We start from the raw sequence: 55,507 nt of genomic DNA on the forward strand, positions 1-55,507 counted from the left end.
GATACGAGCCCGCCGCGTTCGTCCCCCCTCCTTGGTCCTTACCCCCCCCCCCCGCCCCTCCCCCCCCTTCCGTTTTTTTTGGGTGTCCCCCTCCCCCCCCCCCCCCCCCCCCCCCCCCCCCCCAAGCCGCGGGAGACCGACCAGACGTACCCGTCCGGCCGGACCAGCACCTTCGCGCCCGGCTTCACGTCGTAAGCCGCGTACGCGTGGCCGCCGTCGTCGACCAGGTCCGAGCCCGTCGCGACGCTGCCTGCGGGCAGGATCCGGTGGCCCGACGTCGGGCCGTCGCCGAAGACCAGCTCGGTCGCGTGCGGGCCGCGGAACAGCTCGAACAGCCGGACGCGCTTGCCGTTGGCGTCGGTCAGCGGCGCGTCCGGGGCGCGGTCTCCCGGCTGCAGCGCGCCGGCGCCGGCCGGAGACAGCGGGCCGCCGCGGTAGCTGATGTCCAGCTGCTGGGTGTCCTCGCCGCGCCGGTGCGCGTCTTCGTCACCGTCGACGTACTTCTGCATCAGCCCGGTCGAAATCCCGAGCACGCGCGCCGCGTTCGTCCGGCGCTCGGCCTCGTAGCTGTCGATCAGCTCGGGCGAGCCGTCCGCTAGCTTCCAGCCCAGGTTGTACCCGTCCCCGACACCGGTGTTCAGGCCCTGGCCGCCGGTCGGCGGGTGGACGTGCGCGGCGTCGCCGGCCAGGAAGACCCGGCCGTCGCGGAAGCGTTCCGCGAGCCGGACGTTCGGCCGCCACACCGTCGACCAGGCCAGGTCGGACAGCTTCACGGTGCCGCCGCTCAGCGCGTCGAGCCGCGCCTGGATCGCGGGCAGCGCGGTCTCCGCCTCCAGCTCGCCGTCCCCGAGCGGCGAACCGAACTGGAACCACGGCGTGCCCGGCAGCGGGCTGAACATCATGCCGCGCATCGGGTCGTCCGACGCGCCGAACCAATGGCCGTACCCGCGGTCGAGGCCTTCGGCGTGGACGTCGCCGAGCAGCATCCGGATCGACTCGTCGGTGGTGCCCTCGAACGCGATCCCCAGCGCCTTGCGGACGAAGCTCTTGCCGCCGTCGGCCCCGACCAGGTACTCGGCGCGGACGGTCTCGCCCGTGCCCAGCGTGGCCGTGACGCCGTCTTCGTCCTGCTCGAATCCGGTCAGCGCGGTGTTCAGCTCGACGTGCACGCCGAACTCGGCCAGCCGGTCGCGCAGAATGCCCTCGGTCTGCGACTGGCCCAGGAACCAGCCGGTCGGGTACGGCTTGTCCGGCGTCGCCTCGACCGGGTCGAACATCAGCCGCTCGCCGACGACCTCGCCGCCGACGTGGATCCGCATCGGGACCGGCGCGGCCCCCTGCGCCAGCACCGCGTCCAGCACGCCGAGGTCCTCGAAGATCTCGAGCGTCCGCGGCTGGAGCCCGTCGCCGCGCGAGCCCACGAAGAACTCCTCGGCCTTGTCGATGAGCCGGACGGCGACGTCGCGCCGCGCCAGCTCGATGGCCAGCGTCAGCCCGGTCGGCCCCGCCCCCGCGATCAGCACCCGTGTGTCCATCTCGTCCTCCCAGTGAATTGAAATTCAGTGAATCTGGATTCAGAGTGGCACTGCTAGCGTCCGGCGTCAAGGAGGTGGCGGTGAACCGCAAGGAGAAGGCCGCGGAGACCGAGGCCGCGCTCAAGGCCGCGGCCAAGCGCGTCTTCGCGCGCAAGGGCTACCTGAACACCAAGATCACGGACATCACGGCGGAAGCCGGCCGGGCCGCGGGGTCGTTCTACAACCACTTCGCGGGCAAGGAGGAGCTGCTCGAAGCGCTCCTGGCCGATCTCGGGACGTCAGGCGACGAGGCGGCCTTGGCCGAGGGGCACCTGTCGGACTTCAGCGACCCGGCGGCGGTGCGCTACCACGTCGCGTCGTTCTGGGAGTTCTTCAAGGAAAACGCGGCCACGATGCAGGCGCTGCGTCAGGCGGCGCTGGTCAACGACGGCTTCGCCCGCACGGTGGCGAGCTTCGGCGCCTCCCAGGCCGCGGACCTGACGGGCCACCTGGCCCACGTGACCGCGGCCGGCCTGCGGCTGCCGACCCGGACGGACCTGTCGATCGCGATGATGTTCCAGCTGATCGACAGCTTCGCCCAGATGTGGCTGCTGGGCCCGCAGCCGGCCGGGTGGACACCCCCGACCGACGAAGAGGCGGTCGAGGCGCTCACCCGGTTCGTCTACCGGGGCTTCACGGGCCGGGACTACTAGGCGCTGAGCCGCGCCACGGCGGCATCGACCCGCTCGTCCGTCGCCGTCAAAGCGACCCGGACGTGCTTGCCGCCCTTCGGGCCGTAGAACGTGCCCGGCGCGACCAGGATGCCCCGGTCGGCCAGCCAGCCGAGCGTCGTCTGCGCGTCCTCGTCGCGGGTGGCCCACAGGTAGAGCCCCGCCTCCGAGTGGTCGATGCGGAACCCGTTGTCCTGCAACGCCTTCCGCAGCGCCAGTCGACGCCGGTCGTACCGCTCGCGCTGGGCCGTCAACGCCTCGTCGTCGGTCAGGGCGGCGACCATCGCCTCCTGGACCGGGCGCGGCACGATCATGCCCGCGTGCTTGCGGATCTCCAGCAGCTGCGCGACCAGCTTCGGGTCGCCGGTCAGGAACCCGGCGCGGTAGCTGGCCAGGTTCGCCGACTTGGACAGCGAGTGGACGGCGATCAGGCCGTCCGTGCGGCCGCCGCAGACGTCCGGGTGCAGCACCGACAGCGGTTCGGCCTCCCAGCCGAGCGCGAGGTAGCACTCGTCGGAGACCACGACGACGTCGCGCTCGCGGGCCCACTCGACGACCTTGCGCAGGTGCTCGACGGGCAGCACCTTGCCGGTCGGGTTGGACGGCGAGTTCAGCCAGATCATCGCCGGCTTCTGCGGACCGAGGGCGGTCAGGCCGTCGGAGCGCAGGATCGACGCACCGGCCAGCAGTGCCCCGACCTCGTACGTCGGGTACGCCAGCTCCGGGATGACGACGAGGTCACCCTCGCCGAAGCCGAGCAGCCGCGGCAGCCAGGCCACGGCCTCCTTCGACCCGATCGTCGGGAGCACGGCGTCCGCCTCGAGGCCGGTGACCCCGTGGCGCCGGCCGAGGGCGGCGATGGCCGCCGCGCGCAGGGCGGGGATGCCGTGCGTCGTCGGGTAGCCCGGGATGTCCGACACCGACGCCAGGGCGTCGCGGATCCCGGCCGGGACCGGGTCGACCGGCGTGCCGATCGAGAGGTCGACCACCCCGCCGGGATGCGCCTGCGCCGTGGCCTTGACCTCGGCGAGCGAATCCCAGGGGAAGTCGGGCAGCGCGACCCGGCTCATTCGCCCTGCGGGGGCAGCGCCTTGATGAAGCCCGGGTCGTGCGCGGTCTTGCCCACCTTGGAGGCGCCGCCCGGCGAGCCCAGCTCGTCGAAGAAGTCGACGTTGGCCTTGGTGTAGTCCGACCAGTTGTCCGGGACGTCGTCCTCGTAGTAGATCGCCTCGACCGGGCAGACCGGTTCGCAGGCGCCGCAGTCGACGCACTCGTCCGGGTGGATGTACAGCATCCGCTCGCCCTCGTAGATGCAGTCCACGGGGCACTCGTCGATACACGCCTTGTCGAGCACGTCGACGCAGGGCTCGGCGATCACGTAGGTCACTGCGTACTCCTGCTTTTCTCTGCAAACAGCCAGTCCGTGCCGACATTACGCGGCAGCGGCACCCGATCGGTTGGTGAGGCAACCCTTAGCCATACCCGGGGTACGGCGTGTGTTCACCGCTCCCGGCGGCGCGGGGGCGGGGTGGCCCGGGCGTCACCGGTGATGACGAAGCGCGGCTTGGGGGCGTCTTCTTCGGCCTTCTGCTCCCCCACGGCCCGGTTGAAGCCCTCGGAGATCTCGTCCACGAGCTTCTCGTTGTGCCGCTCGTCCTTGCGCTGGATGCCCACGGCCCGCCTCCTCCGAAATCCGCTCCACGACTTTTGCCGCCTCAGTCACAATCTAGCCGTGAACGCACCCGAAACGCTCGAAATCGCCTGCAGCCGAGCATGGCCGCCCCTGGTCGAGGAATCCTTGGGGGACTGGCGGCTGCGCTGGGCGGACGGGTTCACCGGCCGCGCGAACAGCGCACTCGCCGTCGGCGACCCCGGACGGCCCATCCCGGCGGCGCTCGCCGCGGTGTGTGACTTCGCCCACGATCGGGGGATCCCGCCGATGGTGCAGGTGATCCGCGACAGCCCGAACGAGCGCGCGATCGTCGCCGAAGGCTGGTTCCAGGCGACGCGGCACGCCCGCGGTCACGAGGTCGTCGTGCTCACCTCGCCGCTCACCGCCGGGCCGGCCGCGCCCGGCGTCAGGGTGCACGACGAGCCGACTCCCGCCTGGTGGGAGCTCACGCTGGGCCCCGGCGAAGACGTCCCAGCGGCGCGCAGCGTCCTGACCGGCGGCAAGGTCGGTTACGGCGTCGCGACGCTCGACGGTGTCACCGCCGGCGTCGTCCGGGGCGCGCTGGTCGACGGCTGGCTGCACGTCGGGCGCCTGGAGGTCGCGCCCGCCTTCCGCCGGCGCGGGCTCGCGTCCGCGCTGATGGGCGCCCTGCACTCCTGGGGCGCGGAACACGGGGCCGACCACGCGGTGTTGCAGGTCGCGGAGGCCAATTCGGGCGCGCTCGCGCTCTACGCGGGGCTCGGCTACGCCCCGCACCACAGGTACCGGTACTGGGTGGCGACACCCGGCTCGTGCGAGGATTCGACGTCGTGAAGATCGTGGTAGTGGTCGGCGGAGTGGGCGGGGCCCGTTTCCTGCTGGGTTTGAAGGCGGCGCTGGGCATGGCGCCGGAAGGGGCGAGCGAGTCGCCGCACGAGGTGACGGCGCTGGTCAACACCGGCGACGACGTCTGGATGCACGGCCTGCGGATCTGCCCGGACCTGGACACCTGCATGTACACCCTGGGCGGCGGGATCGACAAGGACCGCGGCTGGGGGCACTCGGGTGAGACCTGGGTGGTCAAGGAGGAGCTGGCGGCCTACGGCGCCGACCCGGACTGGTTCGGGCTCGGCGACAAGGACATCGCCACTCACCTGATCCGCTCCCGGATGCTGCGCGCGGGCTACCCGCTGTCCGCGGTGACCGAGGCCCTGTGCGACCGCTGGCAGCCCGGCGTCCGGCTGCTGCCGATGTCGGACGACCGCGTCGAGACGCACGTCGTCATCGACGACCCGGAGCAGGACGGGCAGCAGAAGGCCATCCACTTCCAGGAGTGGTGGGTGCGCTACCGCGCCGAGCCGAAGGCGCACTCGATCGTCGCCGTCGGCAACGACGAGGCCAAGCCCGCGCCCGGGGTGCTGGAGGCGATCTCCGGGGCGGACGCGGTGCTGTTCGCGCCGTCGAACCCGGTCGTCTCGGTGGGCACCGTGCTGGGCGTGCCCGGGGTCCGGGACGCGCTGCGCAAGACGTCGGCCGGCGTCGTCGGGATGTCCCCGATCATCGGCGGCAAGGCGCTGCGCGGGATGGCCGACGCGTGCCTGACCGCGATCGGCGTCGAGACGTCCGCCGAGGCGGTGGGCCGGCACTACGGCTCGCGCAAGGCCGACGGTGTCCTCGACGGCTGGCTGATCGCCGAGGGCGAGACGGCCGACGTGCCGGGCGTGACCGTCCGCGACGTCCCGCTGCTGATGTCCGATGTGGACGCGACCGCGGCGATGGCCCGCGCCGCCCTGGAACTCGCTGGAGCCCCTGTTGACTGACCACGCCGCCCCCAAGCTCGAGATCCTGCCCGTCCCCGGGCTGCCCGAGTTCCGCCCCGGCGACGACCTGACCGGCGCGATCGTCACGGCCGCGCCGTGGCTGCGCTCGGGGGACGTCGTGGTCGTGACCAGCAAGATCGTCTCGAAGGCCGAGGGCAGGCTCGTCCGCGTGCCGACCGACCCCGAGGCCCGGGACGCCGCGCGCCGCGACCTCGTCAAGCAGGAGGCCGTGCGGATCGTCGCGCGGATCGCGCGCACGGTGATCACCGAGAACCGGCTGGGGATCGTCCAGGCGGCGTCCGGGATCGACGCGTCCAATGTGGCCGGTGACGAGGTCGCCCTGCTGCCGGCCGACCCCGACGCTTCGGCGCTGGCCCTGCGCAACGGGCTGCGGGACCGGCTCGGCGTCGAGGTCGCCGTCGTCATCACCGACACCATGGGCCGCGCCTGGCGGGTCGGGCAGACCGACAACGCGATCGGCGCGTCCGGGCTGCGCGTGCTGCACGCCTACCGGGGCACGATCGACGGGCAGGGCAACGAACTGGCCGTCACCGAGGTCGCGATCGCCGACGAGCTCGCGTCGGCCGCCGACCTGGTCAAGGGCAAGCTGGGCGGGACGCCGGTGGCGGTCGTCCGCGGCCTGGATCTCGTGGACGACGGCTCGAACGCGCGGTCGCTGATCCGGCCGCTCGAAGAGGACCTCTTCCGGCTGGGCGCCAACGAAGCCATCGCGCAGGGCCGCCGGGAGGCCGTGCCGGTCCGGCGGTCGGTGCGGCAGTTCAGCGACGCCCCGGTGTCGCCCATCTCGATGCGGCGGGCCGTCGGCTCGGCGCTGACCGCGCCCGCCCCGCACCACACGCACCCGGTGCGGTTCGTCTGGCTGCGCGACGGCGCGAAGCGCAAGGAACTGCTCGACGCGATGCGCGAGTCGTGGCAGGCCGACCTCGTCGGTGACGACTTCACCCCGGAACAGGTCGCGAAGCGGCTCAGCCGCGGCGACATCCTTTACCGGGCACCGGAAATCGTCATTCCGTTCCTGGTGCCGGACGGCGCGCACACCTACCCCGACGCGCGCCGCAACGACTGCGAAAAGACGATGTTCACCGTCGCCGGCGGGGCCGCGGTGCAGGGCCTGCTGGTCGCGCTGGCGGCCGAAGGCCTCGGTTCGTGCTGGATCGGCTCGACGATCTTCGCCGCCGACATCGTCCGCGACGTCCTCGGCCTGGACGAGCGCTGGCAGCCGCTGGGCTCGGTCGCGATCGGCGTCCCGCTCACCGAGCCGGAGTCGCGGCTCTCCGCCGCGCCGGGGGAAGGGCTGCTGGAGCTGTGACTTTGCACGCCGACGCCGTCACGACGCTGAGCGCGTGGCGGCCTTCGCTCCCTTCCCAGGAGTCCCTGCGGCAGGCGTTCCTCGGGTTCCTCGCGGCGCGCGACGACAGCTGCCAGCGGTCCTGCGCGGCCGGGCACCTGACGGCGTCGGCCGTGCTGCTGGACCACACGGCGACGCAGGTGCTGCTCACGCTGCACCCGCGGGTCGGCCGGTGGCTGCAGCTCGGCGGGCACTGCGAGCCCGAGGACACGACGGTGGCCGAGGCCGCGTTGCGCGAGGCCGCCGAGGAGTCCGGGATGACCGGGCTGCGGATCGGGGCCGCGCCGGTGCACCTGGACGTCCACCCGATCACGTGCTCGCTCGGCGTGCCGACGCGCCACTTCGACGTCCGGTACGCGGTGTTCGCACCGCCGGGGGCTTCGCCGGTGCGCAGCAGCGAGTCCGACGACCTGCGGTGGTGGCCGGTGGACGCGCTCCCGGCGGGGTCGGAAGATCTCGCCGATCTGGTGAAAGCGGCCGTTCCGGTCGGTGCCGGGCACTAGCCTGGAGCGCGGACAGGGGAGGAACGGATGGCAACGCAGTTCCTGGAGCGGGTGCACTACCACTCCGGCGGTGGCGGCGGCGACGGTGTGTTCGGCTACATCGTGGTCGGGCTGCTCGTGCTCGCGATCATCGTGTTCGTGATCGTGGTGGCGGTGCGCGTGTCGAAGATGCGCCGCGAAGAGGCGATGAAGAACGGCGGGCAGTTCCCGCAGGCGAACTTCCCGGCGCAGAACTTCCCGCCGCAGCAAGGGTTTGCAGCGGGCGGGGCGGCGCAGGGCGGGGTGTCGCCGACCGGGTTCCCGGCTTCGCAGCCGGTGCCGCAGGCGGGCTTCGCGCCGGGCGCGCCCGGATTCCCGCCGTCGCAGCCGGTCCCGCAGGCCGGTTTCCCGCAGGGCGGAGCTTCACCGGCCGGTTTCCCTGCTTCGCAGCCTGGTTTCCCGGTGCAGAACGAGGTTCCGCAGGCTGGTTTCCCGCAAGGCGGAGCTTCACCGACCGGTTTCCCTGCTTCGCAGCCGGTCCCGCAGGCAGGCTTCGCGCCTGGCGCGCCTGGATTCCCGCCGTCGCAGCCGGTCCCGCAGCCGGGGTTCGCACCGGCGCCGGGCGCGGCGCAACCCGGATTCCCGCAGCAGCAAGCCGGGTTCCCTCCGTCGCAGCCGGTGCCGCAGCAGCAGGGCGGGTACCCGCCCGCGCCGCCGCAGTACTCGCCGACCGCGCCCTATCCGCAGCAGCCGCTGCCCGGTCCGGGAGCGGGTCCGCAGAGCTGGTGACCGTCCCCTTCGACAGCAGCTCGCCGGTGCCGCCCTTCGAGCAGGTCCGGTCCGGGCTCGCGACGCGGATCAACGACCGGAGCTTGGCCGTCGGCACGAAGCTGCCCACCGTCCGGCAGCTCGCGGCCGACCTCGGCATCGCCCCGAACACCGTGGCCCGCGCCTACCGCGAGCTCGAGGAAGCCGGCCTGATCGAGACGCGCGGCCGGGCGGGCAGCTTCGTCGCCGCGTCGGGTGACCAGAGCCGCCGCCGGGCGCAGCAGGCCGCGGCCCGGTACGCGGAGCTCACCCGTAAGCTCGGCCTGGACGACGCCGAGGCGCTGGCCATCGCCCGCGCCGCGCTCGACGAGGGGGAAAGCCGACCGTGAGCCTGATCGTGCTGCTGCTCTGCCTGCTGGTGCTGGCCAGCATCGTGACGGTGGCCGTCGTCGTGATCAAGGCGGCCGCGAAGCCGAAGCCGCAGTACCCGCCGCAGCAGTACCCGGGTTACCCGCAGCAGCCCGGGTATCCCCCGCAGCAGGGGTATCCGGGCCAGCAGCCCGGCTACCCGCCCGAGCAGGGCTACCCCGGCCAGCAGCCCGGCTACCCGCCCCAGCAGCCCGGTTATCCGCCCCAGCAGGGCTACCCCGGCCAGCAGCCGTACCCGCCGAACCAGCAGGGCGGCTACCCGCCCCAGTACTGACCGGCGCGCCTCACATCGCCCGGTACTCGCGCAGCTCGACCCGCGGCCCGAACCGCGGCCGCCGGTGCCCCGCCGCCTCCAGGTACCGCACCGCTCGCTGCCGCTGCGGCGCGTACGGCGCCAGCACCTCCGCCATCCCGGCGTCGTCGACCTTCGTGCCCAGCACGGCGTTCCCGACCATCGACGGGATGTTGTAGTCCCCGAAGCTCACCGCGTCCGGATCACCCCAGGCCCGCTGGGCGACCTCCGCGGCCGTCCACACGCCGATGCCCGGCACGTGCCGCAGCAGGTGGCGTCCCTCGATCCCCCGCAGCTCGACCGCGCGCTCCAGGTGGTGGGCGACGCGGGCCGCGTTGAGCAACGCCGTCCGCCGCTTGATGTCGACACCCGCGCGGTGCCAGTGCCAGTCCGGCAGTGACCGCAGCGCCACCGGCGCCGGCGGCACGCGCAGGCGGTCCGGCCCCGGCCCGGGCGCCGGCGCACCGAAGCGGCGGCACAGCTCGGCCCACGACCGGATCGCCTCCTTGCCGGTCACCTTCTGCTCCAGCACGGCGAGCACCAGCCAGTCCCACACGACGCCGGTCGCGCCGAGCCGCAGGCCGGGGTTCTCCCGCCGGGCCCGCGCGACGACGTCGTGGTGCGCGACGAACTCCGAGTCGTCGTCGTCCGCGCCGAGCAGCCTCGGTACGCCGGTGAGCAGCCGATCCGCGCCGGCACCCCAGGCGGCCGCCTCGATCCGGCCGTCGGTGAGCCTGCGCAGCGCCAGGGTGCCCGGGCCGTCCGGGGTGTTCGACGCGAGCCAGGTGATGCCGCGTTCGTCGGTGAGGATGTTGAGCGACCCGCGGCCGCGCTTCAGCGGACCCAGGACCCGGCCCAGGTCGACCTCGAACGCGGGACGCCAGAACATCGGCTACGCGTCGCTCGAGAAGCGCACGGAACCGTCGGGCAGCACGGTGTCGGGCCAGACGCGGGCGCCGTCGAGCAGCTCGCAGCCGGCCCCGACGGACACGCCGTCGCCGAGCACGACCCCGCGCAGCACCGCGCCGGCGCCGACGCGCGCGCCGTGCCCGAGCACCGAACGCTCGACCACCGCGCCTTCGGACACGGCCGCGCCGTCGAACAGCACCGAGCCGTCGACCTTCGCGCCCGAGCCGACGACGGCGGCGACGCCGATGGTCGAGCCCCCGCTCAGCTGGGCGTCTTCGGCGACGGAAGCGCCGTCGAGCACCAGGAAGTCGCCGGGCCGGCCGGGCAGCGCCGACGTCGGCGCCACGCCACGCACGAGGTCGGCGGAGCCCTGCACGAACGCTTCCGGCGTGCCGACGTCGAGCCAGTAGGAGGCGTCGACGAACCCCTGGATGTGCGCGCCCTGCTCGAGCAGCCGCGGGAACGTCTCGCGCTCGACCGACACCCGGCGCCCGGCCGGGATCGCCTCGATCACCGGGCGGCGGAAGACGTAACAGCCGGCGTTGATCTGGTCGGTCGGCGGGTTGGGCGTCTTCTCCAGGAACGCCTGCACCCGCCCGGTCTCGTCGGTCGGCACCGACCCGAACCGGCTCGGGTCCGGGACGCGCTGCAGGTGCAGGGTGACGTCGGCTTCGGACTCGCGGTGCACCTGCAGCTGCGCGCCGAGGTCCGCGCCGGAGATGATGTCGCCGTTGAAGACGATCACGTGGTCGGCGCGCAGCTTGTCGTAGACGTTCCTGATGGCACCGGCCGTGTCGAGCGGCTCTTCCTCGACGACGTACTCCAGGTCCAGACCGATCGACTTGCCGTCGCCGAAGTACTCCTCGAACACCTCCGCACGGTAGCTCGTGCCGAGCACGACGTGCCGGATCCCGGCCTCGCGGATGCGCGAGAACAGGTGGCTGAGGTAGGGCGTCCCGGCTGTCGGGAGCATCGGTTTCGGCGCCGAAAGGGTCAGTGGCCGCAGTCGCGTGCCCTTGCCCCCGACCAGCACGACGGCGTCGATCTCGACCTCGGACGTCACGGAAATCTCCTCCTGTATCACGCACCGCTGAGCGACAAGCCGCGGGAAACCCTGACGGAGGTCGCCCGGAGGGCCTACCCTAGACAGGAAACAGGCGGGCCCCTCCCCAGAGGGCCCCCGGGTCAGTCGGGAGGCCGAGGGGATGGACCCCCGCGATCGGGCGGACGCCCTGCTCGCACGAGCCCAAGCGCGTGGTGTGTTCGTGGTGACGCCGGACAGTGCCATCTCGCCGATGGACGCCTCGAACACGCAGCAGATACCGCGGGCCGCCATCGACGGTCTCGACCGGAGCCAGGACCCGGACACGACCACGCAGCTGCCGGCGTCGTTGATCGAGGAGAACGACCACCCGCTGGCCGGCTCGTCGCCGACCCGCCGGCTGGAGGCCCACGGCGGCCGCCGTCAGCACACGACGCCGTTGAGCACGCCGACACCGACCACGCCGATGCCGACTGCGGCACCGAAGCCGGTCACGGCTCCGCTGGCCCGCCGGCCCCAGGCCGAGCCGATCACGAGCCCGCTGAAGGAGCCGGACCCGGATGAAACCGGCCTGGTGCCGACGGTGACGCAGACCAACGGCAAGTCCGACCTGTCCCGCCGGCTCGACGGGATCTAGCCCTTCCGGGTCTCCAGCTTCAGCCGCAGGGCGAGGCCGAGCTTCGTCGCGGCCAGCAGCGGCTTCCACAGGAGGCCCTGGTGGCGGTCGGCGAGGAAGCGGTAAGCGCTCTCGTGGTGGACCGCGAGCATCTTCTTCGACGCCTGCGACGTCGAGTGCCCGCCGACGTGCATGACCCCGGCCGAGGGCGTGTAGACGTTCAGCCAGCCCGCCTTCGCCAGCCGGTCACCGAGGTCGACGTCCTCGAAGTACATGAAGTAGCGCGAGTCGAAGCCGCCGACGGAGTCGAACGCCTCGCGGCGCATCAGCAGGCACGAGCCGGACAGCCAGCCGGCGACGCGCTCGGTGGGCGTGCCGGTCTCCTGCCGGTACTGCTTGGTCCAGGGGTTGCCGGGCCAGATCTTCCCGAGGGCGGCGTGCCCGATGCCCCGCCCGAAGGACGGCACCAGCCGCGCCGACGGGTAGACGGTGCCGTCGAGGTCGTGGATCAGCGGCCCGAAGGCGCCCCCGCGCGGCCACCGCTTCGCGGCGTCGAGCAGCGTGTCGATCGTGCCCGGCTCCCACTCCAGGTCCGGGTTCGAGATGACGATCCAGCCGTACCGGTCGTCCAGCTCGGCGACGCCCCGGTTGCACCCGGTCCCGTAACCGACGTTCTCGCCGATGTTCAGCAGGTGCACGTTCTCGCGCTTCGCGGCCTTCTCGGGAGCGCCATCGGTGGAGACGGTGTCCGCGACGACAACCTGGACATCACGCTCGGTGGCCTTCTCGAGCGTGTCGAGGAACCGCTCGAGGGTCTCGCCGGAGAAGTAGGTGACGGTCACGACGCCGAGTTCGTCGCCGTAACGGGAGTGATCGGTCATCGGGTCATTGTCCCCTCGTGACGCTGCGCGGTCCCGCCGCCCCGGCCCGAGAGCACGCTGGAAGAAGTAGGAAGATCAGCGGGTTCGGAGGTGGCGCGACCAAGCTTTGGCGTACGCCTCCCGGTGCCGTTCCGCGGTCGTCGCCCACGAGAACTCCTTCGCGCGCTGCTGGGCCGCCGTGGCCAGCTCCGCCCGGCGGCCCGGGTCGGCGAGGAGCTCGCTGATCGCCGCCGCGACGTCGCCCGCGCCCACTCCGCAGTACGCCACCGCGTCGCCGCCCACCTCCGGCAGTGACAGCCGTCGCGTGGTCAGGACACACGCGCCGCACGCCATCGCCTCCAGGACCGGGAGGCCGAAACCCTCGCCCAGGGACGGGTACGCCACCAGCTCGGCGCCGCCGAGGAACCCCGCCAGCGTCCCGAACGGCAGATAACCCGCCCGGATCACGCGCAGCCGATGCGGAACCGCGTCCAGGGCCCGCTCCACCTGCGTGTCCCAGCCCGGCTGGCCGGCCAGCACCAACGCCGGCGCATCCCTGCGGCCGGTGACCGCGCGGGCGAAGCCGCGGATCAGCGCCGGGACGTTCTTGCGCGGCTCGAGCGCGCCGAGGAACGCCACGTACGGCGTCCGGCCCAGTCCGACGGCCGCCCGGGCCGCCGCGACTTCCGAGGGTGACGGCGGGTGGAACCGCTCGCTGTCGACGCCGTGGTGAATCACTTCCAGGGAAGCGTGCCGGACCGGGCCGACGCGGGCCAGCTCCGCCGCGGTCGCCGCCGACGGCACCACGCACAGCGTCGCGCGGCGCAGGGCCGTCGCCGTCCACGCGCGGAAGAAGCGGGCCTTGACCGACGAATGCAGCACGGCGTCGGTGAAGAACGTCGCGTCGTGCAGCGTGACCACCGACGCGGCCGACGTCGTCAGCGGCATCGTGTAGTGCGGCGAGTGGACGACGTCGGCGCCGAGGCGGCGCACCAGCCGCGGCAGGGTCGCCTGTTCCCAGGTCAGCCGCGCGGTGCGGGTGGTCGTCGTCGGCGACGCCGGCACGACGCGCGAGCGCGGCGCCAGCCGATCGTAAAGCGGCAGGTCCCGGGGCTGGCAGACGACGGTGATGCGTGCCCCGTCCGCGTCGAGCGCGGCGACGAGCGAGTCCACGTACCGGCCGACCCCGCCGCGGTCCGCGGGCACCGCGGTCGCGTCGATCAGGACCCGGGGATCATCGCTCACCCCCGTAGGGTACGGCGGTGACCCGGTGTCATGGTGGGGAACTGGCAAACCGGTCAGTCGTGCACTCGTCGATGAATCGCCCAGACGGCTTCCGCCGCGCGACGCCAGGTGAACGCCTTCGCGCGGTCACGCCCCGAACGGGTGAGCTTGGCCGCCACCGTCGGTGACTCCAGCACCTCCCGCAACCCCGCGGCCAGGGCCACCGCGTCACCGCGGGGCACCGTGATCCCGGCGCCGCCGGCCACCTCGACCAGCGCCGGGACGTCGGTGTGCACCACCGGCACCCCGGCCGCCATCGCCTCCAGCAGGCCCATCCCGAAGCCCTCGGCGAGGCTCGGCACGGCCAGCACGCTCGCCCCCCGCAGCGCGGTCGCCAGCTCGGCGTCCGACACCTTCCCCAGCACCCGCAGCCGCTCCGGGGGAAGACCGCGGTCCAGAGCCAGCGCGGCCGGGTCGACACCGCCCCAGCCCGGCTGCCCGGCGACCACCAGCGCCACGCCGTCGAGCGCCGCGACCGCGTCGACCAGCACGTCGATCCCCTTGCGCGGCTCGATCGTGCCTACCGCGAGCACGTACTCCGAAGGCAAGTCCAGCTCAGCCGAGCCCGACGGCACCCGCACGCCGTGCGGCACCACGCGCACCGGGACGTCGACGTCGACCAGCACCGCCAGCTCGTCCGCGACCGCCCGGGTCGGCACCACCAGCCCGGACGCGCGGCGCGCGGCCCGCGCGATCATCGACCGGTGCCAGCTGACCCCGCGCGCGGTGAGCGTCTCGGGGTGGGTCCACGGCACGGTGTCGTGCACGGTCACGCTCAGCGTGCGCCCGGCCGGCGCGCGCGGCGGCGCGAACGGCGTCGGCGCGTGCACCGCGTCGCCGCCCGGCCACCAGGGGATCCCCAGCTGCCACGCGCCGACCAGCACCCGCGGCGGGTACCGCAACACCCGCGGGCCCTCGACGCCGTCCAGCCGGGCCGCGGCCACGTCGGCGTGCCGCGCGACGGCGCTGGACACGGTCCAGCCCGGCGGCGCGGTCTTCGCGAGCGCGGGCAGCAGCTCGGCCGTGTAGCGCCCGGTGCCACCGGGCACGGGCGCGAGGAGCTGCTCGGCGAGCACGACCAGTTCGGGCACGCGGCTATTGTGCGGGACGTGACGCCGAATCCCGCCACCACGGTGGTAGTCGTGACCTGGCGGGGCGCCGGGCACGTCACCGCCTGCCTCGACGCGCTCGCCGCGCAGACGCGTCCACATCGGACGATCGTGGTGGACAACGCCTCCGACGACGGCACCGCCGCCCTGCTCGCGGCCCATCCTTCACACCCGGAGGTGCTTCGGCTCCCCCGCAACGCCGGCTACGCGGGCGCGCTCGCCGTTGCCGCGAAGAGCGTCGAGACGCCGTTGCTGGCGTGGCTGAACGACGACGCCGAGCCCGAGCCGGAGTGGCTCGCCACGCTGGAAGACACCCTGGACAAGGCCCCCTTGGCCGCCGCGGCGACGGCGTTGCTCGTGCGGCCCGACGGCAGCACGCAGTCGGCCGGGGTCCGGCTCACCGCCGACGGCCACGGCGCCGACCTCACCGAGCCCACGGACGAGGTGTTCGCCTTCTGCGGCGGCGCCGCCCTGCTGCGCGCCGACGCCCTGCGCGACGTCGGCGGCGTCCCGGCCGGGTTCTTCTGCTACTACGAGGACACCGACACCGCGTGGCGGCTGCGGCTGGCCGGGTGGGACGTCGTCGCGGCCCCGGACGCCCGCGTCCGGCACGCCCACGGCGCCAGCAGCAAGCCCGGCTCGCCGGAGTTCCACCGCTGGAACGAGCGCAACCGGCTGCTCATGCTGCTGCGCTGCGCGCCCCGCGAAGTCGCGGTGAACCAGCTGGTCAGGTTCGCCGTGTTGACGGTGGTGCTACCGCTGCGCCCGGGCCGTCCGGCCGCGGCGAACTTCCGGTTCGGCCTGCGCTGCCGGGTGCTCGCCGAGGTCGTCGCGCGGTCACCTGCGGCATTGCGGGCGCGACGCAAGATCGGCCGCCGCGCGGCGCTGAGCCGAGGCGCGGTCTGGGAGGCATGGGCAGGGCTTTGCCAACCCGGCCAAAAGCAGGCCGGCCACCCCGAGCTTTAAGCAACCGTCGACGCGAAATCGTCCGGCCGTGGCTGTGGTCGGGTTGGCAAAAAACAGCACAGTAAGCTTTGCGGACGACCCGACGACAGGAGCAGGGCTTTGGCGCAGGGGGAACCGCAACCGCTCGTCTCGGTGATCGTGGTGAACTACCACGGGGCCGAAGACACGATCACCTGCCTGCGCGCGCTCGCCGAGCACGACTACGCCGAGCTCGAGCTGATCTGCGTCGACAACTCCGACGAAGCCGCGCGCATCCGCGAGGCCGTCCCGCAGGCCCGCGTGATCGAGGCCGGCCGCAACACCGGGTTCGCCGGTGGCTGCAACCTCGGCGCGAGCCACGCGAAGGGCACCGTCCTCGGCTTCCTCAACAACGACGCCCGCCCGGCGCCCGGCTGGGTCTCCGCCGCGGTCGCCGAGCTGCGCGCGCAACCGCGGGTCGCCGCCGTGGCCAGCAAGGTCCTCGACTGGGACGGCACCGGCACCGACTTCGTCGACGGCGGCCTGACCTGGTTCGGCATGGGCTACAAGCGCCACGCGGGCTCGCCGCTGGCCGACGTCCCGGCCGCCGAGCACGAGGTCGCGAAGGACGTCCTGTTCGGCACCGGCTCGGCCATGTTCGTGCGCGCTTCGGTGTTCGCCGAGCTCGGCGGCTTCGACGAGCGGTTCTTCATGTTCTACGAGGACGTCGACCTCGGCTGGCGGCTCAACCTGCGCGGCTGGCGCGTCCGGTACGTGCCGGAGTCGCTGACCTACCACCGCCACCACGGCACGATGGCCGCGGTCGACGCGCCGGAGACCGGCCGCGAGACGTTCCTGCTGGAGCGCAACGCCCTGGCCGCGCTCTACAAGAACCTCTCCGACGAGACGCTGGCCCGCGCCCTGCCGGCCGCGCTCGCCCTGGCCGTCCGCCGGGCCACCGCCCGCGGTGAGCTGGACGCGACCCAGCTCGACCTGGAGAAAGGCGTCGGCCCGATCGAGTCCGGCGACGTCGCGATCCCGCGGACCACGCTGGCCGGGCTGCTGGCGATCGACCAGTTTGTCGAGCAGCTGCCGTCGCTGGCCGCCTCCCGCGCGGTCGAGCAGGCCGCCCGCGTCCGCACCGACGCCGACCTGCTTCCGTTGCTGCGCAAAGCGTTGGAGCCCGCCTACCCGCTGCCGCGCTACCTCGCCGCGCACGACATCCTGGTCGAGGCGTTCGGCATCGAGAAGGCGTTCGGGCAGCGTCGCCGGATCCTGGTGATCACCGGCGACGCGCTCACCGAGCGGATGGCCGGCCCCGCGATCCGCGCCTGGAACATCGCGCTGGCGCTGTCCGCCGAGCACGACGTCCACCTCGTCACGACCAACCCCCTCGCGACCCCGCCGCCCGCGCCGTTCCGCGTCAGCGCGGGCAAGCACCGCGAGCTGGAGGCGCCGGTTGCCTGGGCCGACATCGTCGTGCTGCAGGGTCACGTCCTCGAGCTCGCACCGTCGCTGAAGAAGGAGCACAGCGGCAAGATCGTCGTCGCCGACCTCTACGACCCGATGCACCTCGAGCTGCTGGAGCAGGGCAAGGGCGTCGCCGACGACAAGCGCGCGGCCGACCTCGCCGGTGTCACGAAGGTGCTCGACGCGCAGCTCGAACGCGGGGACTTCTTCCTCTGCGCGTCCGAGCGGCAGCGGCACTTCTGGCTCGGGCACCTGGCCGCGATGGGCCGGCTCTCGCCGCGGCTCTACGACGCCGACCCGACCACGCAGTCGCTGCTCGCGGTCGTCCCCTTCGGACTGTCGCCGGAGGCGCCCACGCGGACCGGGCCGGGCCTGCGGTCGTCGCTGGGCATCGGCGGCACCGACCACGTCGTGCTCTGGGCGGGCGGGGTGTACAGCTGGTTCGACCCGCTGACGCTGGTGCGCGCGATCGACGAGCTACGCCGGCGCCGCGGTGACGTCCGGCTGGTGTTCCTCGGGATGAAGCACCCGAACCCCGAGGTCGCCGAGATGGATATCGGCGCGCGGACGATCCGGCTGGCCGACTCGCTGGGCCTCACGGACAAGCACGTCTACTTCAACGAGCAGTGGGTGCCCTACCACGAGCGCCAGAACTGGCTGCTGGACGCGAACTGCGGCGTGACCACGCACTACGAGCACGTCGAGACGACGTTCGCGTTCCGCACCCGGGTGCTCGACTACCTGTGGGCCGGGCTGCCGATCGTCACCACCGACGGGGACGCCTTCGCCGACCTGGTGCGGGCGGAGAAGCTCGGGGTCGTCGTCCCGGCGGAGGACGCTTCCGCGTTGGCGGACGCGCTCGAGAAGTCCTTGTACGACGAGGAGTTCGCCGCGGGCTGCGTCGAGCGGATCGCCGTCGTCGCGCAGCGGTTCGCGTGGCCCGAAGCGCTGAAGCCGCTGGTGGAGTTCTGCCGCGACCCGCGGCCGGCGGCCGACCGGCTGCCCGGCTCGGCGGACCTGACGACCACACCGGCGGTGCGCGGCCGGGCGATGCTGCGCCGCGACGCCGACCTGATCCGCGAGTACCTCAACGCGGGCGGGCCGCGTGAGCTGGCTCGGCGCGTCGGCGGCCGGGCGATCAAGGTCGCGAAGCAACGGCTCCGCCGTGGCTAGGTCGCTGCGGGTCCTCCTGGACGGCACTCCGCTGCTCGGCGCGCGCACCGGCATCGGCCGGTACACCGCGGCGCTGAGCGAAGAGCTGGTGTCGATCCCCGAGGTGGACACGCGCGCGGTGGCGTTCACGCTGCGCGGCTGGCGGCGGCTGCGGCACGTGCTCCCGTACGGCGCGCGGGCCCGCGGGATCCCGGTGGCGGCCAGGCTGCTGCGGCGGGCGTGGCTGCGCTCGGACTTCCCGCCGGTGGAGCTGTTCGCCGGCCCGACCGACGTCGTGCACGGCACGAACTTCGTGCTGCCCGGCCGGTTCCGCGCCGCCGGGGTCGTGACGATCCACGATCTGGCCTTTTTGGACAATCCCGAGGAGCTCGCGCCGAGCGACCGCGGCCTGCCGGAGCTGGTCCGCCGCGGCGCCCACCGCGCGGACGTGATCTGCACGCCGACGGCGGCGGTGGCCGACTCGGTGGCGGAGCGCCTCGACGTCTCACGCGACAAGATCGTGGTGACGCCGCTGGGCGTGAACCCGGCGTGGTTCACCGCACGACCCCCGGACGACGAGCGGCGCGCCCGGCTGGGCCTGCCCGCTCGTTACCTGCTGTTCGCCGGCGCGGCCGGCCCGCGCAAGGGCCTGGACTGGCTGACCCGCACCCACGACGCGGCGCCCGACCTCCCGGACCTGGTGTTCGCCGGCCCGGGCCCGTTCCCCCGCGGCGCCCGGCTGAGCCAGACCGGCTATCTGTCCGATGTGGACCTGCGCACGGTGGTCGCGGGCGCGTCGGCGGTGGTGCTGCCCTCGCGTGACGAGGGGTTCGGGCTGCCGGTGCTGGAAGCGATGGCTTCGGACGTCCCGGTGGTCTGCACGGACATCCCGGCCCTGCGCGAGGTCTCGGGCGACTGCGCGAGCCTGGTCCCGTACGGCGACGTCGACGGCCTGGCCGAGGCGTTGCGCATGGCGGTGACCGACCCGCACGCGGTGGCGACGTCGGCCGCCCGCCGAGCCCAGGCGGCGAACTTCACGTGGCGCACGTGCGCCGAACTGACGGTCGGCGCCTACCGGCTGGCCTCAGGCCGGCACTGACTCGGCCGCGAAGTAAGCGTCCAAAGCCTCTTCCCACGGCCGCATCGGCGTCAGCCAGGCTTCCTGCCACGAAGCCGGCGACAGCACCGAGTAAGCCGGACGTTCCGCGGGCCGCGGGAACTCCTCCGTCGTGCACGGCTTCACCCGCGACGGGTCCGCGCCCAGCCGTGCGAAGATCGCCCGTGCGAAGCCGTACCAGCTCACCGAGCCCGCGTTCGTGCAGTGCAGGATGCGCCGCTCCGGGCCGTCGCCCGCGGCCACACGACCGGCCAGCTCCAGCAGCCCCGCCGCCAGGTCGGCCGTCCACGTGGGACCGCCGAGCTGGTCGTCCACAACGGACAGCTCGTCGCGCGAGGACTCCAGCTTCGCCATCGTCTTCACGAAGTTCGACCCCGACCGCCCGTACAGCCAGCCGGTGCGCACCACCCACGACGACGCGCCCGAGCCGAGCACCGCGTCCTCGCCCGCCGCTTTGGTGCGGCCGTACGCGCTCCGCGGGCCGAGCTCGTCGGAAGGCTCGTAAGGAGAAGACGCGTCGCCCGAAAAGACGTAGTCCGTCGACACGTGGATCAGCGGGACCCGGCGGGCCGCGCAGGCCGCCGCGAGCACCCGCGGGCCGTCGGCGTTGACCGCGAACGCCCGTTCCTCGTCCTGCTCCGCCGCGTCGACCGCCGTGTAGGCCGCCGCGTTGACGACCACCGGCGCCGAACCCGCTTCCCGCGCCCGGTCGGCCAGCGCGCCGACCGCCGCCAGCACCTGGCCCGTCTGCGTCACGTCCAGCTCCGCCGAACCGGGCGCGACGACGTCAAGGTCACCCCCGGCCGCGGCGGCGAGATCCCGCCCGAGCTGTCCGGAACCACCGGGCACGAGCACCGTCAGCCGCACCGCCACATCCTCTACTCCTTGAGCGCGGCCCGTTCCGCCAAGGGCTCCCACCACGCGCGATTGTCCGTGTACCAGGCCACTGTCGCGGCCAGACCGTCCTCGAAGGACACCCGCGGAGCGTACCCCAGCTCCGCGCCGATCTTCGTGATGTCCACCGAGTACCGGCGGTCGTGACCCTTGCGGTCCTGCACCGGTTCGACGCTGTCCCAGTTCGCGCCGAGCGCGTCGAGCAGCTTCCCGGTGAGCTCGCGGTTGGTGAGCTCGGTGCCGCCGCCGATGTTGTAGATCTCGCCGGGCCGGCCGCGGTGCGCGACCAGCTGGATGCCCTGGCAGTGGTCGTCCACGTGCAGCCAGTCACGGACGTTGAGCCCGTCGCCGTAGAGCGGCACCTTCCCGCCGTCGAGCAGGCTGGTGATGAACAGCGGGATGACCTTCTCCGGGAACTGGTACGGACCGTAGTTGTTGGAGCACCGCGTGACGCACACCGGCAGCCCGTGGGTGCGGTGGAACGACCGCGCGACCAGGTCGGACGACGCCTTCGACGCCGCGTACGGCGAGTTCGGCTCCAGGATGTGCTCCTCGGTCCACGAGCCGGTCTCGATCGAGCCGTAGACCTCGTCGGTGGACACGTGCACGAACTTCGAGACCCCGGCCTCCAGCGAAGCCTGCAGCACGTTCTGCGTGCCGAGCACGTTCGTCAGCACGAAGTCGGCGGCGCCCAGGATCGAGCGGTCCACATGCGACTCGGCGGCGAAGTGCACCACCAGGTCCACCCCCCGCACCACCTCCGCGACCAGGGAGGTGTCACAGATGTCACCGCGGACGAACCGCAGCCGCGGATCGGCGGCGACCGGGGCGAGGTTGGCCTCGTTGCCCGCATAGGTGAGTTTGTCGAGCACGACCACTTCGGCGTCGCGCAGTTCCGGGTAGGCGCCGGTCAGCACCTGCCGGACGTAGTGCGACCCGATGAAGCCGGCACCACCGGTGACCAGGACCCGCATCTTCCCGCCTTTCCTCGGCCCCCGCGCGGGGCAACCGGCCCCCAGCCTACGGAGGTCCTACAGGACCCTCAGTAGAGTCTTGCTGGAGGCACAGGGGTGCCCTGGGGGAAGCACGGGGTTTCACAGGGGAGGAAGCGCGTGACCGAATGGCCTGCGCCGCCCGTCCCGGCGCGCCGCAACCACGGTGTCGCGGTCTTCGCACGCCGCGGCGGCAAGGTCGTCGTGTCCCTGCTGTCGGTCGCCGTCCTGGCCCTGACCTGGTACGCCTGGCACTTCATCGGCGACCCGAACACCGGCCTGACCACCACGAACGTGTTCGCCGACACCGAAGCGCACGCGAAGCCGCTCGACGGCGCGATCGACATCCTCCTGGTCGGCCAGGACAGCCGCACCGACGCGCAGGGCAACCCGCTGCCCCGCGAGGTGCTGGACATGCTGCACGCCGGGGTCTCCGACGGCGAGCTGAACACCGACACGATGATCCTCGTGCACATCCCGCAGAACGGGAAGCACGCGATCGCGATCTCCTTCCCCCGCGACTCCTGGGTGGAGCTGGCCGGCGGCTACGGCAAGCACAAGCTCAACAGCGCGTTCGTCTACGCGTACACGGACACTTACAAAACGTTGCAGCGCCAGGGCATGACCGACCTCAAGCAGGCCGACGCGCAGGCGAAGGTCGCCGGGCGGAAGAACCTGATCGCCACGATCGAGAAGTTCATCGGCAAGCCCGGCATGATCGACCGCTACGCCGAGGTCAACCTGGCGAGCTTCTACGAGATCACGAAGTCGATCGGCGGCGTCGAGGTCTGCCTCAAGGGGCCGGTCAAGGAAGCGAAGTCCGGCGTGGACCTGCCGGGCGGGCGTCAGACGATCGAGGGTGTGCAGGCGCTCGCCTTCGTCCGGCAGCGGTACGACCTGCCCAACTACGACCTCGACCGGATCGCGCGCCAGCAGGCCTTCCTCTCCGGGCTCGCCCGCAAGGTGATCTCGTCCGACGTGCTGACCAGCCCGGGGAAGATCGCCGACCTGGTGAGCGCGGTGAAGAAGTCGGTCGTGCTGTCGCAGGGCTGGGACCTCACCGAGTTCGCCGAGCAGATGCGCGGCCTGACCGGCGGCAACATCGAGTTCCACACCATCCCCACGCAGGGCAACGCCGTGATCGGCGGCGCCGACGTGCTGCGCGTCGACCAGGCCGCCGTCCAGGCCGAGGTGACGCGGCTGACTTCGGACGGTGACACCCCGGCCACCCCGACTCCGGCGCAGGTGCCCGGCGCGAAGGCCGTCACGGTGGAGCTGTTCGACGGCACCGGCTCGACCACCGTCGCCGGCCAGACCCACACGATGCTGCAGGGCAAGGGCTTCACCCTCGCCGCCGACCAGCGGCTGAGCACCCGCAACACCACCGTCGTCCGCTACAACCCGGCCGACACCGCCGCGTTGGACCTGGTCAAGCAGGCCCTGGGCACCAGCGTCCAGGCCGAGCCGGACCGCGACGTCACCGCCGGGCACGTGCGCGTGCTCCTCGGCAAGGACTTCCGCAGCGCCTCCGCCGGCCCGGGCGGCGCGCCGACGGCGACCAAGCCGTCGGCACCGCCTTCGACGGCCGCTAGCTCCACCCCCGCCGCGCCGACGATCACGGCGGGCGACGTTCCCTGCGTCAACTAGACTGAGTACGCAGGGTGTTCGGGGGAGGTAGAGCAGGGTGGAAGACGACCAGGAATGGCCGGAGCCGGTCGCCGAGCCGGTGACGCAGCGCGACGATCCCGACTGGAAGCCGTCGCCCTTCCCGAGACAGCCCCCGGTGGTCGAAGCCCCTTCGCGCACGAGGCGCGCCGGGCGGGTGACGCGCCGGGTCGCGATCGGCCTGGTCTCGCTGCTCGCGCTCGGCGCCAGCGGCTACGCGTACGTCACCAAGGACAAGCTGCAGCAGAACGTCCCGACGACCGACGCGCTCACCCCGCGGGCCGGCGAGCCCGCGCCGCCGCCGGCCGACGACGGCGCGGACGACATCCTCCTGGTCGGCAGCGACGCCCGCACCGACGCGCAGGGCAACGCACTCCCGGCGCGCGTGCTGAAGCAGCTGCGGACCGAGTCCAACGACGGCGCGGTCAACACCGACACGATGATCCTGTTGCGGGTGCCGAAGAACGGCGCGAAGCCGTCGGCGGTCTCGGTCCCCCGCGACACGTGGACGGACGTCCCCGGCCGCGGCAAGGCGAAGATCAACTCGGCGTACGGCATCGCCAAGGCCCACTTCGCGCAGGGTCTGCGCGCGCAGGGCGAGCGCGACCAGGCGAAGATCGAGCGCGACTCGGACACCGAGGGCCGCCGGATCCTGGTGCAGGCGGTGCAGGACCTCACGCAGGTGCGCATCGACCACTACGCCGAGGTCAACCTGCTGGGGTTCTACCTGCTCACCGAGGCCCTCGGCGGCGTCAAGGTGTGCCTGAACCACGCGACGGAGGACAAGGACTCGGGCGCGAACTTCCGCCGCGGCGAGCAGACGGTGTCCGGCGGCGAGGCGCTGTCGTTCGTCCGCCAGCGCAAGAACCTCCCGCGCGGCGACCTCGACCGGATCGTCCGGCAGCAGGCGTTCCTGTCCTCGGCGCTGCACCAGGTCCTGTCGGCGGGCACGCTGGCGAGCCCGGGCACGATGGGCAACCTGATGGACGCGGTCCACCGGTCCCTGACCCTCGACCCGGGGCTCGACCTGCTGCAGTTCGCGCAGCAGGCCAAGGGGATCGCCTCGGGCGACCTGACGTTCGCGACGATCCCGGTGATCACGGCGAACGGCCGCAGCCCGGACGGCCAGAGCATCGTGGAAGTCGACCCGAACGCGGTCCGGGAGTTCGTGGCCGGCCTGGCGGGCCGCCCGGCCCCGGCGGCGGCGAAGGCCCCGGGAGGAGCCCCAACGGGCGGCGGTTCGGCGGCGGCCGGACTCCCGGTTGGCAGTTCAGCGGCGGCCGGGCTTCCGGTCCGCGGCTCGGCGGCGGCCGGACTCGCCGGCGGCAGCAGCTTGACCGGACTCCCCGGCGGCTCGGCGGCGGCAGGCCTTCCGGCCGGCGGTTCAGCGGCGGCCGCACTCCCGGTCGGCGGCTCGGCGGCAGCAGGATTCCCCGGCAGCACCAGCTCGGCCGGACTCCCGGCCGGCGGCTCGGGCAGCGGCGCCGCCCCCGCCGCGGCACCGCTGCGCCAAGCCTCCCCCGGCGTCACCTGCGTCAACTGAGCGAGCTCAGGCGAAGTCGGCGCGGTGGTCCTCCGCCCACTGCCGGAAGGTCCGCGGCGCGTTCCCCGTCACCTCGCGCACGATGTCCGTGACCAGCGACGGCTCCCGCGTCGTGCGCTCCCACGCGCGCAGGACCTCCGGCGGCACCTCGGGCGGCCACCCCAGCGCGACCATCTTCCCGGCCGACCGCTCCGGCGTCTCCTCCTCGACCCGCAACGCCCGGCCGAGGACGTCCGCGAGCACGTCCACCTGCTCCCGGAAGGAGATCGGCGCCGGGCCCGTGAGGCCGAGCGCCTCCCCCGCGTGCGATCCGTCGACCAGGATCCGCGCGGCGACGTCGCCGATGTCGCGCTCGTGGATCGCCCCGATCCGCGAGTCCGGGTACGCGATGCGGACGACGCCCGACACGATGTCCGCGCGCCAGCCCAGGACGTTCGTCGCGAACGCGCCGGGGTTGAGCACCGTCGAGGCGAACGGCGCCGCGGCCAGTGCCTCCTCGACCGTGCGGTGCAGCGTCGCGATCCGGCTCTGCGCGGACTGCGGCTCGAGCGTGGCCGCCGACGACAGCAGCACGACGTGCCGCACGCCGGCCGCCTCGGCCGCCTTCACGAACCCTTCGATCCCCGACAGCCGCGTGTACAGGAACACCGCGTCGACGCCGTCGAGCGCGGCGTCCACTGTGGAGGGATCCTCCAGGTCGGCGCTCACCTTCGCGGTGGGCACGTCGAGCGTGGTGGCGTCGCGGGACGACGCGCGGACGTCCTGACCTGCGGCGACGAGCGCCTCCAGCACAGCGCGCCCGACGTGCCCGCGGGCGCCGGTGACGAGGATGGTCATGGCTGTCCCCCAGCTTCCGAGATAGCTTTGCTTTCAAAGCAAAGCTACTCAGCCCGGACTCGCGGTGTCAACCGGCGAGGCGCGTGGTCCGCGCTTTAGCCTTGTCCGCATGAGCCTGACCGACGAGCTGCTGCGCCCGCTGCTGGCCTCGCCCGCCAAACCGTTGATCACCCACTACGACGACCAGCTGGGCAGCCGCGTCGAGCTGTCCGTGGCGACGACCGCCAACTGGGCGGCCAAAACGGCCAACTGGCTGACCGAGGAGTTCGACATCGAGCCCGGCGACGCCGTGGCCGTGCAGCTCCCGGCGCACTGGCAGACCGTCGGCGTGCTGCTCGGGGCCTGGTGGTGCGGCGCCCGCGTGGTGACCGAAGGCGCGGGCGCGCGGGTGGCGTTCGTCGGGCCGGACGACCCGGAGCCGACCGGCGCCACCGCGACCGCCGTCGTGACGCTCGACCCGATGGGCCGCGGCCTCGACGAGCCCCCGGGCGGCGGCGCGTTCGACTACCTGACGGAGTCCCGCGCGGCGGGCGACCAGTACAGCCCGCTCTTCCCGGTCCCCGGCGACACGGCGGCGCTCTTCGACTCCACTGTGGACGAACTGCTCGCGGAAGCCCGCGCCCGGGCCGGAAAACTCGGCCTGAGCGCGGACGACCGCGTGCTGTCCACTCGGGACTGGAGCGGCCCGGAAGGCATTCTCGACGGCCTGCTCGTCCCCTTGGCCGCCGGCGCCCACCTGGTCCACGTGAGCAACGCGGACGAAGCCAAGCTGGACGCCCGCCGCGCCGCCGAACGCACCACGGCGGACCTCCCGGCCTAGGCGTTCTGCAGCTCGCCGACCTCGGCTTCGCGGCGGGCGCGCCGGCGGCCCCACACCAGGTGGTCCAGGGACAGCCGCCCGCCGTTGAAGCCCAGCGCCAGCCCGGCGAGCGCGAGCACCAGGACCAGCTCGTAGCCGCCCTGGCCGGTGAGCCCGTTGTCGATGTGCACCGAGAGCAGCGCGCCGACCGAGATCACGACGTAGCCGACGCCGACCAGCGGCATCAGGAACCCGGCGATGAACGCGATCGACCCGAGGATTTCGACGGTCATCGCGAAGATCGCGGCGACCGTGGGCATGGGGATGCCGGTCATGGCGAAGAACTTCGCGGTGCCGTCGACGCCGTTGTTCCACTTCTGGATCCCGTGCGCGAGGAAGACGACCGCGACGCCGATCCTCCCCAGCAACAGGGCCACGTCCTTGAATCGTCCGAACATCCGGTTTCAGCTCCCCGGTAGGTGAAATTTCAACTGACCCGACCCAAAGTAGGGCACCCGGCACCCTCACCCGAAGCTCCGGAGCGTGATCGACAGGGAACCGACAGGGACGACGGCGGCGGCGAAAACCGGTTTCGCGCGCCCCGCGGCGGCGTTATCTTGCCTCTGACCTGCGTCCACGACCGTGAGGAGATCCCGATGCGCCGACAGACCGTCCGACCCGGCCTGTCCCCCGCATCCCAGAGGATCTCCCGTGAAAACCCTGAACATCGGCATTCTCGCGCACGTCGACGCCGGTAAGACCAGCCTCACCGAGCGCCTGCTCTTCGAAGCCGGCGCCATCAGCCACCTCGGCAGCGTCGACCGCGGTGACACCCAGACCGACTCCCTCGAGCTCGAACGCCGTCGCGGCATCACCATCCGGTCCGCGGTGGCGTCCTTCGTGACCGGCGACACCCGGATCACGCTGATCGACACCCCGGGCCACTCGGACTTCATCGCCGAGGTCGAGCGCGCGCTGCGCGTGCTCGACGGCGCGGTCCTGGTGGTGTCCGCCGTCGAAGGGGTGCAGGCCCAGACCCGGGTCCTGATGCGCACGCTGCGCCGGCTCGCCATCCCGGTGCTGATCTTCGTCAACAAGACCGACCGGCCGGGCGCGCGTGACCTGCTGGACGAGATCCGGGCCAGGCTGGCGCCGCGGGCGATCGCGCTGAACGCCCCGCCCGACGAGCTGGCCGAGCTGCTCGCCGACGGCGACGACGCCTTCCTGGAGTCCTATGTGGACAACAGCGTCGATCCCGCGACCTGCCGCGCCGAGCTGGTCCGGCAGGTCGCCCGCGGCGCGCTGTACCCGGTGCTGACCGGCTCGGCGATCACCGGCGCCGGCGTCGCGGAGCTCGTCACGGCGATGGCCGGGCTCCTCCCGGCGACCGAGCGCACCGGCGACGGCCCGCTGCGCGCGACGGTATTCAAGATCGACCGCGGCCGCGCCGGGGAGAAGATAGCCTACGCACGCCTGTTCTCCGGTTCCCTGGCGCCCCGGCAGCGGATTTCCTTCTACCGCGGGGGAACCGAGCTCACCGGCCGCGTCTCGGCGGTCGAGGTCGCCGGTGACGACGTCGCGCTCGCCGGTGACGTCGCCCGGGTGCGCGGCCTGCGGGACGTCCGGATCGGCGACCGGCTCGGCGCCCCCGGCACCGCCCGCGAGGGGGTGTTCGCGCCGCCGAGCCTGGAGACCGTGGTGCGGCCGGTCCGGCCCGAGCAGGCCTCGGCGCTGTACACGGCGCTGACCCGGCTGTCCGAAGAGGACCCGTTGATCGACGTCCGCCGCCACGGCCACGACCTTTCGGTCCGGCTCTACGGCGAGGTGCAGAAGGAGGTGCTGCGCTCGATGCTGGCCGACGGCGCCGGCCTCGACGTCACGTTCGAGGAGACGCGCACCCTGTACGTCGAGAAGCCGATCGGGTGCGGGGAAGCGCTCGAGGAGATGGATCCGGAGCAGCGGCTGTACTTCTTCGCGACGGTCGGGCTGCGGGTGGAACCCGGTCCCGGCGTCACGTTCGGCCTCTCGGTCCAGCTGGGCTCGCTGCCGCTGGCGTTCCACAAGGCGATCGAAGAGACCGTCCACACCACCCTCGACCAGGGCCTGTACGGCTGGGAGGTGCTCGACTGCGCCGTCACGTTGACCCACACGGCGTACTTCAGCCCGATCAGCGCCGCGGGCGACTTCCGGAAGATGACCCCGCTGGTGCTGATGGCCGCGCTGAACCGGGCCGGCACCCGGGTGCACGAGCCGGTGCACCGCTTCGAGCTGGAGATCCCGGCGAACGCCGTCAGCGCGGTGCTGCTCAAGCTCGGCGAGCTGCGCGCGGTGCCCGGCGAGCCCGTCGTCGGGCCGGTGTCGTGCACGCTGCACGGCACGATCCCCGCGGAGCACGTCCACGCGTTCGAGCAGGCCCTCCCGGCGCTCAGCCAGGGTGAAGGCGTGTTCCTGAGCGAGTTCGCGGACTACCGGCCCTACCCCGGCCCGCCGCCGACGCGGCCGCGGACCGGCGAGAACCCGTTGGACCGCAAGGAATACCTCGCGCGGGTGGCCCGGCGTTAGCGCTTGTGCGCCCAGGCCGCGCCGAAGCAGTAGGCGCCGAACGCGGCGAGGCCGAGCGCCACGACGGTCAGCAGCACGGTGCCGAAGGGCTGGGCGGCGAGCGTCTTGAGCGCGGCGTCCAGCCCGCCGGCCTTGTTCGGGTCGGCGGTGAACCCGGCGATGGCGAGGAGGATCGCGACCACGGCGAAGACGACACCCTTGGCCAGGTAGCCCGTCATGCCGACCCAGCCGATCCAGTGCTTGGTCTTCCCGGGCAGCTCGCTCGTGTCGAGGTCTTCGAGGAACTTCTTCTTGAAGCCCTTGACCCCGGCGGCGATCGCGACCCCGAGGACGGCCGCGGCGGCGACGACGACCAGCGCCGGCCCGGCGGGCAGCTGCAGCAGCTTGGCCGTGAACTCCTGCTGGGTCTGGTTGCTCGACCCGCCGCCCCCGCTGCCGGTGGCGAGCTTGATGGCGGAGAACCCGAGCGCGAGCACGGTGACCCCGCGCGCCGCGGCGCCGATCCGCTTGCGTGTCCGCTCCCCGCCGCTGACCCATTCGTAGCCGGTGGCGGCCATCAGGAACTGCCAGAGGCCGTAGAGGACCAGGCCGACGGCGAGCACCCAGAGCAGGACCTGCCCGAACGCCGTCGAGCCGACCTGCTGGAGGGCGCCCTTCTGGTCGGCCTGCTCGCTGTCGCCGAAGGCGACCTGCAGCGCGAGGTAGGCGAGGACGAGGTGGACCACGCCGTAACACGCCATCCCGGCCCGGCCGAGCCACTGCGCGGTGTCGCTCTTCGCGCCCCGGTTGGCGGTGGCCCCGGTCCGGCGCGCGCCCTGCGCCGCCCGGTTCGCGCCCTCTGATGTCCGATTCATACCGGCTGGGTACCCACCCCGGACGGCTCCCGACTGGGCCAAGCGGCGCAATCACTTGCTGTGACAGGCTGCTCACCGGCCCAGCGCACCGCTGAGAACCAGACCGATACCTGAGCCACAAGCGCGAACGGTATTTGTTTTCCACATAGCTCACCCAATCGAGTAACACTTATAACTCGTCCGAGTGAGATCGCAGTATTTTTCTTTCACAATATGCGACCACAGAGACGGGGAGCGGCGGAAATCAGCGTGCTGCTAGCGTCGTTCCGTGCATCTGCGTCACTTCACCTCATGTCGACCCCCATCCTCATGCGCGAGGCGGCAGTGAGCATCTCCACTTCGATCCGGTCTCCGGAATCCGACACCACGGACACAGCTCAACCAGCGCAGCTCTGGCACACTACCAGTTTGACCGTGGAAGCATTCCAGCAAGAACTGCTGTCCGAAAAGAGCAACAACGAACTCACCGAGCGGCACATCCTGCACGGCAGTTGTTACGCGCTCAATGAAGACCAGCACTTCAACGTCAAACGACACATTGCCGACCACTTCTCATTGAAGACGTCGACTGACATCTTCGTCGTCGGATCCGCCAAGCTGGGATTCAGCATCGCACCCCACAAGCGCTATCGACCCTTCAGCGATTCGTCGGACATAGATATCGCAATAGTCAACCACGACCTGTACCAGAAGTTGTGGCACGAGCTGCACGATTTCAAGATGTCAGGCAGAGCCTGGCATCTACAGCGCCAGTTCGAAGCCTACCTGTCCTGGGGCTGGATCAGACCGGACAAGCTCCCCCTCGGCCCGGAATTCAGCTTCACCAACGAGTGGTGGGAGTTCTTCCGAAACCTGCAGCGAATACAGGTCGGCGGCCCCTACAAAATATCCGGCGCCTTGTACCACGACGTCAATTTTTTGATCAAATACCAGAACAACGCGATCAACAAGTGCCGACCACTGGAGTATGGATCCTAGATGCAGACCTCAGCCACCAACAAGAGGCTTCGCTCGCTGCTGACCGGTATACGCGACGGAGTGGTCATCCCGAACCCGGCGTTTCAACGGCGCTTGGTCTGGTCGAACGACCACAAGGTCGCGTTTCTTGAGACCGTACTACACGGACTACCTTTTCCGGAGATCTTCATGAGCGCCGGAGAGGTCGATCCAGACACCGGCGACGGTTCCGAGCTCATCGTAGACGGACAACAACGGATCACCACACTGTACCAGTATTTCACGGGAGCAGACGAACTCACCGTGCCCGACAAACTCAAGCCGTACGCCGAATTGCCAGAAGACGAAAAGATCTCATTCCTCGAATACGAAGTGGTGGTCCGGGATCTCGGCCCCCTTACCGAACACGAGACTCGAGACATATTTCACCGCATCAACTCGACCAACTACTCTCTGACCGCCATGGAAGTGAACCACTCGAGGTTCGACGGCGAACTGAAGCAGTTCGCCGAGAAAATTGCCACACATTCTTTTTTTGCGAGGCACAAGTTCTTCACCTCACTCGACGGACGCCGCATGAACGATGTCCGTTTTGTCTTGACGTTGATCGTCACCATGATGAGCGGCTACTTCAACCTTGACGAAGAGCACGAACCCTACCTCGAGCGTTTCAATGACACATTTCCCGCGAAGAGCGAGATAGAGGAACGCCTGGAGGGCGTGTTCAAGTTCATCGAGAAATGCAGCTTCGAACCAAGGGGGCGCATTTGGCAAAAAGGCGACCTGCTCACCGCGGTCGTTGAACTCGATCGGATCATCAATACCGAAAAGATCTCTCTGGATCCACGCGACACGCGGAATATCATGACCGGCTTCTACGAGCAGGTGAACAACGCCACCAAAGTGTCGTTCACCCCGCCGGATGCGGCCGAGTACTACCGGCGGGTTCGATCGGGCATCAACAGCCGAAGTAATCGCATCAATCGAGCCACCGCGCTTCGCGGCCGGCTCAAGGCTCTTTTTTAGAATGAACCGGGTCGGCGGCGGACCTCGTCGAGCCCGGTCCAGCCGCCGTTGACGGCGAGCAGCGTCAGCACCTGCTCCGCCTGCTCGGCGAAGCGCGCGAGGTCGTCGTGGAGCAGGGCCGCGCGCTCGCTGTCGAGCTGCTCGAAGTCGTCCCACCAGAGCCCGATCGCCGCGCCCGCCGTGACGACGAGGCCCTGCACGAGCCGCCGGAACCCGGGCGACGGTTCCTCGGCGGTGTCTCGGTACGCCGTCTCGATGTCGTCACACGCGGCCAGCAGCTCCCGCAGCTGCCGGACGGCATCGGCCGGCGTGCCGTCCCAGGCGGCGGTCGGCCAGGCGCGGTCGGACAGCTCGAGCCACAGCCGCCAGCCGGCGAGCAGCTCGGCTTCGTCGTGGGGCGTCCAGGACGCCGGAACCGGCCAGTACATGCTTCGAGCGTGACACCGCCGGAGCGGAAATCCGCCCCGGCGGTGGGTTATGTCTCATGTGGCGTAGCTCAGCTGATCACCGGCGGCACCGGCACACACGGCGGCGTCTTCGCGTGCGCGGGGTCGAGCGCGTTGAGCACCAGCCCCTGCGCGACGGGGTCGTAGGTGATGCCGAGGTGGTCGGTGAAGTCGAGCCCGCAGACGTTCTGCAGCAGGATGTTCTTGACGTTCGGCGCCGGCGCCAGGAAGGCGCTGGTGTACGGCGTCACGACGTCGTCGTAGCGGGTCTGGATGACGGTGTACTGGATGCCGTCGACGGTCTCGCCACCGGCGTTGAGATCGGTCAGGAAGGCGGACCCGACGGCCTGTTCGTTGCACGACTGGCAGACGGTCCCGAGCGCGGCCGGCACCCCGGGGATCATTTCGAGGGTGCTGAGCAGGCCGAAGAGGTCGGTCCCGTGGTTGGACGGCGACAGCCCGACGAGCCGGCTGATCTTGTCCGCCCCGCCGAGATACTTGATCCAGTACCGGATGTTCATCCCGCCCTGCGAGTGCCCGACAACATCGAGTTTCTTGGCACCGGTGGCGGCGAGGATCTTGTCCCCGAAGGCGGCAAGCGCTTTCGTGGTGTCGGCGATCGGCCCGACGGTCTGCAGGAAGCTGCCGGGCGCGCCCCCGAAGTTGCCGGCGAAGACGCAGTACCCGGCGTCGGCGAGCTTCTTGGAGAGGTTGGCCCAGTTTTCGTAGGCGTTGGCGGTGGTCCCGTTGGAGAGCAGCACGGGGTTCGGGTGCTTGCCGGAGGGTTTGCAGTTCCAGTCGTTCGCCCCGGGCGGCGCAATGGTGGGCGCACCGAGCGAGTAGAGCGCGGCTGTGAGGATGTTGGGTTGCACGGGCCCGGTGGGTTCCTTCTCGGCCGCTTGCCCGGTACCGGCCCCCAGTGCCAGCGCCGCCACCGTAGCGACGGCCGCCGTGAGCCACCTGCGCGTCGTTGCGCCCATCCGTTTCACCTCTCTGTGAACCGATGGTGATCCGCGTCACCGCCTTTATTAACGCGCGGGTAACATGTCCGGACACTCCCTCTGGTGAGTGATTTTCTATCGGACGTTGACCTGCTATGAGTGACACGCAACGGCGCAAGTGCCACTCACGCGCATGACAAAGCCGAGGCCACCCAGCGCCCACGCAAGGGTCGACCCGAACTCAAGGCCACCGAGAACCCAGACCACCCCCGCACCCCGATCCGAAGCCAGAACACGGCCGGCAGCACCGGGTCAAGGCATCTTTCCCGCCTTGACGCGGTCCTGCCGGCCGTAGTCACAATCAGGCTTCGGGGTGCCGGAAGACGCCCCACAGAAAACGCCGAAGCCCCCGGCACCACGCGGGCACCGGGGGCTTCAGCTCAGAAAACGATCAGCCCTTAAGCAACGCCCGAGCCATGACAACCTTCTGAATCTGGTTGGTCCCCTCATAGATCTGCGTGATCTTGGCATCCCGCATCATCCGCTCAACAGGGAAGTCACGGGTGTACCCAGCCCCACCGAACAGCTGAACGGCATCCGTAGTCACCTCCATGGCAATGTCGGACGCATACGTCTTAGCCGCCGAAGCCATGAACCCGGCCCGCTTGTCCCCCCGCTCCGAAGCCGCGGCAGAGGCGTACACCAGATGACGGGCAGCCTCGATCTTCGTCCCCATATCGGCCAGCATGAACTGAACACCCTGGAACTCGGAGATCGACTTCCCGAACTGCTTACGATCCTTCACATACGCCACGGCCGCATCGAGCGCGCCCTGGGCGATACCCAGCGCCTGCGCCCCGATCGTCGGACGGGTGTGGTCCAGCGTCCGCAGCGCCGTCTTCAGCCCGGTACCCGGCTCGCCGATGATCCGATCCTCGGGGATCGTGCAGTTCTCGAAGTAGATCTCGCGCGTCGGGGAGCCCTTGATGCCGAGCTTCTTCTCCTTCGGGCCCACCGAGAAGCCCGGGTCGTCCTTGTGCACGACGAACGCCGAGATGCCGTTGGCCTTCTTCTCCGCGTCCGGGTCGGTCACGACCATCACCGTGTACCAGGACGACTCGCCCGCGTTGGTGATCCAGCACTTGGTGCCGTTGAGCACCCAGTGGTCACCGTCGAGCCGGGCGCGCGCCCGCATCGACGCGGTGTCCGAGCCGGCCTCGCGCTCCGAGAGCGCGTACGACGCCGAAGCCTCGCCCGACGCGATCGAGGGCAGGACCAGCTTCTTCACGCTCTCCGAGCCGGACAGGATGATCGGCTGCGTGCCCAGCTTGTTGACCGCCGGGATCAGCGACGCCGACGCGTCGACCCGCGCGACCTCTTCGATCACGATGCAGGCGCCGACGGCGTCGGCACCCTGGCCGTCGTACTCCTCGCCGATGTGGACGGCGTTGAACCCGGACTTGACCAGCGCGTTGTACGCCTCGATCGGGTAGCGCTCGTTCTCGTCGACCTCCGCCGCGTACGGCGCGATCTCCTTCTCGGCCAGGGCCCGGACCGCGGCCCGCAGCTCCTCGTGCTCCTCGGCAAGCTGGTACAGGCCTTCGGTCACTTCCGGTCACCTTCTCTACGACGTCGGGAGGGTTCTGCCGATGTTAGCGCTCGTTCACAGCCTGCGTCCTTGTGTCGTTGGCCGCAGAAATCGTACGGTCGGGTGATGCCGCTCACCGCGCCGACGACGCCGCCCGGTTTGCCCGCCTCCCTCGACTACCCCGACGTCCCGGTCGGATCGATCCTCGCCGCGGGCGCCGCCCGCTGGGGCGACCGGACCGCCTTCGCCATGGACGGTCACAGCCTCACCTTCACCGAGACCTGGCGGGCCGCCTGCCGGTTCGCCAACGCGCTCCGCGAGCGCGGCATCGGCCGCGGTGACGTCGTGGCGCTGCACCTGCCGAACTGCCTGGCCTTCCCGATCGCCTACTACGGCACGCTGCTGGCCGGGGCCACCTTCAGCCCGGCGAACCCGCTGCTCCCGCCGGACGACCTCGCCTTCCAGCTCGCCGACTGCGAGGCCGCGGCCGTCGTGACGTTCGGCCCGGTCGCGGGGGTGCTGGCGAGCGTCGCCGACCGGATCCCGGCGCGGCTGACCGTCGTGGTGAACCCCACTACCGACCTGCCCGAGGGCGTCGCCGAGTTCGAAGCGTTCCACGCCGGCCAGCCCGAGACACGCCCCGACGTCGAGTTCGCCCTGCACGACGACCTCGCCCACCTCGCCTACACCGGCGGCACCACCGGCCGGTCGAAGGGCGTGCGGCTCTCGCACCGCAACGTCGTGGTCAACACGCTGCAGCACGCGTGCTGGGGCAGCGGCTCGGTGCCGGCGCTCGACGCCCAGGGCGACATCACCCTCGACCAGGTCGGCAGCGAGGACGAGTGGCAGACGCGCCTGGGCACCGGCGTCGCGATCAACCTCACGCCGTGGTTCCACGCGATGGGCATCATCGGCGGCCTGAACGCGGCGGTGATCGCGGGCACGACGATCGTCCTGCACGCGCGCTTCGACCCGGCGGCCTACGTCGCCGACGCCGAGCGCCTGCGCATCACCGGCATCGGCGGCGCGCCGGCGCTGTTCGCCGCCCTGCTCGCGACACCGGCGTTCCACACGGCCGACCTGTCTTCGGTCCGCACGATCGGCTCGGGCGCGGCGCCGATGAACCACGCGATGATCAACGCGCTGCGCGAGCGATTCCCCGGCGTGGTGGTCAGCGAGGGCTACGGCCTCACCGAGGCGACGATGGGCGCGGTGATTTCGCCGACGTACGTCTCGGGCACGCGCAAGGTCGGCTCGGTGGGCCTGCCGATCTTCGACACGGAGGTGAAGATCGTCCCGGCCGAAGGCGGCGAGGACCCGCTCCCGGCCGGCGACAAGGGCGAGGTCTGCCTCCGCGGACCACAGATCATGCTTGGCTACCGCAACCGCCCGGACGAAACGGCGGCCGCCCTGGTCGACGGCTGGCTCCACACGGGCGACATCGGCATCCTCGACACGGACGGCTACCTGTCCATCGTGGACCGCAAGAAGGACATGCTGCTGTACAAGGGATACAACGTGTTCCCGCGCGAGCTCGAGGAGCTCCTCATCACGATGCCGGGCGTCGCGGCGGCCGCGGTGGTCGGCCGCCCGGACACCGAGGTCGGCGAGCTGCCGGTGGCGTTCGTGGTACCGCGAGGCCCGCTGGACGCCGACGAGCTGATGGCCGCTGTGAACGAGAAGGTGCTGCCGTACAAGCGGTTGCGGGAGGTGCACGTCGTCGAGCAGATCCCTGTGTCCGCTGCGGGGAAGGTGCTGAAGCGGGAACTGCGGGAGCGGCTCGGGTGACCGAACAGTCCCCTCGGCCCGACAAGACACCGAAGGTCGCCGGGCCGCTCTGGGTCATCTCGCTGTTCCTCGGGCTTTCCGAGGTCGTGGTCGCGATCGCGGCCACCCAGGCCACCGGGTGGATCCAGGGGATGCTGGCCGTCTACTCGGTCGTGTTCCCGGCCGCCGTCGCGGCCGTGTTCTTCCTGATCCTGTGGCACGACAACAAGGTCCTGTACGCGCCACGGGAGTTCGGCGAGAGCACGAGTGTGGGCGAGTACGCCGAGGCGATGAGCCGGAATTCGCGCAGGAGCATCAAGGCTCTGGAGTCGGCGGTCACCGAGTCGCTGGGAGAGTTGAACAGCAAACTCGACTCGTTGGGCGCAACGCCCACCCAGCGCGACGAAATCGTCGCCTCCCTCCGCTCAGCGGCGAGGCGCAGCATCGTCACCATCGATCTGGCCGCCTTCAACACCACTCCGCTGGAGATGCTCGTCGACGACGACACAACCGTGAAGGAGCTCTTGAACGCTGCATATTTCGCGATCAGCCCGCGCGTGCGGCCCTACACCTACGGCAAGGACTGGGTCCTGCGGGATGGACAGACCGGTCGGCTCTTTCGGGACATCGGAACCATCTGGGCAAACAGCAGCCTAAAGGCTCTCGACGACGAAAGGCCGCTGAAGGAGATCGGCATCTCCGGCGGAGACCAGCTCACCGCCGCGCTGCTTTGACTCGACTCTAGTGGCCGGTCTTCTCGCGCAGGGCCGCGTCCTTGTCCAGGACCAGCTTCTCCAGGTCCTGCTGGAAGCGCGCCATCTTCGTGCGCAGCTCCTCGTCGGACGCCGCCAAGATGCGGACCGCCAGGAGACCCGCGTTGCGCGCGCCACCCACCGAGACCGTGGCCACCGGGACTCCGGCCGGCATCTGGACGATCGACAGCAGTGAGTCCAGGCCGTCCAGGTACTTGAGGGGGACCGGGACGCCGATCACCGGCAGGACCGTGGCCGAAGCGACCATGCCCGGGAGGTGGGCCGCGCCGCCCGCGCCTGCGATGATCACGCGGATTCCCCGGGCCACCGCCGATGTCGCGTAGTCCAGCATGCGCTGGGGCGTGCGGTGCGCCGAGTAGACGCCGACCTCGTACTCGACGCCGAACTCGTCCAGCGCCGCGCCGGCCGCCTCCAGCGTCGGCCAGTCCGAGTCGCTGCCCATGATCACGCCCACCTGCGGCGCCATACCCGATACTCCCGTCAGTGGATCTCGTAGCCGTCGAGCCAGACGGCGTGGGACAGCCAGTGCGCCGACAGCAGCGCGCGGTTGCGCAGGTCCTCCATGCGCTCACCGGTGAAGTTGACGTGCCCGAGCTTGCGCCCCGGCCGCTCCTGCTTGCCGTAGAGGTGCACCCGCACCTCCGGGTAGCGCGCGAAGAGGTGGTGCAGCCGCTCGTCCGGCCCCATCTCCGGCAGCTCCGACGCGCCCAGCACGTTCGCCATCACGCACGCGGGCGCGACCAGGTCCGTGCGGCCCAGCGGGTAGTCGAGCACCGCGCGCAGGTGCTGCTCGAACTGCGACGTGCGCGCGCCGTCCATCGTCCAGTGCCCGGAGTTGTGCGGGCGCATCGCGAGCTCGTTCACCAGCAGCCCGGTGTCGGTCTCGAACAGCTCCACCGCGAGCAGGCCGGTGACGTCCAGCGTCGACGCCACGCGCAGCGCGAGGTCCTGCGCCTCGTGGACCCGCTCGTCCGAAAGGCCCGGCGCCGGGGCGAGGACCTCGGTGTTGATGCCCCCGGACTGGACCGTCTCCACCACCGGGTAGGCCGCGCCCTGGCCGAAGGGCGAGCGGGCGACGAGCGCGGCCAGCTCCCGCCGCATCGCCACCTTCTCCTCGACCAGCAGCGGCGTGCCCGCCGCCAGCAGCTCCGGCACCGTCTCGCGGGCCTGCTGCGCCGTGTCCAGCATCCAGACGCCGCGGCCGTCGTAACCGCCGCTGGACGCCTTGAGCACGACCGGCCAGCCGTGCGCGCCGCCGAACTTCACCACGTCGTCCACAGTGGACACCTCAGCGAAGGCGGGGCCCGGCACGCCGAGGCCGGCCATCATCTCGCGCATCACGAGCTTGTTCTGCGCGAAGCCCAGCGCGGACGGCGCCGGCCGGATGACAAAACCCTCCATCGCGAGCGACAGCAGGTGCTCACCCGGCACGTGCTCGTGGTCGAACGTGAGCACGTCGACCGAGGCCGCGAACTTCCGCAGCGCCTCGAGGTCGGTGTGGTGCCCCAGCGTGACGTCGCCCGCGACGAGCCCGGCGGCTTCGTTCTCCCCCGCGGCGAGCACCCGCAGGGACTGACCGAGGGAGATCGCCGCCTGGTGGGTCATCCGGGCGAGCTGGCCGCCGCCCACCATGCCCACGACGGGCAGACCAGTGTGTTTGTCCATAACGCCACTCAGCCTAAACGGTCACGACCTGCGGTGACCGCCGGACCAGGCGAACCTCGCGCGCCGCGAGGCCCACGATCCCGGCCGCCGCCGCGAGCACGTACGCGTTGCCGAGGACCGACCAGCCCAGGCCCCAGCCGAACTCCGTGTCGCCGCCGTTGGGCACCAGCATCACGATCTGCGAGACGAACAGCACCGCGACCGCCGCCGCGATCCGGTACCACCCCTTGACCACCAGCAGCGTGAGCAACGGCACGCACCACACCCAGTGGTGCGACCACGACACCGGCGACAGCAGCAGCCCGTAGAACGCCGTGACGAGCAACGCTGCCGCATCCTCACCGCGCCGGTGCAGCCGCACCACCAGCCACACCGCGGGCACGGCCAGCACCGCCGCCACCCCGACCGCCACCGCCAGCGACCAGGGCGCCAGCTGCGACGCCCGGCTGACCAGCCCGTTCAGCGACTGGTTGAAGATCCAGTGCACCGACCCGACCCGGCTCGGGTCGGTCGCCGAATCCCGCCAGAACCGCGCCGCGTCGACCGGGATGACCGCGAACATCACCGCCTCGAGCGCCACGAACGTGCCCAGCGCGCGCAGCCCGTCCTTCCACCGGCCCGTGAAGAACAGGTGCGGCACGAAGATCAGCGGGGTCAGCTTGATCGCCGCCGACACGCCGATCAGCACGCCCGCCCAGCGCGACCCACGCACGGACAGCACCAGGACGTCCAGCACCACGAACGCCATCAGTATCAAGTTGATCTGGCCCAGGAACAGCGTCTTCCACACCGGTTCCAGCGCCAGCGCGATGGCCGTTCCCGCCGGCAGCGCCCACCAGCTTCTTCCCAGAAGCGACGAGCCCCCCGGCGACGACAGCACCACCGTGATCACGACCATAAGGCCGACCACCGACAAAAACGCGATCACGCCCCAGACCAGGCCGGACGGCACGAGCGCGAGCGGCAGGAACAGCGGCGCGGCGGCCGGCGTGTAGGTGAACGGCAGCCGCACCCAGTCCGGCAGCGCCGTCAGCACGTCCCGCGTGTACAGCGGGTCGCCGTGCACCAGCGTCAACGCCCCCGCGCGGTACACGGCGCTGTCCGCGCCCAGGTGCCAGCCGGCCAGCCAGACGACCACGCCCAGAGCGAGAACGAGCAGCGCGAGAAGGCCCGAGAGCACCCAGCCGGTGCGGGTCTCAGACGCCGGTCGTGACGTCGACATGCTCGTCCGCGGCGGCCTTCTTCCGCGCCCGCCGCTGCAGGCCCCAGCGCAGGATCAGCGCCGCGGCCAGCACGACCGGCATCAGGATGTAGGCGTCCCCCAGGATGTTCTGCCACACCTTCCAGTGCAGCTCCACGTTGCGGCCGTTGGGCAAGATCAGCAGCACGCAGCTGAGGAACACGAACGCCACCAGGAACGTCCCGACCCAGCGCTTCCACGCCGTCGCCGGGGTGGTCTTCGGCAGCCGCGACACGAGCAGCACGATCAGCGGGACCACCCAGACCCAGTGGTGGGTCCACGAGATCGGCGAGATCAGCAGCGTCCAGAACGCGGTGACGAGCACCGCGGCCAGCGCCTGGCCCTTGCGGTGGAACCGCATGAGCAGCCACAGCGCGGGGATCGCGAGCAGGAAGCCGATGCCCATCGCCGCCTTCGACGCCCACGGCGCGAGGTCGGTGGCCCGGTTCATCAGCGCGTTGAGCGACTGGTTGCCCGCCCAGTGCACCGGCCCGATCCGGCCGGTGTCGGGCAGCGTGATGGTCCAGTACTTGGCCGCGTCGTGCGCGTTGATCAGGAACATCAGGCCCTGGAGCAGCACGAACGTCGCGAGCCCGCGCAGCGCGTCCTTGCGGCGGCCGGTGATGAACAGGTGCCCGAGGAACACCAGCGGCGTCAGCTTGATCGCCGCCGCGACGCCGACCAGCACGCCGCCCCAGCGGCTCCCCCGCGCGCCGATGACCAGCATGTCCAGCAGGATCATGGCCATCAGGATCAGGTTGATCTGACCGAGGAAGATCGTCCGCCACACCGGTTCGAGGCCGAGGAAGACCAGGAAGAACACGATGGTCGAGCGGGCGGGCGAGGCCCACCAGCGCGGCCCGTCGTCGGCCGGGCGGGGCAGCGCGCCGATCGCGATCCGGATCGACAGGGCCATCGCGCCGAGCGAGACGGCGGTGATCAGGCCCCACGAGATCTGCGTCGGGAACGCCGCGAGCGGGACGAAGATCAGCGCCGCCGTCGGCGGGTAGGTGAACGGCAGCAGCGCCCACCACGGCTCGTTGGCGAGGGTGTTGGAGTCGTAGAGCGAGTCGCCGTGCAGCAGCGTCAGCGCGCCGGCGCGGTAGACCGCGCTGTCGACGCCGAGCACCCAGTCGTGCTGCCAGCCGTAGATGCCGTACCCGATCGCGATCACGGGGATCACCAGCAGGATCAGGATCGACCGCGGGCGTACGGACAGGCGGGCGAGTGACTTGCGCAGGGCCAGGCGGTGCTGGGATCTGGCCGCGACTTCGCCGTCGACGTCGGTGGGTACGGTCCGGGTCACCTCACCAGGAAATCATGGCCGGTCCCGTCCGGGGTCAGAAGGGTCCGCGCGAACCGGGCTTTCCGGACGTTCTACGCCCGCGCGAGACGGGCCAGCAGGTCGCACGCCAGTTCGTGGGTGGCGGGCAGCCGCACCGCCGACACCCGGGGCCGGCCCGCGTCCGCCAGCTGGCTGTCGACCGAAAGCCGCTCGTGCAGCGCTCTTCGCAGCGCGACGCCGTGCGAAGCGACGCCCTCGTCCTTCGGGACCAGAGCGGCGACGACGGACGGCCCGAGCGAAGCGACGCTCTGCCCGCTGTCGAACACCGCCCGCAGCGCGTCCGCGACCAGGATCATCCCGGTCAGCCGCGGGAACCCGGCGACGGTGCGGAGGTCGAGCGAGACGACGAGCAGCACGTGGTCCTCGGCCGCCGGCCGCTCCCGCGCGGCGGCCGCCTGGTAGACCTCGACGAGCCGGGTGCGCAGGTACGCGGCCGAGGGCAGCCCGGTCAGCGGGTCGGTGACCTCGGTGTGCACGAGCTGGTCGGTGGCGACGTCGGCCCAGGCCAGCGCCGTGGTCCGGAGCAGCCGCGCCGGGGTCGCGTCGACGTCGGGCGAGACGAACCCGTCGCCACCGTGGTCGACGACGGCGTGCAGCGCCGCGAGGTCGGCGAGGGTCTCGGCGAGCCCCGCGCCGGCGGCAGCCCGGGCCCTGGCCAACCCGGCCAACGCCGTTTCGGCGGCTTCCATCCGGCCCTTGGCCGTCACCGCCGCGCAGACGGCGTCGACCTCGGGCAGGGCCCAGTCGCTCGGGAAGCGCCAGCCGGAGGCCAGGCTGGCCGTGCGCCAGCGCGCCCGCAACGTGCGCAGAGCGTGGTCGCGCTCGGCGTGCGCGGAGGCGGGCGGGACGTCACCGGAGCCGGATCGCGTAGCCGGAAGATCCACTGGCCACCCGCTCCTTTCGTCCGGTCCGTGTCGATCTTGGTCGGTGCTTCACGGTGAGGACGTACCCCGACGGACGCCGTGACGCGTACTGGCGAGTTTTTGTTAAGAAGGTTTTCCCCGGCGCCGGCCGGAGGTGGGTGATTTTGCTCCGCCGACGGAGTCAACACCCCCACCACGACGTGACGGCCCAGGGTGGGTCAGTCACACTTGTCTCGCGCCGCGGGCTCGCCTGTAATGGCAGGTCCTGGCCCTAGCCGACCGAGGAGTGCCGTGTCCACCGTTCCCGCCGATCTCAGCGGAAAGAGTGACGCCGAGCTGATCGCCGAGGTCCGCGCCGGGAAGATCGAGTCGTACGGGCCGCTTTACGAACGGCACACCGGCGCGGCGCACAATCTGGCCCGTCAGCTGGCCCGTTCGAGCTCCGAAGCCGACGACCTCGTGTCCGAGGCGTTCGCCAAGGTGCTCGACACTCTCCGTGGTGGCAAGGGACCGGACACCGCCTTCCGGGCGTACCTGCTGACCGCGCTGCGTCACACTGCGTACGACCGCACCCGCAAGGAACGCCGCGTCGACCTCAACGAGGACATGACCGACGTCGGCGGCGCGGCGGGCGAGGCGCTGACCGTGCAGTTCTCCGACACCGCCGTCGCCGGGCTCGAGCGGACGATGGCCGCGAAGGCCTTCGCACGGCTGCCCGAACGCTGGCGCGCGGTGCTCTGGCACACCGAGATCGAGCAGCAGAGCCCGGCCGAGGTCGCGCCGCTGCTGGGCCTGACCGCGAACGGCGTCTCCGCGCTCGCCTACCGCGCCCGTGAAGGGCTGCGGCAGGCGTACCTGCAGGTCCACCTGCAGGAGAACGAAGAGGAACGCTGCCGCGCCTGCGCCGAACGCCTCGGCGCGTGGACCCGCGACGGGCTGTCCAAGCGGGAACGCGCCCAGGTCGAATGCCACCTCGACGAGTGCGAGAACTGCCGCGCGCTGGCCGCGGAGCTCGCCGACGTCAACGGCGGATTGCGCGCGATCATCGCCCCGATCGTCCTGGGCGGCGCGGCACTCGGTTACCTCGCCACGATCGGCGCCGCGAAGGCCAGCGCTGCCACCGCCGCGACCGCGGGTGCGGCCGCCGCCGGCGCAGCCGCGGCCGGAGGCAAGGCCGGCGCGGCCGCGGGGGCCGCCGCCGCGGGACCCCGCCAGTTCGCCGGGGTCGCCGCGTCCGGGACAGCGGTCGTCGCGGCCGTCGTCATCGCGCTGACCGCGGGCGGCGGGGCGCAGGACATCCCCGTCGCGGCCCAGGTGCCGCCGCCGGCGATCCAGCCGGTCCAGCCGCCGGCGCCGAAGCCGCCACCGCCGGCCCCTCCGGCGCCCGCGCAGCCACCGGCACCGCCCGCGCCTCCCGCACCACCGGCGCCACCCGTCGAGCCCGCGCCGCCGACGGTCGAGCCGCCGGCTCCCGCACCGCCGGCGCCGCCCGCCCCGGCGCCGCCGTCGGTGTCCGCGACCACGCCGCCGGGCGGGCTGGAGCTGAGCCCCGGCACCGCGATGAACCTGCCGCTCACCGTCCGCAACGACGGCGGCAGCGCGTCCGAACCGGTGGCCGCCGCGCTGAACCTGCCGCCGGGCGTGCGCGCGGTCGACGCGGGCGGCGGTGGCGCGCCGATGGCGTTCGCCCAGGACGGCGCCCCGATTTCGGTGAACTGCCCGGGTGGCGAGGGCACGGTCGTCTGCAAGACCGGCGCCGGCCTGCAACCCGGCCAGAGCGCCACGCTGAACTTCCGGCTCCAGGCCGACGAGGACGCCCAGGGCGGCACGGTCACCGGGTCGGTCACCGCCGGCGTGCAGATCAACGTCGCGGTGAGCGTGAAGGTCACCGTGAAGCTGCCGCCGGAAGCGGTGGTCCTGGAGGCTCAGGGCGACGGGCTCTCGGCGTTCCCCTGGACCCGCAACCCGCTGGTCTACGTGCGCGTCCGCAACACCGGCGAGACGACCAAGCCGGTCACGGTCACCTTCGACCACCCGCTGTGGCAGTGGTGGAGCCTGCGCGGCTTCCCCTGCACGCCGACCGGCGACGGCGCGAGCTGCACGACGAAGAGCGCGTTGGCCCCCGGCCAGCACGTCAACCTGTGGGTGCGGCTGAAGGGCCGTCCCGACGACGGGCGCGTCACGATCAACGCGAAGCTCGGCAAGGCCACGGCGGCGCCGGTGACCGTGGACTTCGGCTGTTACCACCACTGGTGCGGCGAGGACCCGCTGCCGACGACCACCCCGCCGACGTCGTCGACCACACCCACGAAGCCGACAAAGCCTTCGAAGCCGACGTCGACGACTCCGCCGGCGACCACGTCGAAGACCGAGCCGACCACCGAGCCCCCGGTGTCTTCGACGACGACGAGCGCGCCCCCGCGGCCGACCGGCAAGCCGGGCGACCAGCCGCCGACCGTCACCCCCGAACGGGCTTTCGGGTGGCTGACCGGGTAGCGTCCGCGCGGTGCGCGAGCTGCTGAAAAAGCATCGCGAGCTCCTCCGCTTCGCCGTTGTCGGCGGGATCAGCTTCGTGATCACGATGTCCGTCAACTACGGCCTGAAGTTCACCGTGCTGCGGACCCACCCGGTGACGGCCCTGATCCTCGGCGTCCTCGTCGCGACGATCTTCTCCTACGTCGCCAACCGCGAGTGGTCGTTCCGCACCCGCGGCGGCCGCGAGCGGGCGCACGAGGCCGCGCTGTTCTTCCTGATCAGCGGTGTCGCGCTGGGCCTGAACGCGCTGCCGCAGTGGTTCTCGCGGTACGTGCTCGACCTGCAGGCGCCGCACCTGACGGCGTTCGGCGTCGAGGTGGCCGACTTCGTCAGCGGGATCGTCATCGGCACCCTGCTGGGGACGGCGTTCCGCTGGTGGGCGTTCAAGAAGTGGGTGTTCCCGGAGGAAGACGCCCGGGTGTCCCTTTCCGTCGCGGACGATCCGGACATTCCCGGCCGCAAGGCCGCCTGAACCACAGGTCAACGCGGTGTGCTCCTAGACTGGGGTGCGTGACCGTTGTGGAAACCGTGCTCAAGCGCACGCCGGAACCACTGCGTTCGGTGCTGATCAAGCACCGGGAGCTGCTGAAGTTCGCGATCGTGGGCGGCACGACGTTCCTCGTCGACAACGGCGTCTGGTACTTCCTGAAGCTGTCGGTGCTCGAGTCGAAACCGACAACCGCGAAGGCCATCGCGATCATCGTCGCCACGATCGTGTCGTACATCCTCAACCGCGAGTGGTCGTTCCGCACCCGCGGCGGCCGCGAACGCCACCACGAGGCCGCGCTGTTCTTCGTGATCAGCGGCATCGCGGTCGTGGTGAACCTGATCCCGCTGTATGTCTCGCGGTACGTGCTGGACCTCGAGGTCCCGCACGTGACGCGGCTGGTGCAGGAGGTGGCGGACTTCGCGAGCGGGTCGATCATCGGCATGCTGCTCGCGATGTTCTTCCGCTTCTGGGGGTTCAAGAAGTGGGTTTTCCCGGATGAGCTCGGCGAACGCCGGCGCGACACCGGCGACGTGACCCGCCTGCGCTGACCCCCGTGCCCGAGCTGGTCGAGCCTGCGGCCGAATGGCGCACCGCCTGGCTCGAGGCCCACGCCGAGTGGGGACCCGGCCGGCACGAGGACGGTTTCGGCCTGCTCGCCTCCGACGACGTCGGCTCTCCCGCCGGGTTCACCGCCTGGCTGGCCCGGCTGGCCGAACCCGGCTGCACGCACCGGTGGATCGTCGAAGACGGCCGGGTGCTCGGCGGAATCGCCCTGCGGCACGGGTTCGGCGACTTCGTCCGGCGGTTCGGCCACATCGGGTACGGCGTCCGGCCGTCCGCACGCGGTCGCGGCGTCGCGACCTGGGCGTTGGGCCGGATGCTCGGCGAAGCTCGCGAACTCGGCTTCGACCGGGTCCTGCTGGTCTGCGCCGCGGACAACGCCGGCTCGGTGAAGACGATCGAACGCCACGGCGGTGTTGCCGAAGAAACCCCGGACGACCGGGTCCGGCGCTACTGGATCGATCTCCGCGGAAACTACTTGTCTTCTGACATGTAGTTGTCTACAGTCATCCTCGTCAGTGTTCCTTCGTGAGGACGCCGTCCGGGTTCGGGCCGGGCGAGCGGGACGATTCGAGGTGGTTTCCGAGCGCGAAGAGGTCGCACCCGTTCGCGGGTGACGATGGAGCCTTTTCCCGACTCGACGGGACGCGTGCCCCAAGCCGCGTCCGCATCTCTCGTCCCTTCTGACGAAACAAGGACCCTTTCTTGAGCACCACCGCGCTGAAACGCGCTCAAAAACCCGCGCTCGCGGGCCTTTTCCTGTCCGTTTTCCTCGCCATGCTCGACGCCCAGGTCGTCGCCACCGCGCTCCCGCGGATCGCCGCCGAATTCGAAAACGCCGGGGCCTATGCCTGGGTCACCACCGCCTACCTGCTCGCCGGCAGCGTCACCGCGCCCCTCTACGGCAAGCTCGGTGACGTCGCCGGGCGCAAACGTGTGCTCCTGGGCGCCCTCGGTCTCTTCCTGCTCGGTTCGCTCGCCTGCGGCCTGGCGCCGTCGGCTGCGCTGCTGATCGCCGGGCGCGTCCTGCAGGGCGCCGGCTCCGGAGGCCTCTTCGTCTCCGTCGGCGCTTCGCTCGGCGAGATGTTCACGCCCCGCGAAGGCGCGAAGTACTTCGGGTGGTTCTCGATCTGCTTCGCCGTCGCCTCGCTCGCGGGACCCGTCTTCGGCGGCCTGCTGACCGATCTGGCCGGCTGGCGGTCGATCTTCCTGGTCAACCTGCCGCTCGGCCTGGTCGCCCTGGTGCTGCTCGGGCACCTCGACCTGCCCCGACGCCGTCGGCAAGCTCCGTTCGACTTCGCCGGCGTGGTCCTGCTCGGGGTCACGATCACCGGGTTCACCCTGCTCGCGCCGTGGTCGATCGGGCTCGGCACGCTCACGGCCGTCGCCTTCGTCCTCGTCGAAAGACGAGCCGAAGCGCCGGTGCTGCCGCCGCGCCTGTGGCGCGACCGGACGTTCACCGTGTCCGTCGTGCTCAGCGTGCTCGCCGGGTTCGCCTTCCTCGGCTCGATCAACTACGTCGCGGTCTTCCTGCAGGCCGACGCCGGCCCCGCGGAAGGCGGGCTGCGGCTCGTGCCGATGACGATCGCCGTCGCGGTGGCGTCCGCCGTCGCGAGCCGGGTCATCGCGCGCACCGGCTCCTATCGCTGGGCGCCTCGGCTCAGCATGGCGCTCGGCCTGCTCGCCGTGCTCGGCCTCACGGTCGTCCACGGGCTGCCGCTGGTCCTGCTCTGCCTGGTCGTCTTCGGGCTCGCCGCCGGACTCAACCTGCAGGTCCTCGCGATGGCGACGCAGAACACCGCGCCGCCGGGAGACCGTGGCGCGGTCGCCGCCACCGTCAACCTCGCCCGCGCGCTCGGCTCGGCCCTCGGCCCGGTCGCGCTCGGCTTCGCCTACCGGGCCGGCGCCCACGGCGTTTTCCTCGCCCTGCTGCCGGTCCTCGCGCTCGCCCTCGTCACGGCGTTCGCGCTCCCGCACGTTCCCCTCAAAGGAGAATCCCGATGATCTTCGTCCTCGGCGCCACCGGCAAGGTCGGCCGCGCCCTCGTCCCCGCCCTGCTCGACGCCGGCGCCGCCGTCCGCGCCCTGACCCGTGATCCCGGGCGGGCCCGCATCGATCCGCGCGCCGAAGTCGTCCAGGGTGACCTCGACACCGCCGATCTCCCCGCGCTGCTCAACGGTTCCGACCGCGTGTTCGTGCTGACCCAGGGCCACGCCGCCGACCGCGAACGGGCGGTCGCCGAAGCCGCCACCCGGGCCGGGGTCACCCACCTCGTCAAGCTGTCCACCACCGGTGTCCACTTCGGACAGAACGACGTGATCACGCGCTCCCACGCCGAATCCGAGCGGGCAGTCCGCGCGGCCGGTCCGATGTGGACGATCCTGCGACCCGGCGCCTTCATGGACAACCGGTTCGCCTGGCGCGAAACCATCCGCGGCGAGAACGCCGTGTACGCGCCGGACACCGACCCGGCGTCCGCGCTGGTCCACGTCCGCGACATCGCCGACGTCGCGACGCTCGTCCTCACGACGTCCGGCCACGAAGGTGCGACCTACGAGCTCACCGGCGGCGAGGCCCTCACCACCGAGCAGCAGGTGAAGATCCTGTCCGAAGTGCTCGGCCGGCCGATCGAGTACGTCGAAGAGCCCGAAAGCGCCGCGCGCGACCGCATGATCCGGATGTTCGGCTGGCCCGCCCAGGCCGTCGACGGGCTCTTCGCCCTCAAGCGCGAGTCCGCCGGCCACGAACACGTCGTCTTCGACACCGTGGAGCGGCTGCTCGGCCGGCCGCCGCGGACGTTCGCGGACTGGGCGCGTGAGAATGCGGCCGCGTTCACCTACCATTACCGGGGGTGACGGCGGGGAGGTGACCGGATGGCCGACGGCCTGCGTGTCCTCGTCGTCGACGACCACCCGCTCTTCCGCTTCGGCGTCTGCACGCTGCTCGACGCCGAAGCCGGGATCGAGGTCGTCGGCGAGGCCGCGACCGGGGTCAACGCCGTCGAAGCCGCGGCCGCGCTGCGGCCCGACGTCGTGGTCATGGACCTCCACCTGCCCGACCTCTCCGGGATCCAGGCGACCCGGCACATCGTGACCGCGAGCCCGGACACCGGCGTGCTGATGCTGACGATGGCCGACGAAAGCGAGTCGGTCTTCGCGGCGATGCGCGCCGGTGCCCGCGGCTACCTGCTCAAGGACGCCGAGCCGGACGAGATCATCCGCGCCGTCCAGGCGGTCGCCCGGCGTGAAGCCATCTTCGGCCCCGACATCGCGAACCGCGTCCTCGGCTTCTTCAACCAGCCGCCGGCCACCGAGCCGGTTTTCCCGGAGCTGACCGGGCGCGAGCGTGAGGTCCTGTCGCTGATCGCGGCCGGGCACAGCAACGGCGTCATCGCGAACACGCTGTGCCTGAGCCCGAAAACCGTGCGCAACCACATCTCGAACGTCTTCGCCAAGCTGCACGTCGCCGACCGGGCCGAGGCGATCGTCCGGGCCAGGGACGCCGGCCTCGGGCGGTCCTGAGAGGCGGCCCTCCGGGCAACATCGGGACGCCGGTCCCATGTGCCCGGGACACCTCGGCGGGCAGTGTGGTCACCGTGAGGGGTGGGACCCTCGCACCGTTCGAGGGGAATGGGTGACGATGTTCGAATCCGACAGGACGCCGGTGGTGGTCCGCGCCACCGATCCGATCCTGCACAACGGCGTCTGCATGGCGCTGCGTTCGCGCGACGACGTCCGGGTGGTGGACGCGGAGGCGGCCGACTCCGGCGTGGTCGCGCTGCTGGTCGCCGACCGGCTCGACGAGTCGATGACCCAGCTGCTGTCCGCGTTGCACCACCAGGGCTTCACCCGCATCGTGCTGGTCGCGGGCGAGGTCGACGACAACGAGATCCTCAACGCCGTCGAGCACGGGGTCTGCGCGGTCGCCCGCCGCGCCGACGCCGGGCCGGAGGTGCTCGTCCGGCTGGTCAAGGCCGCCGCGGCCGGGGAGGGCGCGCTGCCGCCCGACCTGCTCGGGCGGCTGCTGAACCGGGTTTCCCGGCTGCAGCGCCAGGTGCTCCAGCCGCGGGGGCTGCACCTGGGCGGGATGAGCAACCGGGAGACCGAGGTGCTGCGGCTGGTCGCGGCGGGCTGTTCGACGCAGGAGATCGCCGACCAGCTGTGTTATTCGCAGCGCACGGTGAAGAGCATCCTGCACGACGTGACCAACCGGTTCCAGCTGCGCAACCGTTCGCACGCGGTCGCGTACGCCCTGCGTGAAGGGTTGATCTGACCCATGATCGCCCAGGTCGACGAGGCCCTGTGCCGGCTGCTGCGGCCGCGCCTGCCGGCGGGGACGCAGATCCGGCTCGATCCGCCGAAGCCGACCTGGCAGACGGAGTCTCAGGTGCGGAGCGTGGAGCTGTTCCTCTTCGCGCTGCACGACGCCGTCGGCGAAGAAGACGAGGGGGGAGGGAAGCGCGCGGCTCGCCGCTGCGCGCTTTCCTACCTCGTCACCGCGCGGGCCGCGAAGGTCCGCGAAGAACACGATCTGCTCGACGCCGCGCTGCACGCGGTGCTGGACGCCGACGAGGGCTCACCGGTCCGGCCGCGGCTGGCGGCCACCGACCCGACGGCCCTGTGGACCAGCCTGGGCATGCCCGCGCGAGCCGGGTTCGTCCTGCTCGTCACCGCCGACACCGAGTGAGTGCGCGGTGGTGATGCCCGCGAGCACGAGGTCGACGCCGGTGAGGAACTGCTCGCGGTCGTCGTGCTGCCGCATCTGCCCCGCGATGGCCCGGACGAACGGGAAGCCGGCCGGGTCGAGCGCTTCCCACGCCGTCGCCACGGTGTCGAGGAACTCGGCGCGGCCCACCGTGAGCCCGGGGGTGTGCGCGTTCGCCGCGTTCTGGCCGGCGGCGCCGAGGACGTAGTGCACCAGCGCCGACGTCGCGGTGAACCAGCTGTCTTCGGGCACGCCGAGCGCCTGGACGTGCCGGCCGAAGCTTTCGAAGACCCGCGGCGCGACCAGGCCCGAGGGGTTCCGGGAGAACTGCGCCGAGAGCTGGGTCGCCAGCCACGGGTGCTCGTCCAGCGCGACGAACAGGCCGAGTGCGACGCCGCGGATCCCGTCCCGCGGTGAGCTCGCGGAGTCCGCCGGCGCGGCCAGCACCGCCTCGACGACGGCTTCGGTCGCGGCGCCGAGCAGCTCGCCCTTGTTCGCGACGTGCCAGTAGATCGCCCCGGCCCCGGTCGCGAGCCGCTCGGTCAGCACCCGGAACGTCAGGCCGTTCTCGCCGGCTTCGTCGAGCACCTCGACGGCCGCTTCGACGATGCGATCCCGGGAAAGAGCCTCTGTGCGCCGCGCAACCATGGCTCCATCTTGACATGACTGGAACGCCGTTCCAATATGGAATGACATTCCAGAGAGGAGCACCACCATGCGCACCCCCATCACGATCATCGGCGCCGGACTCGGCGGCCTCACGCTCGCCCGGGTCCTGCACGTCCACGGCATCCCGGCCACGGTTTACGAGGCCGAGGCCTCCCCGGCGGCCCGCACGCAGGGCGGGATGCTCGACATCCACGCCCACAACGGCCAGCCCGCCCTCGAAGCGGCCGGCCTCCTCGAGGAGTTCCGCGGCCTGGTTCTGGAGGGCCGCGAAGCGACGAGGATCCTCGACCGGCACGGCACCGTGCTGCTCGACGAACCCGACGACGGCACCGGTGGCCGTCCCGAAGTGCAACGCGGGGAGCTGCGGCAGCTCCTGCTCGACTCACTCCCGGCGGACACCGTCCGGTGGGGACACAAGGTCAGCGGCGTCCGCGCGCTCGGCGAGGGCCGCCACGAGGTGACCTTCGCCGACGGCACCGCCGTCACCACGGACGTCCTGGTCGGCGCGGACGGCGCGTGGTCGAAGGTCCGGCCGCTGCTTTCCGACGCCGTGCCCGCGTACGCCGGGACGTCGTTCGTCGAGACGTACCTGTTCGACAGCGACACCCGCCACCCGGCCAGCGCGAAGGCCGTCGGCGGCGGCGCGCTGTTCTCGCTCGAGCCGGGCAAGGGCATCCAGGCGCACCGCGAAAGCGGCGGGAACCTGCACACCTACGTCGTGCTGTCGGAGTCCCAGGAGTGGTTCGCCGAGATCGACTTCACCGACGCGGCCGCGGCCTCCGCGCGGATCGTGCAGGAGTTCGACGGCTGGGCCCCGGAGCTGACGGCGTTGATCACCGACGGCGAGACCGCGCCGGTCCTGCGCCCGCTCAACACGCTGCCGGCGAACCACCGCTGGGAGCGCGTGCCGGGCGTGACGCTGCTCGGCGACGCCGCCCACCTGTCGGTCCCGAACGGCGAAGGCGCGAACCTGGCCATGGCCGACGGCGCCGAGCTGGGCAAGGCCCTCGCCGCGCACCCGGACGACGTCGAGGCCGCGCTCGCCGAGTACGAGCGGGCCCTGTTCCCGCGGAGCCTAGAAGCCGCCACCGAAGCCGCGCGCGACTTCGAGCTCTGCTTCGGGGAGAACACGCCCCACAGCCTGGTCGCCCTGCTCACCGGGCAGGCCTGACTCAGCGCGGGACGCGTTCGGCGGGCCAGCGCACCTCGGGCACGTCGCTGGGCCGCGGGACCTTGAGGAACAGGCTGAACACGGCCGGACGGCGGTTCGACAGCTCCAGGCGGCCGCCGTCCGCCTCGACCAGCGCGCGGGCCAGCGCCAGCCCGACGCCGGTCGAGCCGCCGCCGGAGAAGCCGCGTTCGAAGATGTGCGGGGCGAGCTCGTCGGGCACGCCCGAGCCGGTGTCGCTGACCTCGATGACCACCGTGCCCTCGGCGTCGCCGCGCCGGGCGACCAGGGTGACCGTGCCCGAGCCGTGGCGCAGCGCGTTGTCCAGCAACACGCCGATGACCTCGCGAAGCCGGCCGGGGGTCGCCCGCGCCATCAGGCCGTCGGCCACGCGCATGCGCAGGTTGCGGCCTTCCGAGCGGAGCAGCTCGCGCCACTCCTGCGCCATCTCGGGCAGCTGCGTGGGCAGGTCCACCGGCTCCGCGCCGACCTCGCGGGCCGCACGCGCCGCCGCGAGCAGCTCGTCGAGGGCTTCGGCGAGCCGGTCGGCCTGCTCCTGGGCGGCCTTCGACTCGACGGCGACCTCGTCGTCCGGGTGCACGGTGAGCGGTTCGAGCCGCAGCTGCAACGCCGTCAGCCGGCTGCGCAGCTGGTGCGAGACGTCCCCGACGAGCTGCCGTTCCCGCTGCACGAGCTGGGCCAGTGCGGTGCCGGACGCGTCCAGCGCCTCGGCGACCATGTCGAGCTCGCCGACGCCGTAGCGGCTCGGGTCGGGCCGGAAGTCACCGCCGCCGAGCCGGGACGCGCGTTCGGCGACGTGCCGCAGCGGCTTCGCCAGCCGCCGCGCGGTCGCGATCGCCACCACCGCGCCGGTGCCGATCGACAGCAGCACCAGCAGGACGACGACGAGCGTCACCGTCGTCTGGCGTTCGTGCATCGGCCCGGCCGGCACGGCGATCTCCACCTTGCCGTCGCGGGCCAGATCGGCCGTCTCGCCGACGATGTCGGGGCCCGGGTCGTTGCCGTAGCGCTTCTCCCCCTGGCCGCTGGACCACACGGTGAGCAGGCCGTTCGCCGGGACCGCTGCGCGCACCTGGTCGAGGTCGATCGCCTGGCCGTTGGCGATCTCGGTGTCGAGGATCGCCGCCGCCGCACGGGCGTTTTCGGCGAGGGTCTCGCGGTAGCTCGACTCGATCTGCCAGCTCGCCACGATGCCCAGCGGGATGCCGAGAACCGCCGCGGTGACCGCGACGGCCAGGAGGATGGCCAGCAGGATGCGGCGGCGCACGGCTTATTCGGCGTTGAAGCGGAAGCCGACGCCGCGGACGGTCGCGATCCGCCGTTCGCCGTCGTGGGTCTTGCTGCTGCGGCCGGCGGCCTCGTCGGCGGCGATGGCGAGCTTCCGCCGCAGCCACGACATGTGCATGTCGAGCGTCTTCGACGTCTTCGACTCGAGGTCGTTCCAGACCTCGGCGAGGATCTCGTCGCGGCTGACGACCTGCCCGGCGCGGCTCATCAGCACGCGCAGCAGCTCGAACTCCTTGTTCGCCAGCTGCACCTCGTGCAGGTCGACGGTGACCAGCCGCGCGCCGAGGTCCATCCGGACCCCGCCGGCCTCGAGCACCTCGGGCACCCGGCGGCGCAGCAGCGCGCGGATCCGGGCGAGCAGCTCGGCCAGCCGGAACGGCTTGGCGACGTAGTCGTCGGCGCCCGCGTCCAGGCCGACGACGAAGTCGACCTCGTCGGTGCGGGCGGTGAGCATCAGGACGGGCAGCTCGGTCCCGTTGGCGCGCAGGCGCCGGCACACCTCCAAGCCGTCCATCCCGGGCAGGCCGAGATCCAGCACGAGCAGGTCGACGCGCTGGGCGGCGGTGGCGTCGAGCACCGAAGGGCCGTCGGTGACGACGTGGATCTCGTATCCCTCACGTTCGAGGGCGCGGGAGAGCGGTTCGGCGATGGCCGGATCGTCTTCGGCAAGTAGGACCATGCTCACCTGGTCAACTCTACGGCGGTGCGGCGTGAAACCATCGTGACCGTGCCTGGCTACGGAGATGATCTGGACCTCGCCACCCGGCTGGCTGACACCGCCGACGCGATCACGGCGGCGCGGTTTCGCGCCCTGGACCTCAGGATCGAGCGCAAGCCCGACCGCACCCCGGTGACCGACGCGGACACCGCGGTCGAAGACGCGATCCGCGCGGTGCTGGCCGCGGAACGCCCGTCCGACGCGGTCCTGGGCGAGGAACGCGGCGGTTCGGCGGCGACCGGCCGCGCGTGGGTGCTCGACCCGATCGACGGCACGAAGAACTTCCTCCGCGGAGTACCCGTCTGGGCGACGCTCATCGCGCTGGTCGTCGACGGCGACCCGGTGGTCGGCATGATCACCGCGCCGCTGCTGGGCCGCCGCTGGTGGGCGGCGACCGGGTCCGGGGCGTTCTCGTCCGACTCGGCCGGGACGCGCCGGCTGGCGGTTTCGGGGGTTTCGTCTCTTTCGGACGCTTATCTGTCCACAACGGACCTGAACTCGTGGGGAGAGCACCACTCGCGGGAGAAGTACCTCGAGCTGGTGGACGCGTGCTGGGAATCCCGTGCGTTCGGCGACTTCTGGCACCACGTCCTGGTGGCCGAGGGCGCCCTGGACGTCGCTGCGGAGTGCATCGTGAACCCGTGGGACGTCGCGGCGGCGCAGGTGATCGTGACCGAAGCCGGGGGCCGGTTCTCCGACCTGGACGGCTTGGGCCGGTACGACAACGGGAGCGCGTTGTCGACGAACGGCCTGCTGCACGACGAAGCGCTGGGGATCCTCAAGCGCTAGGCGAGCCGGTCCAACGCGGCGCTGAGGAACGCGTCCCGGCGTTGTCCGAGAAGGTCGGCGTCGAGGTCCGGGCGGCCCTGGTCGTGGATCGCCGGGACGCAGAACGCCATGTCCGCCAACGTGCCCAGGGCCGCCACGACGTCCCAGTAGGCGACGTCGTCCGCCCGTCGCCCCGCGGCTCGCTGCCAGCCGTCCAGCACCTGCTCGGCAGCGGGCAGCCCGAACATCAGGGCCGCGTCGAAGCGCGCCCCGCTGAGATCGATTCCCGC

Annotated in this window: 56 protein-coding genes and 1 pseudogene (1 of these 57 only partly in view); 31 read left to right on the plus strand and 26 right to left on the minus strand. The window is 71.5% G+C overall.

Annotation, left to right across the window (positions count from 1 at the left end):
- Positions 1 to 38 precede the first annotated feature (38 nt).
- Positions 39 to 1,535, minus strand: a complete 1,497-nt coding sequence (locus ACZ63J_RS10275; protein WP_465439407.1) for an FAD-dependent monooxygenase — start codon at positions 1,533 to 1,535, stop codon at positions 39 to 41.
- A 44-nt stretch (positions 1,536 to 1,579) separates the two neighbouring features.
- Between ACZ63J_RS10275 and ACZ63J_RS10280 the strand changes: the two genes are divergently transcribed.
- On the plus strand, positions 1,580 to 2,227 hold the full coding sequence (locus tag ACZ63J_RS10280) for a TetR/AcrR family transcriptional regulator (protein WP_465403997.1): 648 nt from the start codon (positions 1,580 to 1,582) through the stop codon (positions 2,225 to 2,227).
- Here ACZ63J_RS10280 and dapC read toward each other — a convergent pair.
- From dapC to ACZ63J_RS10295, 3 genes are all read right to left on the minus strand, one after another.
- Positions 2,224 to 3,315, minus strand: coding sequence for a succinyldiaminopimelate transaminase (dapC, locus tag ACZ63J_RS10285; protein ID WP_465403998.1), 1,092 nt, complete (start codon positions 3,313 to 3,315; stop codon positions 2,224 to 2,226). The genes ACZ63J_RS10280 and dapC overlap by 4 nt on opposite strands.
- Complete coding sequence (gene fdxA, locus ACZ63J_RS10290; RefSeq protein WP_086680320.1) at positions 3,312 to 3,632, minus strand: ferredoxin; 321 nt, start codon at positions 3,630 to 3,632, stop codon at positions 3,312 to 3,314. Before fdxA ends, dapC begins: the two co-directional genes overlap by 4 nt.
- Positions 3,633 to 3,745: 113 nt before the next feature.
- Positions 3,746 to 3,919, minus strand: a complete 174-nt coding sequence (locus ACZ63J_RS10295; protein WP_465309277.1) for a hypothetical protein — start codon at positions 3,917 to 3,919, stop codon at positions 3,746 to 3,748.
- Positions 3,920 to 3,977: 58 nt separating this feature from the next.
- On the opposite strand from ACZ63J_RS10295, the gene ACZ63J_RS10300 reads away from it, so the two are divergent.
- Genes ACZ63J_RS10300 through ACZ63J_RS10330 form a run of 7 tightly spaced genes read left to right on the plus strand, consistent with a single transcriptional unit; the run spans position 3,978 to position 9,038 of the window.
- Positions 3,978 to 4,730 (plus strand): GNAT family N-acetyltransferase, encoded by a 753-nt coding sequence (locus ACZ63J_RS10300; RefSeq protein WP_465404000.1) that lies wholly within the window; start codon positions 3,978 to 3,980, stop codon positions 4,728 to 4,730.
- Complete coding sequence (gene cofD, locus ACZ63J_RS10305; RefSeq protein WP_465404002.1) at positions 4,727 to 5,716, plus strand: 2-phospho-L-lactate transferase; 990 nt, start codon at positions 4,727 to 4,729, stop codon at positions 5,714 to 5,716. Before ACZ63J_RS10300 ends, cofD begins: the two co-directional genes overlap by 4 nt.
- A complete protein-coding gene (locus ACZ63J_RS10310) occupies positions 5,652 to 7,046 on the plus strand; it encodes a coenzyme F420-0:L-glutamate ligase (RefSeq protein ID WP_465404004.1) in 1,395 nt (464 codons plus the stop codon). The genes cofD and ACZ63J_RS10310 overlap by 65 nt, the downstream gene beginning before the upstream one ends.
- Entirely contained in the window at positions 7,043 to 7,588 is a 546-nt protein-coding gene (locus ACZ63J_RS10315) for an NUDIX hydrolase (RefSeq protein ID WP_465404006.1), read from the plus strand. Before ACZ63J_RS10310 ends, ACZ63J_RS10315 begins: the two co-directional genes overlap by 4 nt.
- 27 nt (positions 7,589 to 7,615) lie before the next feature.
- Complete coding sequence (locus tag ACZ63J_RS10320; RefSeq protein ID WP_465404007.1) at positions 7,616 to 8,356, plus strand: hypothetical protein; 741 nt, start codon at positions 7,616 to 7,618, stop codon at positions 8,354 to 8,356.
- Positions 8,353 to 8,724, plus strand: a complete 372-nt coding sequence (locus ACZ63J_RS10325; protein WP_465309265.1) for a GntR family transcriptional regulator — start codon at positions 8,353 to 8,355, stop codon at positions 8,722 to 8,724. The genes ACZ63J_RS10320 and ACZ63J_RS10325 overlap by 4 nt, the downstream gene beginning before the upstream one ends.
- Positions 8,721 to 9,038, plus strand: a complete 318-nt coding sequence (locus ACZ63J_RS10330) for a hypothetical protein (protein ID WP_465404009.1) — start codon at positions 8,721 to 8,723, stop codon at positions 9,036 to 9,038. The genes ACZ63J_RS10325 and ACZ63J_RS10330 overlap by 4 nt, the downstream gene beginning before the upstream one ends.
- A gap of 10 nt (positions 9,039 to 9,048) precedes the next feature.
- On the opposite strand, the gene ACZ63J_RS10335 is transcribed toward ACZ63J_RS10330, so the two are convergent.
- Both ACZ63J_RS10335 and manB read right to left on the minus strand, forming a co-directional pair.
- The gene (locus tag ACZ63J_RS10335) at positions 9,049 to 9,945 is read right to left on the minus strand and encodes a DNA-3-methyladenine glycosylase family protein (protein WP_465404011.1); all 897 of its coding nucleotides are present in this window, start codon (positions 9,943 to 9,945) and stop codon (positions 9,049 to 9,051) included.
- Positions 9,946 to 9,948: 3 nt separating this feature from the next.
- Positions 9,949 to 11,028 (minus strand): mannose-1-phosphate guanylyltransferase, encoded by a 1,080-nt coding sequence (gene manB / locus ACZ63J_RS10340; protein WP_465309259.1) that lies wholly within the window; start codon positions 11,026 to 11,028, stop codon positions 9,949 to 9,951.
- Positions 11,029 to 11,170: 142 nt separating this feature from the next.
- On the opposite strand from manB, the gene ACZ63J_RS10345 reads away from it, so the two are divergent.
- Positions 11,171 to 11,644, plus strand: a complete 474-nt coding sequence (locus tag ACZ63J_RS10345) for a hypothetical protein (protein WP_465404012.1) — start codon at positions 11,171 to 11,173, stop codon at positions 11,642 to 11,644.
- Here the strand turns inward: ACZ63J_RS10345 and ACZ63J_RS10350 are convergent.
- From ACZ63J_RS10350 to ACZ63J_RS10360, 3 genes are all read right to left on the minus strand, one after another.
- The gene (locus ACZ63J_RS10350) at positions 11,641 to 12,504 is read right to left on the minus strand and encodes a glycosyltransferase family 2 protein (RefSeq protein WP_465335705.1); all 864 of its coding nucleotides are present in this window, start codon (positions 12,502 to 12,504) and stop codon (positions 11,641 to 11,643) included. The two genes, ACZ63J_RS10345 and ACZ63J_RS10350, sit on opposite strands and share 4 nt — an antisense overlap.
- Positions 12,505 to 12,579: 75 nt before the next feature.
- Positions 12,580 to 13,728, minus strand: coding sequence for a glycosyltransferase family 4 protein (locus ACZ63J_RS10355; protein ID WP_465309253.1), 1,149 nt, complete (start codon positions 13,726 to 13,728; stop codon positions 12,580 to 12,582).
- 53 nt (positions 13,729 to 13,781) lie between these two features.
- Positions 13,782 to 14,858, minus strand: coding sequence for a glycosyltransferase family 4 protein (locus ACZ63J_RS10360; RefSeq protein ID WP_465404014.1), 1,077 nt, complete (start codon positions 14,856 to 14,858; stop codon positions 13,782 to 13,784).
- Positions 14,859 to 14,867: 9 nt separating this feature from the next.
- Here ACZ63J_RS10360 and ACZ63J_RS10365 point away from each other — a divergent pair, with 9 nt between their 5' ends.
- The 3 genes from ACZ63J_RS10365 to ACZ63J_RS10375 all read left to right on the plus strand — a co-directional run bounded on the left by ACZ63J_RS10365 (position 14,868) and on the right by ACZ63J_RS10375 (position 19,521).
- Positions 14,868 to 15,842: a glycosyltransferase family 2 protein gene (locus ACZ63J_RS10365; protein WP_465404016.1), complete on the plus strand. Its 975-nt coding sequence runs from the start codon at positions 14,868 to 14,870 to the stop codon at positions 15,840 to 15,842.
- A gap of 99 nt (positions 15,843 to 15,941) precedes the next feature.
- A complete protein-coding gene (locus ACZ63J_RS10370; RefSeq protein WP_465404018.1) occupies positions 15,942 to 18,443 on the plus strand; it encodes a glycosyltransferase in 2,502 nt (833 codons plus the stop codon).
- The gene (locus ACZ63J_RS10375) at positions 18,436 to 19,521 is read left to right on the plus strand and encodes a glycosyltransferase family 4 protein (protein WP_465404020.1); all 1,086 of its coding nucleotides are present in this window, start codon (positions 18,436 to 18,438) and stop codon (positions 19,519 to 19,521) included. The genes ACZ63J_RS10370 and ACZ63J_RS10375 overlap by 8 nt, the downstream gene beginning before the upstream one ends.
- Here ACZ63J_RS10375 and rfbD read toward each other — a convergent pair.
- Together rfbD and rfbB are read right to left on the minus strand one after the other, a co-directional pair.
- On the minus strand, positions 19,507 to 20,412 hold the full coding sequence (gene rfbD / locus ACZ63J_RS10380) for a dTDP-4-dehydrorhamnose reductase (protein ID WP_465404022.1): 906 nt from the start codon (positions 20,410 to 20,412) through the stop codon (positions 19,507 to 19,509). The genes ACZ63J_RS10375 and rfbD overlap by 15 nt on opposite strands.
- 5 nt (positions 20,413 to 20,417) lie before the next feature.
- Positions 20,418 to 21,407: a dTDP-glucose 4,6-dehydratase gene (gene rfbB / locus ACZ63J_RS10385; RefSeq protein ID WP_465335712.1), complete on the minus strand. Its 990-nt coding sequence runs from the start codon at positions 21,405 to 21,407 to the stop codon at positions 20,418 to 20,420.
- Positions 21,408 to 21,545: 138 nt separating this feature from the next.
- Here rfbB and ACZ63J_RS10390 point away from each other — a divergent pair, with 138 nt between their 5' ends.
- Entirely contained in the window at positions 21,546 to 23,072 is a 1,527-nt protein-coding gene (locus tag ACZ63J_RS10390) for an LCP family protein (protein ID WP_465404023.1), read from the plus strand.
- 37 nt (positions 23,073 to 23,109) lie between these two features.
- A pseudogene (locus tag ACZ63J_RS10395) lies at positions 23,110 to 24,357 on the plus strand (LCP family protein); the annotation flags it as partial.
- Positions 24,358 to 24,639: 282 nt separating this feature from the next.
- Here ACZ63J_RS10395 and ACZ63J_RS10400 read toward each other — a convergent pair.
- A complete protein-coding gene (locus ACZ63J_RS10400; RefSeq protein ID WP_465404025.1) occupies positions 24,640 to 25,470 on the minus strand; it encodes an NAD(P)H-binding protein in 831 nt (276 codons plus the stop codon).
- 109 nt (positions 25,471 to 25,579) lie between these two features.
- Here ACZ63J_RS10400 and ACZ63J_RS10405 point away from each other — a divergent pair, with 109 nt between their 5' ends.
- Complete coding sequence (locus ACZ63J_RS10405; protein ID WP_465309233.1) at positions 25,580 to 26,290, plus strand: TIGR03089 family protein; 711 nt, start codon at positions 25,580 to 25,582, stop codon at positions 26,288 to 26,290.
- On the opposite strand, the gene ACZ63J_RS10410 is transcribed toward ACZ63J_RS10405, so the two are convergent.
- Positions 26,287 to 26,727, minus strand: a complete 441-nt coding sequence (locus ACZ63J_RS10410) for a DoxX family protein (protein ID WP_465404027.1) — start codon at positions 26,725 to 26,727, stop codon at positions 26,287 to 26,289. The two genes, ACZ63J_RS10405 and ACZ63J_RS10410, sit on opposite strands and share 4 nt — an antisense overlap.
- 253 nt (positions 26,728 to 26,980) lie before the next feature.
- Between ACZ63J_RS10410 and ACZ63J_RS10415 the strand changes: the two genes are divergently transcribed.
- The gene (locus tag ACZ63J_RS10415) at positions 26,981 to 28,831 is read left to right on the plus strand and encodes a GTP-binding protein (RefSeq protein ID WP_465404028.1); all 1,851 of its coding nucleotides are present in this window, start codon (positions 26,981 to 26,983) and stop codon (positions 28,829 to 28,831) included.
- On the opposite strand, the gene ACZ63J_RS10420 is transcribed toward ACZ63J_RS10415, so the two are convergent.
- Positions 28,828 to 29,685, minus strand: coding sequence for a DUF1206 domain-containing protein (locus ACZ63J_RS10420; RefSeq protein WP_465404030.1), 858 nt, complete (start codon positions 29,683 to 29,685; stop codon positions 28,828 to 28,830). The genes ACZ63J_RS10415 and ACZ63J_RS10420 overlap by 4 nt on opposite strands.
- A gap of 291 nt (positions 29,686 to 29,976) precedes the next feature.
- On the opposite strand from ACZ63J_RS10420, the gene ACZ63J_RS10425 reads away from it, so the two are divergent.
- Together ACZ63J_RS10425 and ACZ63J_RS10430 are read left to right on the plus strand one after the other, a co-directional pair.
- Positions 29,977 to 30,663: a hypothetical protein gene (locus tag ACZ63J_RS10425; protein WP_465404031.1), complete on the plus strand. Its 687-nt coding sequence runs from the start codon at positions 29,977 to 29,979 to the stop codon at positions 30,661 to 30,663.
- Positions 30,664 to 31,668, plus strand: coding sequence for a DUF262 domain-containing protein (locus tag ACZ63J_RS10430; RefSeq protein WP_465404033.1), 1,005 nt, complete (start codon positions 30,664 to 30,666; stop codon positions 31,666 to 31,668).
- Here the strand turns inward: ACZ63J_RS10430 and ACZ63J_RS10435 are convergent.
- From ACZ63J_RS10435 to ACZ63J_RS10445, 3 genes are all read right to left on the minus strand, one after another.
- Entirely contained in the window at positions 31,665 to 32,096 is a 432-nt protein-coding gene (locus ACZ63J_RS10435; RefSeq protein WP_465404035.1) for a hypothetical protein, read from the minus strand. The genes ACZ63J_RS10430 and ACZ63J_RS10435 overlap by 4 nt on opposite strands.
- A gap of 68 nt (positions 32,097 to 32,164) precedes the next feature.
- Positions 32,165 to 33,094, minus strand: coding sequence for an esterase/lipase family protein (locus ACZ63J_RS10440; RefSeq protein WP_465404037.1), 930 nt, complete (start codon positions 33,092 to 33,094; stop codon positions 32,165 to 32,167).
- A 412-nt stretch (positions 33,095 to 33,506) separates the two neighbouring features.
- Positions 33,507 to 34,664 (minus strand): acyl-CoA dehydrogenase family protein, encoded by a 1,158-nt coding sequence (locus ACZ63J_RS10445; protein ID WP_465309217.1) that lies wholly within the window; start codon positions 34,662 to 34,664, stop codon positions 33,507 to 33,509.
- A gap of 105 nt (positions 34,665 to 34,769) precedes the next feature.
- On the opposite strand from ACZ63J_RS10445, the gene ACZ63J_RS10450 reads away from it, so the two are divergent.
- Positions 34,770 to 36,431, plus strand: a complete 1,662-nt coding sequence (locus tag ACZ63J_RS10450; protein WP_465404039.1) for a class I adenylate-forming enzyme family protein — start codon at positions 34,770 to 34,772, stop codon at positions 36,429 to 36,431.
- On the plus strand, positions 36,428 to 37,144 hold the full coding sequence (locus ACZ63J_RS10455; RefSeq protein ID WP_465404041.1) for a hypothetical protein: 717 nt from the start codon (positions 36,428 to 36,430) through the stop codon (positions 37,142 to 37,144). The genes ACZ63J_RS10450 and ACZ63J_RS10455 overlap by 4 nt, the downstream gene beginning before the upstream one ends.
- 7 nt (positions 37,145 to 37,151) lie before the next feature.
- Here ACZ63J_RS10455 and purE read toward each other — a convergent pair whose 3' ends face one another.
- The 5 genes from purE to ACZ63J_RS10480 all read right to left on the minus strand — a co-directional run bounded on the left by purE (position 37,152) and on the right by ACZ63J_RS10480 (position 42,317).
- Positions 37,152 to 37,649, minus strand: coding sequence for a 5-(carboxyamino)imidazole ribonucleotide mutase (gene purE, locus ACZ63J_RS10460; RefSeq protein WP_465309211.1), 498 nt, complete (start codon positions 37,647 to 37,649; stop codon positions 37,152 to 37,154).
- A 14-nt stretch (positions 37,650 to 37,663) separates the two neighbouring features.
- A complete protein-coding gene (locus ACZ63J_RS10465; RefSeq protein ID WP_465404043.1) occupies positions 37,664 to 38,848 on the minus strand; it encodes a 5-(carboxyamino)imidazole ribonucleotide synthase in 1,185 nt (394 codons plus the stop codon).
- A 13-nt stretch (positions 38,849 to 38,861) separates the two neighbouring features.
- Entirely contained in the window at positions 38,862 to 40,070 is a 1,209-nt protein-coding gene (locus tag ACZ63J_RS10470) for a glycosyltransferase 87 family protein (protein ID WP_465404045.1), read from the minus strand.
- Positions 40,045 to 41,394: a glycosyltransferase 87 family protein gene (locus ACZ63J_RS10475; protein WP_465404047.1), complete on the minus strand. Its 1,350-nt coding sequence runs from the start codon at positions 41,392 to 41,394 to the stop codon at positions 40,045 to 40,047. Before ACZ63J_RS10475 ends, ACZ63J_RS10470 begins: the two co-directional genes overlap by 26 nt.
- A gap of 71 nt (positions 41,395 to 41,465) precedes the next feature.
- The gene (locus tag ACZ63J_RS10480) at positions 41,466 to 42,317 is read right to left on the minus strand and encodes a GGDEF domain-containing protein (protein WP_465404049.1); all 852 of its coding nucleotides are present in this window, start codon (positions 42,315 to 42,317) and stop codon (positions 41,466 to 41,468) included.
- 270 nt (positions 42,318 to 42,587) lie between these two features.
- Here ACZ63J_RS10480 and ACZ63J_RS10485 point away from each other — a divergent pair, with 270 nt between their 5' ends.
- From ACZ63J_RS10485 to ACZ63J_RS10525, 9 genes are all read left to right on the plus strand, one after another.
- Positions 42,588 to 44,792: a sigma-70 family RNA polymerase sigma factor gene (locus ACZ63J_RS10485; protein WP_465404051.1), complete on the plus strand. Its 2,205-nt coding sequence runs from the start codon at positions 42,588 to 42,590 to the stop codon at positions 44,790 to 44,792.
- Between the two features lie 10 nt (positions 44,793 to 44,802).
- Positions 44,803 to 45,303, plus strand: coding sequence for a GtrA family protein (locus ACZ63J_RS10490; protein WP_465335730.1), 501 nt, complete (start codon positions 44,803 to 44,805; stop codon positions 45,301 to 45,303).
- A 38-nt stretch (positions 45,304 to 45,341) separates the two neighbouring features.
- Positions 45,342 to 45,869 (plus strand): GtrA family protein, encoded by a 528-nt coding sequence (locus ACZ63J_RS10495; protein ID WP_465309197.1) that lies wholly within the window; start codon positions 45,342 to 45,344, stop codon positions 45,867 to 45,869.
- A 5-nt stretch (positions 45,870 to 45,874) separates the two neighbouring features.
- Positions 45,875 to 46,378, plus strand: coding sequence for a GNAT family N-acetyltransferase (locus ACZ63J_RS10500; protein WP_465404053.1), 504 nt, complete (start codon positions 45,875 to 45,877; stop codon positions 46,376 to 46,378).
- A gap of 209 nt (positions 46,379 to 46,587) precedes the next feature.
- A complete protein-coding gene (locus ACZ63J_RS10505; RefSeq protein ID WP_465404055.1) occupies positions 46,588 to 47,886 on the plus strand; it encodes an MFS transporter in 1,299 nt (432 codons plus the stop codon).
- On the plus strand, positions 47,883 to 48,737 hold the full coding sequence (locus ACZ63J_RS10510) for an NAD(P)H-binding protein (protein ID WP_465404057.1): 855 nt from the start codon (positions 47,883 to 47,885) through the stop codon (positions 48,735 to 48,737). The genes ACZ63J_RS10505 and ACZ63J_RS10510 overlap by 4 nt, the downstream gene beginning before the upstream one ends.
- 18 nt (positions 48,738 to 48,755) lie before the next feature.
- Positions 48,756 to 49,403, plus strand: a complete 648-nt coding sequence (locus ACZ63J_RS10515; RefSeq protein ID WP_465404059.1) for a response regulator — start codon at positions 48,756 to 48,758, stop codon at positions 49,401 to 49,403.
- A 118-nt stretch (positions 49,404 to 49,521) separates the two neighbouring features.
- On the plus strand, positions 49,522 to 50,154 hold the full coding sequence (locus ACZ63J_RS10520; RefSeq protein ID WP_465309450.1) for a response regulator transcription factor: 633 nt from the start codon (positions 49,522 to 49,524) through the stop codon (positions 50,152 to 50,154).
- Positions 50,155 to 50,157: 3 nt separating this feature from the next.
- Positions 50,158 to 50,568 carry a Pvc16 family protein gene (locus ACZ63J_RS10525; protein ID WP_465309189.1) on the plus strand — a complete coding sequence of 137 codons (411 nt, stop codon included), beginning with the start codon at positions 50,158 to 50,160 and terminating at the stop codon, positions 50,566 to 50,568.
- On the opposite strand, the gene ACZ63J_RS10530 is transcribed toward ACZ63J_RS10525, so the two are convergent.
- Positions 50,458 to 51,234 (minus strand): TetR/AcrR family transcriptional regulator, encoded by a 777-nt coding sequence (locus ACZ63J_RS10530; protein WP_465404061.1) that lies wholly within the window; start codon positions 51,232 to 51,234, stop codon positions 50,458 to 50,460. The two genes, ACZ63J_RS10525 and ACZ63J_RS10530, sit on opposite strands and share 111 nt — an antisense overlap.
- A 67-nt stretch (positions 51,235 to 51,301) precedes the next feature.
- Here ACZ63J_RS10530 and ACZ63J_RS10535 point away from each other — a divergent pair, with 67 nt between their 5' ends.
- Positions 51,302 to 52,426: an FAD-dependent oxidoreductase gene (locus ACZ63J_RS10535; RefSeq protein WP_465404063.1), complete on the plus strand. Its 1,125-nt coding sequence runs from the start codon at positions 51,302 to 51,304 to the stop codon at positions 52,424 to 52,426.
- A gap of 1 nt (position 52,427) precedes the next feature.
- On the opposite strand, the gene ACZ63J_RS10540 is transcribed toward ACZ63J_RS10535, so the two are convergent.
- Positions 52,428 to 53,711, minus strand: coding sequence for an ATP-binding protein (locus ACZ63J_RS10540; RefSeq protein ID WP_465309183.1), 1,284 nt, complete (start codon positions 53,709 to 53,711; stop codon positions 52,428 to 52,430).
- Positions 53,712 to 53,714: 3 nt separating this feature from the next.
- Positions 53,715 to 54,410, minus strand: coding sequence for a response regulator transcription factor (locus ACZ63J_RS10545; RefSeq protein WP_395932280.1), 696 nt, complete (start codon positions 54,408 to 54,410; stop codon positions 53,715 to 53,717).
- A gap of 42 nt (positions 54,411 to 54,452) precedes the next feature.
- On the opposite strand from ACZ63J_RS10545, the gene hisN reads away from it, so the two are divergent.
- Positions 54,453 to 55,238 (plus strand): histidinol-phosphatase, encoded by a 786-nt coding sequence (hisN, locus tag ACZ63J_RS10550; RefSeq protein ID WP_465404065.1) that lies wholly within the window; start codon positions 54,453 to 54,455, stop codon positions 55,236 to 55,238.
- Here the strand turns inward: hisN and ACZ63J_RS10555 are convergent.
- On the minus strand, positions 55,235 to 55,507 hold the 3' end of the coding sequence (locus ACZ63J_RS10555) for a phosphotransferase family protein (protein ID WP_465404067.1). 636 nt of this gene lie beyond the right edge of the window; 273 of the gene's 909 nt are visible here — the last part of the coding sequence; the start codon falls outside the window, past its right edge; it ends in the stop codon at positions 55,235 to 55,237. The two genes, hisN and ACZ63J_RS10555, sit on opposite strands and share 4 nt — an antisense overlap.

Source organism: Amycolatopsis sp. NPDC104863 (genome assembly GCF_055582965.1).

Excerpts from the sequence above, each read along its gene's own strand:
- ACZ63J_RS10520 (WP_465309450.1), top strand. The coding sequence starts at position 49,522 with ATGTTCGAATCCGACAGGACGCCGGTGGTGGTCCGCGCCACCGATCCG.
- ACZ63J_RS10405 (WP_465309233.1), top strand. The coding sequence starts at position 25,580 with ATGAGCCTGACCGACGAGCTGCTGCGCCCGCTGCTGGCCTCGCCCGCC.
- ACZ63J_RS10440 (WP_465404037.1), bottom strand. The coding sequence starts at position 33,094 with ATGGGCGCAACGACGCGCAGGTGGCTCACGGCGGCCGTCGCTACGGTG.
- ACZ63J_RS10545 (WP_395932280.1), bottom strand. The coding sequence starts at position 54,410 with ATGGTCCTACTTGCCGAAGACGATCCGGCCATCGCCGAACCGCTCTCC.
- ACZ63J_RS10345 (WP_465404012.1), top strand. The coding sequence starts at position 11,171 with ATGGACCCCCGCGATCGGGCGGACGCCCTGCTCGCACGAGCCCAAGCG.
- ACZ63J_RS10425 (WP_465404031.1), top strand. The coding sequence starts at position 29,977 with ATGTCGACCCCCATCCTCATGCGCGAGGCGGCAGTGAGCATCTCCACT.
- ACZ63J_RS10470 (WP_465404045.1), bottom strand. The coding sequence starts at position 40,070 with ATGTCGACGTCACGACCGGCGTCTGAGACCCGCACCGGCTGGGTGCTC.
- ACZ63J_RS10420 (WP_465404030.1), bottom strand. The coding sequence starts at position 29,685 with ATGAATCGGACATCAGAGGGCGCGAACCGGGCGGCGCAGGGCGCGCGC.
- ACZ63J_RS10335 (WP_465404011.1), bottom strand. The coding sequence starts at position 9,945 with ATGTTCTGGCGTCCCGCGTTCGAGGTCGACCTGGGCCGGGTCCTGGGT.
- ACZ63J_RS10465 (WP_465404043.1), bottom strand. The coding sequence starts at position 38,848 with ATGGACAAACACACTGGTCTGCCCGTCGTGGGCATGGTGGGCGGCGGC.
- ACZ63J_RS10535 (WP_465404063.1), top strand. The coding sequence starts at position 51,302 with ATGCGCACCCCCATCACGATCATCGGCGCCGGACTCGGCGGCCTCACG.
- ACZ63J_RS10435 (WP_465404035.1), bottom strand. The coding sequence starts at position 32,096 with ATGTACTGGCCGGTTCCGGCGTCCTGGACGCCCCACGACGAAGCCGAG.
- ACZ63J_RS10350 (WP_465335705.1), bottom strand. The coding sequence starts at position 12,504 with ATGACCGATCACTCCCGTTACGGCGACGAACTCGGCGTCGTGACCGTC.
- purE (WP_465309211.1), bottom strand. The coding sequence starts at position 37,649 with ATGGCGCCGCAGGTGGGCGTGATCATGGGCAGCGACTCGGACTGGCCG.
- ACZ63J_RS10410 (WP_465404027.1), bottom strand. The coding sequence starts at position 26,727 with ATGTTCGGACGATTCAAGGACGTGGCCCTGTTGCTGGGGAGGATCGGC.
- ACZ63J_RS10275 (WP_465439407.1), bottom strand. The coding sequence starts at position 1,535 with ATGGACACACGGGTGCTGATCGCGGGGGCGGGGCCGACCGGGCTGACG.
- ACZ63J_RS10510 (WP_465404057.1), top strand. The coding sequence starts at position 47,883 with ATGATCTTCGTCCTCGGCGCCACCGGCAAGGTCGGCCGCGCCCTCGTC.
- ACZ63J_RS10400 (WP_465404025.1), bottom strand. The coding sequence starts at position 25,470 with ATGACCATCCTCGTCACCGGCGCCCGCGGGCACGTCGGGCGCGCTGTG.
- ACZ63J_RS10430 (WP_465404033.1), top strand. The coding sequence starts at position 30,664 with ATGCAGACCTCAGCCACCAACAAGAGGCTTCGCTCGCTGCTGACCGGT.
- ACZ63J_RS10530 (WP_465404061.1), bottom strand. The coding sequence starts at position 51,234 with ATGGTTGCGCGGCGCACAGAGGCTCTTTCCCGGGATCGCATCGTCGAA.
- ACZ63J_RS10515 (WP_465404059.1), top strand. The coding sequence starts at position 48,756 with ATGGCCGACGGCCTGCGTGTCCTCGTCGTCGACGACCACCCGCTCTTC.
- dapC (WP_465403998.1), bottom strand. The coding sequence starts at position 3,315 with ATGAGCCGGGTCGCGCTGCCCGACTTCCCCTGGGATTCGCTCGCCGAG.
- ACZ63J_RS10320 (WP_465404007.1), top strand. The coding sequence starts at position 7,616 with ATGGCAACGCAGTTCCTGGAGCGGGTGCACTACCACTCCGGCGGTGGC.
- rfbB (WP_465335712.1), bottom strand. The coding sequence starts at position 21,407 with ATGCGGGTCCTGGTCACCGGTGGTGCCGGCTTCATCGGGTCGCACTAC.
- ACZ63J_RS10525 (WP_465309189.1), top strand. The coding sequence starts at position 50,158 with ATGATCGCCCAGGTCGACGAGGCCCTGTGCCGGCTGCTGCGGCCGCGC.
- ACZ63J_RS10450 (WP_465404039.1), top strand. The coding sequence starts at position 34,770 with ATGCCGCTCACCGCGCCGACGACGCCGCCCGGTTTGCCCGCCTCCCTC.
- ACZ63J_RS10310 (WP_465404004.1), top strand. The coding sequence starts at position 5,652 with ATGTGGACGCGACCGCGGCGATGGCCCGCGCCGCCCTGGAACTCGCTG.